Raw genomic sequence first — 55436 nt, 5'->3', positions numbered from 1 at the left:
GGCGCCCGGCCATCATGGCCGGATGGACGAGGAGATTCCGGGGCGTTTGTGCCCATATGTACGGCGGCCCGCGCGTGCGCTGCTGCCCGGGTCGCCGGCCCGGGCGCCGCTGCCGCGCCGGATCGGCGACTTCTTCCTCATCCGCTTCCTGAAGGCGCTGCCCGACGACCTCGCCGACGCGGTGGCCGCGCTCCTCGATCCGTTCCAACGAGCCTCCCGGCTGATCGGTCGGCTCCTGCACGGCCCGGCCCTGCGCGGCGGCTGGGGCAGCGAGGCCGGCCGCCTCGCCCTGGCCCTGCACGGCTTCCACTGGACGCGCTGGCACTCCGAGAGCCGGGGCCCGCGCGGCACCTTCACCGCGACCCCGGGCAAGATCACCGCCCGGCCGCCCTGGGGCCGCGGGGACCCGGCCCGGGAGAGCCATACCGCCGGCTGCGCCCTGCGTCCCGTACCCCCGCTCCGCCGCCGGCGGACCCGGGTGGACCTGGTCTTCGCGGACGGGTCCTGGCTGTCGCTGCGCATGAACACCCGCGCCGACGCCGCCCGACTCCGGGCGCTCGTCGGACCGTAGGCGTCCTCAGACCTTCGTCTGCGTGTGATTGCCCTGGAGCCGCTCCAGGTCCGAGGGGCGGACCTGGATGACGAGCAGTGCGATCAGCGCGCCGACCAGGGTGAACAGGGCCGCCACCACGAAGGCCGCGCTGATGCCCGAGGTGAGCACCTGGTCGCTCCACGGCTTCGGGTACTGCCCCGTGCGCTTGAAGTAGGCCAGCTGTTCGGGGTTGGCGCCGCGCAGGAAGCCCGGCGCCTGGTCCTTGGCCTCGTTGCGGCTGGCCGTGCCGAAGACGGTCACCAGGATCGACAGGCCGAGCGAACCGCCCACCTGCTGCATCGAGTTGAGCAGCCCGGAGGCCGCGCCCGACTCCCGGTCGGGGACGTTGGACAGGGCCATCAGGGTCAGCGAGACGAACTGCAGGCCCATGCCGAGGCCGAAGATCAGGAGCGGGCCGAGGATGCTGCCCAGGTACGTGGAGTGGATGTCGGTCTGCGTCAGCCAGCCGAGGCCGGCCGCCGAGCACAGCGCGCCGGCGACCATGAAGGGCTTGGGCCCGTACTTGGGGAGCAGTTGCGAGGTGATGGCCGCGCCCACCGCGACCACCGCGCTCACCGGGAGGAAGGCGAGGCCGGCGCGCAGTGGGCTGAAGCCCAGCACGATCTGCACGAAGAGCGTGAGGAAGAAGAACATGCCGAAGATCGCGCAGGCGAGCATGAGCATGATCCCGTAGGTCCCGGCGCGGTTGCGGTCGGCGAACATGTGCAGCGGGGTGATCGGCTGCGGCGAGCGCTTCTCGTTGAGGACGAACAGGGTCAGCAGAACCACGGCCGCGCCGAAGGAGACGAGCGTCCAGGCGTCCCGCCAGCCGTCCTGGGAGGCGCGGATGAAGCCGTACACGAGCGCGACCATGCCGGTGGTGCACAGCAGCGCTCCGGCGAAGTCGAAGTGTCCGGGGTGGCGTTCGGACTCGCGGAGCACCTTCCTGGCCAGTACGGCGATCAGCAGGGCGATCGGGACGTTGACGAAGAGCACCCAGCGCCAGTTGAGCCATTCGACGAGGACGCCGCCCGCGAGCAGGCCGATCGCGCCGCCGCCGGCCGAGACGCCGGCGAACACGCCGAAGGCGCGGTTGCGCGCGGGCCCTTCGCGGAAGGTGGTGGTGATCAGCGCCAGGGAGGTCGGGGAGGCGATGGCTCCGCCGACGCCCTGGAGGGCCCGGGCGGCCATCAACTGGCCCGCGTTCTGCGCGAGTCCGCCGAGGAGGGAGGCCAGCCCGAAGAGCAGGACGCCGAAGATGAAGACGCGCTTGCGGCCGAGGATGTCGCCCGCCCGGCCGCCGAGGAGCAACAGGCCGCCGAAGGCGAGGGTGTAGGCGTTGACGACCCAGGAGAGGCTCTCGGTCGAGAAGTCGAGCGCGGTCTGGATGTGCGGCAGCGCGATGTTCACGATGGTGATGTCGAGGACCACCATGAGCTGGCAGGAGGCGATGACGAACAGCGCGAGACCGTTCCCGCTTCCTCGGACCTTGCCGTCGGTCCCGTTGGTGTTCGGCGATGCGTTCGCGTCCACCCTTTCGACGCTAAGCCCGCTCCCACGGGGTCACCACTCGAACGGCCTAGTCACAGGCCTGGGCCTGGTGATATTTCACATGTCACACTACGGATATGGATGACTTCCTCAGGCTCTCCGCCGACACGGCCCGGTTCACCTACGGAGCCCCGCGCGCCCTCTCCTTCGGGGACGACGGCCGGCTCCTCTGGTTCCTCCGGTCCGGCGGTCCCACCGACGCCGTCGACAGCCTCTGGGTGCTCGACACCACCACCGGCGCCGAAACCCGGCTTGCCGACCCCCGCGAGCTGTGCCCCGAGCCTGGCCCCCTGCCCACCGCCGAGCGCCGGCTGCGCGAGCGGATCCGGCTCGTCGCCGCCGGCATCGGCTCGTACGCGCTCTCCGGCGACGGCCTGCGCGCCGTCTTCGCGTTGTACGGGCGGCTGTACGAGGTCGGCGTCGCCGGAGCCGGGACGCCCAAGGAGATCCCGGCCGCCGGCCCGGCCTTCGACCCGAGGGCGAACGCCGACGGCTCCCGCACCGCGTACGTCTGCGACGACGCCCTGTACGTCGCCCCCGGCGGCCGGGTCAGCCCCGACGACGGGGCCCGCTGGGGCGTGGCCGAGTTCGCCGCCGCCGAGGAGCTGGACCGGGCCCGCGGCCACTGGTGGTCCCCGGACGGGACCACCCTGCTGGCCGCCCGCGTCGACGAATCCCGCCTCCAGCGGCGGTACTTCACCGACCCCGCGCACCCTGAGCTCCCGGGCGAGGACATCGCCTACCCCGAGGCGGGCGGGCCCAACGCCGAGGTCCAGCTGTGGGTCCTGGACCGGGCCGGGAACCGGATACGGCTCGACTGGGACGCCGAGACCTACCCGTACGTCTCCGACGCGGGCTGGGAGTCGGTGACGGAAATCCTGCTGACCGTCCAGGACCGGCTCCAGCAGAACGTCCTGCTGCTCTCCGCCGATCCGGCCACCGGCCGCACCCGGGAGCTCTCCCGCACCACGCACCCCCAGTGGGTGGACCCGATGCTGCCCGGCACCCCGGCGCGCCTCCCCGACGGGCGGATGCTGACCTCCGCCGACACTCCCGGCGGTGCCGCGAGGGCCCTCGCCGTCGACGGGAAGCTGCTGACCGGGGACGACATCCAGGTCCGCCGCGTGGCCGGGATCCACGAGGGCTCCCTGCTGATCGAGGCCGCCCTGCGCGACCCCTCCGAACAGCAGGTGCTGCTCCTCGACCCGGTGACCGGGGAGCGCACCCCGCTCGCCGACGGGCCCGGGGTGCACTCCGCCCTGGCCTCGGCCGGGACCCTGCTGCTGACCTCGGCCGACGCGGACGGGATCCGGCGTACCGTACGCACCCCGGACGGGCGGGCCACCACCTCGAAGTTCAGCGCCCCGGCCGACCTGTCCGAGCCGCTCCCCCACCGGGTGGTCCCGATCCTGGAGCGGGTGACCGAGCACGGCGTCCCGACCGCCCTGGTCCTCCCCCGCGACCACGTTCCCGGCCGGCGGCTGCCCGTACTGATGGACAGCTACGGCGGGCCCGGCATGCAGGACGTGAGCGCCGAACCGCGCCGCTGGCAGGCCCGTCAATGGTGGGCCGACCAGGGCTTCGCCGTGGTGACCGTCGACAACCGCGGGACCGCGTACGTCTCCCCGGCCCACACGCACGCCATGTACCGCGGCTTCTCCGACGTCACCCTGGAGGACCAGGTGGCGGCCCTCCGGGCCCTCGGCGCGCGGCACCGGGACCTCGACCTCGGCCGGGTCGGCGTCCGCGGCTGGTCCTACGGCGGCTACCTCTCGGCCATGGCGGTGCTCCGCCGCCCGGACGTCTTCCACGCGGCGGTGGCCGGCGCCGCGCCGACCGACTTCCGGCAGTACGACACCGCGTACACCGAGCGCTACCTGGGCCTCCCGCAGGAGCACCCGGAGGTCTACGAACGGGACTCCCTGCTCCCGGACGCCCCGAAGCTGACCCGGCCGCTGATGCTGGTCACGGGCCTCGCCGACGACAACGTCCACCCCTCCCACACCCTGCGCCTCTCCCGGGCCCTGACGGACGCCGGCCGCCCCCACCAGCTGCTGGCCCTCCCGGGCGTCACCCACATGACCCCGGGCGGCACCCGGGAGAAGCTGATGGCACTGGAACTGGAGTTCTTCCGCCGCGAACTGGCCTAGGGCATGTCCGCTTCGCCCCGTCGGCACACCGCCGGCGGGGCACCGCGCCACCGTGGCCGGCCGAGGGTGCCTGCCCCGGCGGTCAGGGCTGCGGGGCGAAGGCCATGCGGATCAGGGCCGTGAGGATCAGGGCTGCCGCCGGCGCGTACCACCGGCGACGCAGCCTGCCCGTCGTCACGCCGGCCACGGTCCCCGCGACGGCCGGCAGCTCCACCACCAGTCCGAGCCCCGCCATCAGGCGCACGGTGTCCGTCACCGTGTGGTCCCAGGGCCCTTCGGACTCGGTGAGCAGTGCGTTGAGGACGAAGAACCCAGCCACCGTGTGCAGTCCCAGCAGGACGGCCGCCCACGCGGCCGTCGCCACCGGGTGACGTCGGGTGAGCCCCGGCATCCGCTGCTCGGTCATTCGGGGCCGCCTCGCGTCGTCGATGTTCATGCCGAAACCACGATCGTAGGCCTGGGCATCGTCCGTACGCGTGGGAGGACCCGGGCCGATCGTGTCGGCCCGGGCCCTCCCCTTCTTCCCGTGATCCCCGTCAGTCACCCGGGAAGTGACAGGCCACCTCGCGGGAGGCGGCGAGCCGCAGCAGCGGCCGTTCGGTGCGGCAGATGTCCTGCGCCTTGGGGCAGCGCGGGTGGAAGGTGCAACCGGGGGGTGGGGCGGCCGGGCTCGGCGGGTCGCCGAGCAGCACGATCCGCTCCCGTCGCCGTTCCGCCGCCGGGTCGGGCAGCGGTACGGCGGACAACAGCGCCCGGGTGTAAGGGTGCTGAGGGTTCTCGTAGAGGGACTTCTTGTCCCCGATCTCGACGATCCGGCCGAGGTACATGACGGCGACCCGGTCGCTGACCCGTTTGACGACGGACAGGTCGTGCGCGATGAACACGTAGGCGAGGCCCAGTTCCGCGCGCAGCCGCTCCATCAGGTTGACGATCTGGGCCTGGACGGAGACGTCGAGGGCGGAGACCGGTTCGTCGGCGATGACGAGGCGGGGGCTGGTGGCCAACGAGCGGGCGATGCCGATGCGTTGGGCCTGACCACCGGAGAACTCGTGTGGGTAGCGGTCGATGTGTTCGGGGATCAGGCCGACCAGGTCCATCAGCTCCGCGGCGCGGCGACGGGCGTCGCCCGCGCTCCAACCCTGGACCAGGAGCGGGTCGGAGATGATCCGGGCCACGGTCTGGCGGGGGTTGAGGGAGGAGTGGGGGTCCTGGAAGACCATCTGGATGTGCCTGCGCATCGGCCGCATGGCGGCCGCGGAGAGCCGGCTGATGTCCTTGCCCTCGAAGGCGACCGTGCCCGAGGTGGGTTCCAGCAGCCGCACCAGCATCCGGCCCGTGGTGGACTTCCCGCAGCCCGATTCCCCGACCAGACCGAGGGTCTGCCCGGCGGCCAGGTCGAAGGAGACCCCGTCCACGGCGCGCACGGGCGCCCCCCGGCGCCCGGTCACGGACCGCTTTCCGGGGAAGGTCATGGTGAGGTCCCGGACGGACAGGAGCGTTTCGGTCATCGGGCCGCCTCCTCGGCGGTGCGGTCCCCCGTGAGGGCGAAGTGGCAGGCCACCGTCCGCGCGTCCGGCCCGTGCCCGTGGGCTTCGAGGGGCGGGCGTACGTCGGTGCAGCGGGCGGCCGCCTTCGTACAGCGCGGGGCGAAGGCGCAGCCGGCGGCCGGTGCGAGCAGGGAGGGCGGGGAGCCGGGGATGAAGGGCAGGGGGACGTCGTCGGCAGTGTCGAGGCGGGGCAGCGAGTCGAGCAGGCCGCGGGTGTAGGGGTGGGCGGGGTCGGCGAACAGGGCGTCGGCCGAAGCCTGTTCGGCGGCCCGGCCGCCGTACATGACCAGCACCTCGTGGGCGACGCGGGCGACGACACCCAGATCGTGGGTGATCATCACGACGCCGAGGCCTCGCTCCTGCTGGAGCCGGGCGATCAGTTCCAGGATCTGCGCCTGCACGGTGACGTCCAGGGCGGTGGTCGGCTCGTCCGCGATCAGCAGGTCGGGTTCGCAGGCCAGCGCCATGGCGATCATGGCGCGCTGGCGCATGCCGCCGGAGAACTGGTGCGGGTACTCCCCCGCCCGGCGGGCCGGTTCCGGGATGCCGACCTCGCCGAGCATGTCGACGGCTCGCTTGCGGGCGGCGGCCCGGCCTGCCTTGAAGTGGACCCGGAAGTGCTCGGCGATCTGCTCGCCGACCGTGTAGTAGGGGTGCAGGCTGGACAGCGGGTCCTGGAAGATCATGGCCATCTTGCGGCCGCGGATCCGGGACAGTTCGCGCTCGGACAGGCCGGTCAGTTCCCGTCCGTCGAGCGCGACGGAGCCGCTGACCTCGGCGGCTCCCCGGTGCAGGCCCATGACGGCCAGCGAGGTGACCGACTTGCCCGAGCCGGACTCGCCGACGATCCCAAGGGTGCGGCCGGCCTCGACGGTGAATCCGAGCGAGTCGACGGCCCGTACGACTCCGCGCGCAGTGGTGAACGCGACGCTCAGATCGCGGACTTCGAGGAGAGCAGCCATCAGTACCTCACTCTCGGGTCGATGACGGCGTACAGGAGGTCGACGACGAGGTTGGCGACGACGATGAAGAAGGCGGCGAGCAGGGTGACACCGAGGACCACGGGCTGGTCGGAGTTGACGAGCGCCCCGTAGAACAGCCGCCCGATGCCGGGAAGTCCGAAGATCGACTCGGTGATGACGGCTCCCGCGAGCAGTCCGCCGAGGTCCATGCCGAAGATGGTCAGGATCGGGGTCATTCCGGAGCGCAGCCCGTGTTTGACGACGACCGTGCGCTCGGGCATGCCCTTGGCGCGGGCGGTGCGGATGTACGGCTCGGCCATCGCCTCGATCATCGAACCGCGGCTCTGGCGCGCGTACATGGCCGCGTAGAGCAGGGCGAGGGCGATCCAGGGCAGCAGCAGGTTGGTCGCCCAGGCGAGCGGGTTGTCGGTGAAGGCCTGGTAGGTGGGGTAGGGCAGGAGGCCCGCGATGCGGATGACCCCGTAGATGAGCATCACGGAGGTGAAGTAGACGGGCAGGGAGGCGGCGGCGACCGCGCCCACCATCAGGGCCTTGTCGGTGGCGGTGTCCTTGCGCAGGGCGGCGGTGACCCCGGCGCCGAGGCCGAGCACCAGCCACAGCACGGCGGCGCCGACGGCGAGGGACGCGGAGACCGGGAGCCGGTCCATGAGCAGGTCCCAGACGGGCAGGGAGTTCTCGTACGAGTAGCCCAGGCAGGGGAAGTCGCACTGGACGGCGTACTGGCCGGTCCCGAGGGTGCGTCCGGTGAAGATGCCGGTCAGGAAGTCGGTGAACTGGCGCCACAGGGGCTGGTCGAGGCCCAGGTACGCGCGTACGTCGGCCAGTCGCTCGGCACTACAGGTCTTGCCGCAGGCGGCCGCGGCCGGGTCGGAGGGCAGGACGTAGAAGATGAGGAAGGTGACCGCGGCGATGGCGAGCAGCACTCCCGCGAGGGCGAGCAGCCGGCGGGCGAGGTAGAGGATCAACTGCGGCCGCCCCTCGGGTCGAGGATGTCGCGCAGGGCGTCGCCGAGCAGGGTGAAGGCGAGCACGGCGAGGAAGAGGAACACGCTCGGGATGACGAAGTACATGGGGTCGGTCTCGTAGAAGGCGACGGACTCGGCGATCATCTGGCCCCAGGACGGGGTGGGCGGGCGGACGCCCACGCCGAGGTAGCTCAGCGCGGCCTCGGTGCTGATCATGCCGGGGATGAGCAGGGTGGTGTAGGCGATGACGGGGCCCGAGACGCCGGGGAGGATGTCGCGGGTCAGGATCCGCCAGGAGCCGGCGCCGCCGACGCGGGCGGCGTCCACGTACTCGCGGTGTTTGAGGGAGAGGGTCTGGCCGCGGACCACTCGGGCGACGCCGGGCCAGCCGAAGATCCCGATGACGGTGGTCATGAGGACGATGCGGTTGACGTCCTTGGCCACGGACAGCATCGCGATCATGAAGATGAGCGACGGAAAGGACATGGTCAGGTCCATCAGCCGGGACAGCACCATGTCGGTGCGGCCGCCGAAGTAGCCGGCGGCGATGCCCGCGGCGGTACCCGCGACGACCACGATGGCGGTGGCGGCGAAGGCGATGAGGAGGGAGACCTGCGCGCCGTGGACCACGCGGGCGAACAGGTCGCGGCCGGTGACGGGTTCGACGCCAAGCCAGTGCTCGGGGCTGATCCCGCCGAGGGAGCCCAGCGGCTGGCCCCCGAGGTAGGGGTCGATGGCGGTCTTGTCGAACTCCTCGGGGGACCAGCCGCCGAGCGCCCCCAGCCAGGGGGCGGTGACGGCCATCAGGACGAAGAGGAGGACGACGCACAGGCTGACGCGGACGGCGGGGCGGCGGCGCAGCTCCCGCCGGGCGAGCTGCCAGGGGCTGCTGCCGGGCGCTGCCGGCGCTGCCGGCGCTGCCGCGGGCAGGGCTGTGGAGGCATCGAGGGCCGAGGCCGCGCCGGAGGCCAAGGCCGCGCCAGGAGCCGAGGCCGCGCCGGAGGCCGAAGCCGTGCCAGGAGCCGAAGCCGTGCCGGAGGCCGAAGCCGTGGCAGCAGCCGAGGCCGCGCCGGAGGCCGAAGCAGTGCCGGGGGCTGGGTCGCCGTCAGGGTCGGGGGCGGCCCGGTCGTCGGGGGCCGGGGAGGTGGCGGTCATGGGTCGGGGCTCCGGATTCCTCAGCCCTGGCTCTTCGAGGGGTCCTTGAGTCCGACCGTGGCGTAGTCGATGGTGCCGGTCCACACGGGGTGGCCGAAGGCGCCCGCGATGTTGGGGCCGACGAGCAGCGGCTTGCGCTCCAGCAGGACCGGGATCGCCGGGGACTTCTTCATGATCTCGGCGTCGAGGTCGATCCAGGCCTGGTTGGCCTGCTTGGCGTCGGCCATGGCGTTGATCTCGTCGATCCGCTTCATGGTCGCGTCGTCGCGGAACTGGGCGTTGTTGCCCTGGTTGCCCTTCTCCTTGATGGTGCGTCCGTCGAAGACGAACGGGATCCAGGTGGAGCCGGAGGGGTAGTCGGGGCACCAGCCGGAGAGCGTCATGTCGGGGGTGGTGGAGAGGTCGCCGATGACGTCGTAGTACGCGCCCGGGTCGATGGTGTCGACGACGACCTCGATGCCGACGCGGGACAGGCCCTGCTGGATCGCCTCGGCCTTGGCCTTGTCGCCGGTGGAGACGGCGAGGGAGACCTTGAGGGTCTCCTTGCCCGCGGCCTTGAGCAGTTCCTTGGCCTTGGCCGGGTCGCCGGCCGGGGGGATCTTCAGGGTGTCGGCCTGCTTGCCGCCGGAGAGGGCCGGGGGCAGGTAGGCGGTGGCGACCTCGTTGAGGGCCGGGCCGCCGCCCGCGGTGATCACGGCCTCCTTGTCGACCGCGTACTGCATGGCCTCGCGGACCTTGGGGTCGCTGAAGGGGGCGCGGGAGTTGTTCAGGGCGAGCATCTCGGTACAGCCCTGGGACTCGGCGAGCAGGCGTTCCTTGACCTCGGGCTTGGGCAGCACCTTGGGTGCGCTCTCGGGCCGCATGTCGGCGTACTGCACGGTGGAGGCGTCCGCCCCCTCGCCGGCGATGATCCGGTCGTCGATCTGGCCGCCCTTGAGGCCCATGACGACCACGAACTTGTCGGGGTAGGCCTTGCGGACGGTGTCGGTCTTCGGGTCCCAGTGCTCGTTGCGGACCAGGACCAGCTTCTTGTCGCGGTCGTACGACTCGATCTTGTACGGGCCGGAGGAGAACGGGCGGGCGTCGTACTGGGTGCCCTTCTCCTGGGACTGTGGCACGGGCGCGAAGGTCGGCAGGGTGGCGGTCGCGGAGAACTCGGCGACCGGGCGCTTCAGTTCGAAGACGATCGTGCGGTCGTCGGGGGTCTTGACGGAGTCTAGGTGCTGCCCCTGGAGCGGGCCCTTGTAGCCCTCGGTGCCGGCCAGGTACTGGGCGGCGTAGTCGGGGCCGCCGGTGAGGTCGGGGGCGAAGGAGCGCTCGACGTTGTACTTGATGTCCTGGGCCTTGATCGGCGAGCCGTCCTCGTACTTCACGCCCTCTTTGAGGGTGAAGGTCCAGGTCTTGCCCCCGTTGGACGGGGTCCCGAGGTCGGTGGCGAGGTCGGGGACCAGCTCGCTGCCGGCCTTGCCGGGCTCGGCCTTGAAGGTGACGAGCGTGCGGTAGAGCAGCCGGGTGCCGAAGTCCATGGTCGGCATGACCCAGTTGCGGGCGGGGTCCAGGTGGGAGAAGTCCTGGTTGGACAGGACGGTGAGGGTGCCGCCCTTGACCGGGGTGCCGCCGAGGATCTTGCCGTCGTTCGCGGCGGCGGGGTTGGACGCGCCCGCGCCGGCCGAGCCCTTCTTGGTGTCGGAGCAGCCCGAGGCGCCGAGTGCGAGTGCTGCCACCAGGGCGGTGGCGAGGGCGAGTTGGGTGCGCTTGGTCATGGGTCACTCCAGTGAAGGGCCGCGCTCTATGATGTGACCGGTAACATAGTAATGTGAAATTGTACTGACAAGGGGTTGGGCGGCCCGTTATCCAGCCGTGTCCAAATCCCGCCCCGAAACGGGGTGTTGGGGCTCTGGCCTACGCTCACCGCTCATGGACACGGAAACGCGCAAGCTGCCCGACCTTCTCGCCGGCCTGGCGGTCAACCCCTTGCTGCCCGACGACCTGGCTGTCCGTCTTTTGGCACACGGGCAGGCCCACAACCTGACCTGCCGGCCGGGGTTCGCCCCGTCAACCGCGCTCTGCGGGGAGTTCGTCGCGAGTGGGCGGGCCCGAGAGCTGGCCCGCGTCCGGCTCCTGCCCGAGGCCGTTGCCGTACGGCTGGCCCGCGACCCCGACCCGGAGGTCCGGGCCGCGCTCGCGGCCCACGACCGTCCGGACGGTGACCGGCACGGGCTGTTCAGCTCCGACCCCGACGCGCGGGTGCGCCGCGCCCTTGCGGGCAACCCGCTCCTGAAACAGGATCTCCTCGCCCGGCTGGCCGCCGATCGGGATGCCGGGGTACGGGCTGCGGCTGCGGCTGCGTGGACCGACCCGCCCGCGGACACCTTGCGCGCACTGCTCATCGACCCGGCCGTGCAGGTCCGGGCGGCGGCCTGCACCCGCCGCCCGCCCCGCGACCTGTACGGGGCGCTGCTCGCCGATCCGGCCACCCGGCGGCGCGTGGTGCCCTTCCTGGAGCTGGACCGGGAGACCGCCACCGCGCTGGCGGCCGACCAGGACGAGGAGGTGCGGGACCGGCTCGCCCGGCACCCACAGCTCCCGGCGGAGGTGCGGGACCGGCTCGCACGGGACCCGGACGCCGGGGTGCGGGCGGCGGTCTTCGAGCGCGCGGACACCCCGCCGGGGTTGCGGGCGGAGATCCACGAGGGGCTGCTGGCCGGATACCGCCGGGCGGATGCGCCCCTGACCGCGGGCACGGGGGAGGATGAGGAGGACGGGGACTTCCTCTGCTACATCGCGTTCGTGGGGCTTGAGCTGGCCGCGTACCCGTGGGTGACGGCCGACCCGCTCCCGTACGCGGACTGCCCCTACGTCGGAATGCGGCGCGCGGCGGCCCGCAGCGAGGCCCTCCCAGTGGAGGCGCGCAGGCGGATGCACACCGACGAGGACGCGATCGTACGCTTCCTGGCCTTCGCCCGGACTCCGGACCCGGACCTCGACGTGGCCGAGGACATCGAACGGCGGCACCTGCGGGGCAAGTTCAGCGACCGGCCCGCCGACTGCGTACGGTTCCCACCCGAGACGTTGCGGCGGTTCGGCTCCGACCCGGACCCGCACCTGCGCGTCCTGGCCCTGCGGGACCCCGGCCTGCCCCAGGGACTCGCCGAGCGGCTCGCGGCGGACGAGAAAGCGCACGTGCGCCGCGCGGTCGCGGGCTCCGGACATCCCCGCTTGCCGGAGGCAACGCTGCTGCGACTGCTCAGCGACGCGGAAGGCCACGTCGCCGAGGCCGCGGCATCCTCACCGATGCTGCCGGAGGCGGCGATGAGGGCCGTCCTGGACCTCGCGGACGCGGCGGGCGGCCCATCCCTCCCGGACGACTGCGACTGCGACTGCGACCGCGACTGCGACTCCGACTAGATCCCCGAACCGAGGCGGCCCGGGGTTCGACCCACCGGCTCGTCGCGGCCCTGGGCCCAGAGGGAGCGGACGTGGCCGAGGTGGCGGGCCATGCACTCCTCGGCCGCCTCGGCGTTGCCGCTGATCATCAGGTCGAGCAGCTCGATGTGCTCCTCGGCCGAGGAGACCAGCTTGCCGGCCTCGTCCAGACCGGTCAGGCCGTAGAGCCGGGACCGCTTGCGCAGGTCCCCGACGGTCTCGACGAGGCGGTCGTTGCCCGCGAGGCCGAGCAGGGTCAGGTGGAAGCGGCGGTCCGCCTCCAGGTAGCCGATGAGGTTGTGCTCGCGCGCGCTGGTGACGATCTCCTCGGCGATCGGGCGCAGTTCCTCCAGCTGCTCGGCCGTGGCGATCTTCGTGATCCGGCCGATGGTGGGGACCTCGATCATCGTGCGCAGCTCGGTGTACTGGTCCAGGTCGCGCTCGCTGACCTCGGTGATCCGGAAGCCCTTGTTGCGGACGGGCTCCACCAGGCCCTCGCGGGCCAGGTCGAGCATCGCCTCGCGCACGGGCGTGGCCGAGACGCCCAGTTCGGCGGCGAGGCCGGGGGCCGAGTAGACGCTGCCCGGGCGCAGTTCGCCCGCTATCAGGGCTGCTCGGAGCGCATGGCCGACCTGGTCGCGCAGCCGTTCCTGAGCCTTGATGAGACTGTGCTGCTTGAGGTCACCCATTGCTTTTCCTCCGATGGCCCGACACCCTCGATGGGCAGAGGAACAGCGTACAATGTCACGTTGCGCTGCTCGCCCCGGCGGCCTCGAACAAAGCGACCGCCACGGCAAGATCCTCCCAGGCCATGCCCACACTCTTGAAGAGCTGTGGACAACTCCGCGACCCTCCGGCCGGCAGCCGACCGGCCACCAGGTCGGCGAGGGTGCCGGTGATATGACCGGGCCCGATGGCACCCTCCGCCTCCGGGACCAGCAGGTCCCCCGCCTCGCGCAAGGCCGCCGCCCGCGACTCCACGTACACCGCCGCCCGTCGCACGAGGGCGGTGTCCGTCTCCCGGGCCGTCGGCTCGTGCGAGCCGACGGCGACGACGGTGGCGCCCGGGCCGACCAGACGCCCGTCGAAGAGGGGCTCGCGGGCGGTGGTGCAGCAGACGACCAGATCGGCGTCGGCCACGTCCTTCGCGGTGCCGGTACGGGCCGCGGGCCCCAGGGTGCGGGCGTGCGCGGCGAGCCGGTCCGCGCCCTCGGGGTTCCGGGCGACCACCACCACCTCCGCCAACTCCCGCACCGCGAGTGCCGCTTCGAGGTGGCCGTACGCCTGCGGTCCCGAGCCGAAGAGCACCAGCCGCAGCGGCCGCCCGGCCGGGGCCAGGTGGCGCAGCGCCAGGGCGGAGACCGCCGGGGTGCGCAGGGTGGTCAGGGCGGCTCCGTCGAGCAGGGCGAGCGGGCACAGGGTCGGCCCGTCCAGCAGCAGGTAGGACCCGGTGATCCGGGGCAGCCCGCGGCCGGGGTTGCCGGGCGCCACCCCGGCGATCTTCACCCCGGCGTACGAGGCGGACGCGGCGGGCATCAGCAGCAGTTCGCCCCCGCCGGGTACGGGGAGCGCCGTGCGCTGCGGGCAGCCCTCCGGGTCGAGGCCGCCGAGCAGGGCGGCGGCCAGGGCGTCGGCCGCCATGGCCGGGGTCAGCAACCCTTCCATGTCGGCCGCGCTCAACTGCGGGATGCTCACAGGAGGAAACCCGTCCCCAGCGGGTCGTGCGGGTCCACCGTGAAGGTGTGTTCACCGGTCCGGTAGGCGGTGCCGGTGACCTCGGTGACACCGCCGGGCAGCACGCGCCCGGTGAACACCGTGCCCGTGACCGACTCGTGCAGCAGGTCCTCGCCGGGGCCGAGCCGCCCGTCCTCCGCGAGCAGTGCGAGCCGCGTCGAGGTGCCGGAGCCGCAGGGCGAGCGGTCGATCTGCCCGTCGGCGAAGACGGTGACGTTGCGCTGGTGCGGGCCGAAGGGAGTGTCGGGCAGCTCCTCGTGGAGGATCACCCCGTAGACCCCGGACAACAGGGGGCTGTCCGGGTGCCAGGTGGCGGGATGCGTGGCGAGCGCGGCCCGGATCTCCACGCCGGCCCGTACCAGGTCGGGCAGGGCCGCCCGGGTGACCTCCAGGCCGAGGTCCCGGGCGCGGACCGAGGCGTAACAGGCCCCGGCGTGCGCGATGTCCACCTCGGCGAGTCCGAGCGTGGTGGCGACGGGCACCTTGCGGGCGCTCACCCGGGACGGGACGTTGCGGAAGGTGACGCCGGTGGTGCGACCGCCGTCCCGGTGCACGGTGGCGGTGACCCGGCCGGACGGCACGTCGATGCGCACCTGGGCGTCCCCGTCGTCCGGGGCGGCGACCAGGCCGGTGTCCACGGCCCAGGCCCCGAGGGCCATGGTGCCGTGTCCGCAGGCCGTGGAGTAGCCGTCCTTGTGCCAGAACAACACCCCGAAGTGGGCGCCGTCGTCATCGGCCGGGACGACGAACCCGCCGTACATCCCGGCGTGCCCGCGCGGCTCCTGCACGAGCAGCCGCCGTACGTCGTCCAGCGCGCTCCGCCGCGGAGCGGTCCCGGAGCCTCCCGGGCCGATGGCGGTGGCGCACCGCTCGGCGACCGTGTCCCCGGGGACGGGTGGCAGGCCTTGAGCCGCGACGTCGACGATCCGGAAGGGCTCTCCGGCGGTGTGGTAGTCCACCGTGCGGACGGTGTTCAAAGGAGGAAGCCTCCGGGGAAGGGGTCGGTCGGGTCGAGGAAGTACTGGGCGGTGCCGGTGATCCAGGCCCGGCCGGTGACGGTGGGCACGACGGCGGGGAGCCCGCCGACCGTGGTCTCGCCGACGAGCCGGCCGGTGAACTCGGTGCCGATGAAGGACTCGTTGACGAAGTCGGTGTCGAGGTCGAGCAGGCCGCGGGCGTGCAGTTGGGCCATGCGCGCGCTGGTGCCCGTACCGCAGGGCGAGCGGTCGAACCAGCCGGGGTGGATGGCCATGGCGTGCCGGGAGCGGCGGGCGTCGGAGCCGGGGGCGGCGAGGTAGACGTGCTTGACCCCGGCGATGGAGGGGTTCTCGGGGTGGACGGGACGGTCGTCGCTCGCGTTGATCGCGTCCATGATCGCGAGGCCGGCGGCGATCAGGTCGTCCTTGCGGGCCCGGTCGAAGGGGAGGCCGAGGGCGTCGAGTTCCACGAAGGCGTAGAAGTTGCCGCCGTAGGCCAGGTCGTAGGTGACCGTGCCGAAGCCGGGGACCTCGGTCTTCAGGTCGAGGCCGACGCTGAAGGCGGGGACGTTGGTGAAGGTGACGGCGGTGGCCGCCCCGTCCTCGACGCGGACGTCGACGCTCACCAGTCCGGCCGGGGTGTCGAGCCGGACGGTGGTGACCGGCTCGACGGCCGGCACCATGCCCGTCTCGACCAGGACGGTGGCGACCCCGATGGTGCCGTGCCCGCACATGGGGAGCAGGCCCGACACCTCGATGTACAGGACTCCGTAGTCGGCGTCGGGGCGGGTGGGGGGCTGCAGGATGGCGCCGCTCATCGCGGAGTGCCCGCGCGGTTCGTACATGAGCAGGGTCCGGACGTGGTCCATGTGCTCGATGAAGTGGAGCCGCTTCTCGGCCATGGTGGCGCCGGGGATCACCCCGACGCCCCCGGTGATCACCCGGGTCGGCATGCCCTCGGTGTGCGAGTCCACCGCGTGGTAGATGTGGCGCGTACGCATGGGGTCCCCCCGATTGGTTAGTTGAGGCCCTCGGCGAGGGCCTTTTCGGTGGCGGCGCGGACGGCGGCCTCGATCTCGCCGGTCAGCGGGAAGCGCGGCGGGCGGGTGGCGCCGCCGGGGCGGCCGGCCAGGTCCATGGAGAGCTTGATGGCCTGGACGAACTCGGTCTTGGAGTCCCAGCGCAGCAGGGAGTGCAGGGACTTGTAGAGCGGCAGGGCGGTGGTGAGGTCGCCCGCGACTGCGGCCCGGTAGAGGGTGGCGCAGGACTGCGGGAGGGCGTTGGGGTAGCCGGCGATCCAGCCGACCGCGCCGGCGAGGGCGAGTTCGAGGAGGACGTCGTCGGCGCCGATGAGCAGGTCGAGGCCCGGGGCGAGTTCGGCGATCTCGTAGGCGCGGCGCACGTCGCCGCTGAACTCCTTGACGGCGACGATGGAGCCGTCGGCGTGCAGTCGGGCGAGCAGGGCCGGGGTCAGGTCCACCTTGGTGTCGTACGGGTTGTTGTACGCGACGACGGGCAGCCCGGCGCCGGCGACCTCGGCGTAGTGGGCGCGGACGGTCTCGTCGTCCGCACGGAAGGCGTTGGGGGGCAGGAGGAGGACCGAGCCGGCCCCGGCCTCGGCCGCCTGGTCGGCCCAGCGGCGGGCTTCGGCGCTGCCGTAGGCGGCGACGCCGGGCATGACGCGGGCGCCGTCGCCGGCCGCCTCGACGGCGGTCCGGACGACGCGCGCCCGCTCTTCGTCGGTGAGGGTCTGGTACTCCCCGAGGGAGCCGTTGGGGACCACGCCGTCGCAGCCGTTGGCGATCAGCCAGGCCACGTGTTCGGCGTAGGCGTCGTAGTCGACGGTGAGGTCCTCGCGCAGCGGGAGCGCGGTGGCGACCATGATGCCGTGCCAGGGGCGGGTGCGGGGCGGGATGGGCGCGGGGGTGTGCGCGTGGTTCATGGGTGAGCTCCCTAGAGTGGTGTGTGACATTTTACTAGTGGGTGTGAGGCGGCCACAAGGGCCCGGAGGGGGCGGATCGACTCGGATCAGCCGACGGCGGGAGGAAGTTCGGGCGGAAGTTCGGGCGGAAGTTCGGCGAGGTGGCGCAGCGGGACCGGGCAGGAGAACGGGCGCCGGTCGGGGGCCGGCTCCTGCCCCGCGAGGGCGGCGATGGCGGGGCCGCACATCCGGCCCTGGCACCAGCCCATGCCGGCCCGGGTGAGGAGTTTGACCGTACGGGCGTCCCGCGCCCCGAGGCCGCCCGCGGCCTCGCGGATCCGGCCGGCCGGGACCTCCTCGCAGCGGCACACGAGGGTGTCGTCGGGGAGCCAGCCCGTCCAGGCCCGGCCCGGGCGGTGGGCGGAGGCCATCGCGTCGGCGAAGGCGCGCAGCCGGGCGCGGGCCCGGGTGAGGGCGGCGGGGGCGGGCCGTCCGGCGGCCGCGTGGGCGGCGATCTCCCCCTCCGTGAGGGCGAGTTGGGCCCCGCCGATGCCGCCGGTCTCCCCCGCGGAGAGGATGCCGGGCACGGAGGTGCGGCCCTCGGCGTCCAGGTCGAGGGCGACCGTGCCGTCGGGGCTCCGGCGGGTGGCGCAGCCGAGGCCGGTGGCGAGTTCCAGCTGGGGGACGAGCCCGTGGCCCACGGCCAGGGCGTCGCACGGGATTCGGCGGGCGGTGCCGGGCAGCGGGCGCCAGTCCCGGTCGAGCCGGGCCACGGTGACGGCCTCGACCCGGTCGGTGCCGTGCGCCTCGGTCACCGCGTGCCGGGTGAGGAGCCGGATGCGGTGCCTGGCGAGGGCTCCGCCGAAGGTGGCGGCCTCGACGAGCTTGCCGGGGTTGCGCAGCAGGGCGGGGAGGTGTCCGGCGTACGCGGTGTACGCGCCCGCCTCGACCACGGCGGGCACGGCGGCTCCGGCCGCGGAGAGCGACCCGGCCACGGCGAGCAGCAGCGGGCCGCTCCCGGCGACGACCACCCGCTTGCCGGGGAGCACGAGCCCGGCCTTGAGCATGGCCTGGGCGCCGCCGGCTCCGACGACCCCGGGAAGGGTCCAGCCGGGGAAGGGGAGTTGACGCTCGTAGGCGCCGGTGGCGAGGAGCACGGCCGCGGCCCGTACGCCTGCGGCTCGCTCGTCGGGGCCTGCCACGGCGTGCAGGGTCCACTCCGTGGCGGGACCCTTGCCCGGGACTACCGACCAGACGTGGTGGGTCGGGAGGTACGTGATCCGGCCCGCCGCGATATGGGCGCGCAGGGCGGCTTCGCGGCGGGCGAAGGCGGCCCAGCCGTGGTGCAGGGCCTCGGGGCGGGGGGCGCCCAGCTCGGGCGCGGGGCGGCGGTAGTACTGCCCGCCGGGCAGCTCCCCCGCGTCGAGCAGGGTGACGCGGAGGCCGAGGTCGGCGGCGGTGACGGCGGCCGCGAGGCCGGCCGGGCCGGCGCCGACGATCGCCAGGTCTGCGGGGGCCACGGGGCCGGGGCCGGCGGGGCCGGCGGGGCCGGCGGGGCCGGCGGGGCCGGCGGGCTCAGACGGCGAGGTCGGCATGGCCGGTTCCCTCCTGGGTGGTGACGGTGTCGCCCTCGCGGGCGGGGACCAGGCAGGCGCGCTGGTTGGGGCGGCCGTTGACGGTGACGAGGCAGTCGTAGCAGCTCCCGATCCCGCAGAACGCGCCGCGCGGGGCACCGGTCTCGCGGGTGGTCCGCCAGGCGAGGATGCCGGCCGACCAGAGGACGGCGGCGATGGACTGGCCCGCCTGCGCGGGCAGTTCGCGGCCGTCGAAGCCGATGGTGTAGGTGGCCGAAGGGGTGCCGCCGACCAGTGAGCGGGGGGTGCGCATCAGGGGGTCCTCCTCGGGGTGGTGCGGTTCCCCTGCCGGGGGCCGGCCGGGCTGCGTGTGGGGGCCGGGGCCGGGGTGGGGTGTTGTCCGGGACTCATGATTTATGGCGCCCTGGCTGTACCGGTCTGTGCGGGTGGGTGTCGCGCCACAAATCACGTTTTACGTCCCGGACAACACCCCACCCCGTCCCCGTCCCTGGGCGACTTCGGCGAAATTCAGCCTCGCCGGCGTTTGAGGCGCGGGGGGCTGGGGGCTGGGGGCGGAGCCCACCGTTTCGGGAAGGGGCGGGGTGGGGGAACGGCTCCGCGCAGCGGGAGGGTGGCCGGGTCATGTGAAGCGCTCCGGGCGGAACGGGGAGAGGGGGAGCGCGGGTTCGGTTCCCGTCAGGGCGGCGGCGATGAGCAACCCCGTCACGGGGGCCAGCCCGATGCCCGCGCCCTCGTGGCCACAGGCGTGCAGCAGCCCGGGACGGCGGGGGTCGGGCCCGATCGCCGGGAGGTGGTCGGGGAGGTAGGGGCGGAAGCCGTGGTAGGTGCGCAGGACGCGGATGTCGGCGAGGACCGGGAAGAGGGCTGCCGCCTGGGACGCCAGGCGGCGCAGGGCTTCGGTCGAGAGCGAGCGGTCGAAGCCGACGCGTTCGCGGGTGGCGCCGATCAGAACGGGCCCCGATGGGGTGCCCTCGACCACCGCCGAGGACTGGAGCGCGGCGGAGCCGCTGGCCACGTCCGCGATGTAGTCGGCGGCGTAGACCTTGTGGCGGACGACGCGCGGCAGGGGTTCGGTCACCAGGACGAAGCCGCGGCGCGGGAGGACGGGCAGGCTCACGCCCGCGAGTTCCGCGATGCCGCCGGCCCAGGTGCCCGCCGCGTTGATCACGGCCGGGGCGTGGAGGGTGCGGCGAGGGGTGCGGACCCCGCGTACGGTGCCGCCCTCCGTGAGGATGGCCACGACCTCCTCGCCGAGGTGGAGCTCCGCTCCCGAGGCGGCCAGCAGGCGGGCCGCCGCCTGGGCGGGCTGGACCTGGGCGTCCTGGGGGTAGTGGAATCCGCCGGCCAGGCCGGGTGTTAGATGGGGTTCCAGGTCGTGGAGGGCGTCCGCCGCCACCTCGACGGACTCGACGCCGGCCTTGCGCTGGCCTTCCGCGAAGCCGCGCAGGGCGTCGACCGCGGCCGGGGTCGCGGCGACCACGAGGCCGCCCTTGGGCTCGTACTCGATCTCCCGGGGGAGTTCGGCGGCGAGTTCGCGCCAGAGGCGGGTGGACAGCAGGGCCAGGTCGAGCTCCGGGCCGGCCTCCTTGTCGGAGACCAGCAGGTTGCCCTCGCCGGCGCCGGTCGTACCACCCGCGACCGGGCCGCGGTCGACGACCGCCACGGAGAGTCCGGCGCGGGCCGCGTAGTACGCGCAGGCCGCTCCGACGACGCCGGCGCCGATGATCACGGCGTCCAGGGAGTGTCTCTTGAGCACGGCAGTAATATGTCACATTCTTTAGGGGCTGCCCAGACCGGTCCCGCGGATGCGGGACCGGTCCGGTACGGATCAGCTGCGGAGCGGGCCCTCGCAGCTGTAACCGGAGGTCCCGGCCACCTTGTTGGACCAGATCTCCACCGGGCCGAAGGAGCAGTTCATGTCGGCCAGGTTGTTCGAGGCCGCGCCGGCCCGGTCGAGGATGAAGTAGTCGACCGTCTCGGACATGTCCTTGAAGTTCTGGTCGTCGCTGCGCCAGTTCTTCAGGTTCGCGGTGATGCGTCCGGTACAGGTGAAGCGGCGCTTGCCGGGCTCCCCGTTCTCCACGCAGTCGGGGGTGTTGTACGTGGCCGTGGCGAAGGCCGACTTCACCGAGGAGAGCGCCGAGTCGCGCAACTGCTCGTTCGGGGTGTAGGCGGTGTTCGGCACGTAGAGCTGGTCGACCTTGGCGATCTGCGCGTCCAGGAAACGGTCGTAGTCGCGCTGGAGGTAGGTGTCCGCGCCGAGGCGGTGGCGCCAGGCGTCGTACGCCGCCACGTCGTTGGCCCGAAGGTGCGTGTACATCTCGCGCAGCAGTGAGGGCTTCTCGGTCCACAGGAACTCGAAGAACGTGCCGGCGTAACTGTAGAAGCGGAAGCCGTCGCCGTCGTAGGTGGCGTTCAGCAGCTGCTCCACCGACATGCGGGGGCCGCCGCCCGCGGTGTCGTTGATGATGCTCTTGACCAGGGACTTGCGAACGGCGATGCCGTTGTCGCGGGTGGCGCCGTCGAAGAACTCGGCGGTGCCCTCGTCCATGGCGGTCGTACGGTCGCCCTCGTACCAGGGGCCTTCGCCGAAGAAGCCGGGGACGGCGTAGCGGCCGTTGAGGTAGTGCGTGTACTCGTGGCGGAAGAGCTCTTCGAGGGTGAGCGAGGAGTCCTGCGGGACGCGGCGCTGGTAGGTGTAGAAGGTGGCGCCGTTCTCGATGTAGATGCCGCCGTTGTTGGTGCCGTAGCCCGTCAGGATCGGGTGGTAGTTCTCGTAGTCGGCGCGGGAGGCGTAGAGCACGATGTTCAGGGTGGCGTTGGGGTCGCCCGCGAGCGGCTGGTCGGTGCCGAGGACACGGTGGTACTGCGCCTTGACCTGCTTGCTCGCGTAGTAGAGCTGGTCGACGGTGGCCCGGTCGAGGCCGGTGCGGACCTTGATGGCGCCGTTGTCGTAGGTGTAGGTGTACGGGAAGATCTGCTTCTCGATGTCCTCCTTGCAGACCCCGTACTGCTTGCACGCCTCGTAGAAGTTGAGCCAGGAGACGATCTTGGCCCAGGGCTCGGTACCGAGGGCGGTCTTCACCGGCCCCAGCATCGCGCCGAGGTCGGCGACGACCTGGTCCTTGAGACCCGCGACCTGGCCGAACCGGGCGTACTCGCCGATGGCGTCGCGCGCCACCCAGGCGTTGCCCGTGCCCTTGAGGTGGGTGTAGTTCGCGAAGGCCTTGAAAGTGGCGCGGTAGGAGGCGTCGGCGGCCACGGCCGTGTGGAAGGCGGCGTCGTTGTTGCCCGGGTAGACGCCGAGGTAGTTGACGGACAGGGCGGCGAGGGCGGCGCCCGCCCAGCCGGCGTCGAGGTTGGTAGCCGGGTGGGCCGGGTCCATGGTGGCCAGGACCTTCTTGATGAGGCCGAGCTGGTGCTGGCGCAGGCCCGGCGCGCTGCCCGCGTAGAGGGCCTCGCGCAGGGTGCGGGCGTTGGAGGCGGTCACGTCGAAGGTGTGGGCGGCGCCCGCGAAATCGGCGATGGCCCGGCGCATGGCGTCCACGGTCGGGGCGTCGGTGACGTCGATCTCGGAGCGCGAGTAGTCGTGGTAGGCGACCGCGTGCAGGTACGTGAACATCTCCTCCAGGTGGGAGGAGTTACGGCCGTCGTGCGCGGCGGCCAGGCTGGATATTCGCCGGGAGACGGCCTGGACGTGCGCGTCCGACATCACCGGGGCGAGGCGGGCGTCCCAGGTCCAGATGAGGCCGCGCAGGCAGCCGTCGGCGGTGACCGCCTGGTCGGCGAGGAAGTCGGCGAACTGCTCCGGGGAGAGGCCCTTGATCCCGTCGAGGGTGCAGGGGACGCCCGCGGCGACGGTCAACGCGGTCGGGGCCGCCTGGCCGGTGGCCTTGCGGCTCTTCTCGCTGCGCTCGGCGGGCGCGGCGGCGGCCGTGGAGGCACCGGGAACCTTCCCGGCGAGGTCCCTCCCGCCGGGGGCGTGGGAGTCCGCCGGGGTGTCGCCCTTCGCGTTGGCGAGGTGGTCGACCTCGTCGAACGGGTTCGCGGCCGGGGCCCCGCCGGAGAAGGTGCCGGGTACGGCGCTGCCCGTGACGGCGGCGCTTCCCCGGTCTGCGGCCTGGGTCACCGCCTGGCCCGCGGAGGCGAGGAGGGTGACCGTCACGGCCGAGGCGAGGAGGGTCGAACGCACGGTTTTGTGCTTGAACACCGAGAACTCCTGGTTGGAGAGGGTGAAGTGGGGGGTGGTGCGTGAACTGCCCTGGTGCGTGAACTGCCCTGGGTCACACGGCGTTTGACGGGGATTAACGTGCCGCGGTGTGAGCTGTAACATAGTAATGTGAAATTGCACTGACAAGACCTGTGCGCCCATCAGTTCGCGTCTTCTTGAGGGAGCCCCCGTGACCGACACCCCCTCCCGGCTCAACACGGGCAGCCATGACCTGCCCGTATCCCCCGAGTTGTCCCGGTTCATGGCGGGCGCCTGGGCCCCGTCCCCGCTGTCCGGCTCCGAGCGCGTACCCTCGTACGCCGTCACCCCCGCCCGCCGGGCCCGGCTCTCGGCGCTGTTCCCGGGCGAGCGGCTGATCGTCCCGGCCGGTGAGCTGAAGGTCCGCTCCAACGACTGCGACCACCGCTTCCGCCCGCACAGCGCGTACGCCTGGCTGACCGGCCTGACGGGCGAGGACCAGGTCGGGCACGTCCTGGTCATGGAGCCCTCCGGCCCGCCCGGGCACGAGGCGGTGTTGTACCTGCGGCCGCGCTCGCCGCGGGCGGACGGGAACGAGGAGTTCTACCGGGACCGCCGGTACGGGGAGTTCTGGGTGGGCCGCAGGCCCGACCTGGCCGAGGCCGAACGCCTCACCGGCCTGCGCTGCGCCCACCTGGACGCCCTGGGCTCACCGGCCGGCCGCGACGCGTCGCGCGACACCGAACTCGCCGCCGCCCTGTCGGAACTGCGCCTGGTGAAGGACGCCTGGGAGGTCGAGCAGCTCCAACTGGCCGTCGACCACACCACGGCCGGGTTCGAGGACGTCGTACGGGCCCTGCCGCGCGCCCTGGCCCATCCGCGCGGGGAGCGTTGGATCGAGGGGGTCTTCGGCCTGCGCGCCCGGGCCGAGGGCAACGGCACCGGGTACGACACCATCGCGGCGTCGGGCGCCCACGCGTGCGTCCTGCACTGGATCCGCAACGACGGCCGGCTGAACGGGGACGAACTGCTGCTCCTGGACGCGGGCGTGGAGACCGACACCCTGTACACGGCGGACATCACCCGCACCCTCCCGCTGTCGGGACGCTTCTCCCCCGTCCAGCGGCAGGTCTACGAGCTGGTCCTGGCCGCACAGGACGCGGGCATGGCGGCGCTGCGCCCCGGGGCGAGCTTCCGCGACTTCCACCGGGCCGGGATGCGGGTGATCGCGGAGGGCCTGGCGGACTGGGGCGTACTGAAGGACGCCGAGGGCGACCTGCACCGGCGCTACACGCTCTGCAGCAGCGGCCACATGCTGGGCCTCGATGTCCACGACTGCGCGAAGGCCCGGTCGGAGACCTACCTGGACGGCGTCCTGGAGGAGGGTCAGGTCCTGACGGTGGAGCCGGGACTGTACCTCCAGCCGGACGACGAGACCCTCCCGGCGGAGCTGCGCGGCATCGGCGTCCGCATCGAGGACGACCTGGTGATCACGGCGGACGGCGCCCGCCTGATGTCGGGGGCGCTGCCGCGCACGGTCGCGGGCATCGAGGAGTGGATGGGCCGGCTGCTGAACGGCTAGCGCTGTGGCCGGAAAGGTTTGCCGCGGTCCGACAACGCGGCGAGGTGCCGTACCTGGGGGCACCTCCCAGCGGTAGCTGGGGGAGCGCCGTGACCCGGTGAACCTCTCCGGTCACAGCGCTAGGCGGCGCGGGGGGCTTCGAGTCGGCCGACGAGCTCCTCCACGAAGGCGTCCAGGTGTGGCGGCAGCTCGCCGGTCCGGGTGGCGCAGAACCAGGTCCGGGTCAGCGGCTTCGCGCCGATCTGTACGAGCGCGAGACCGTGCGAGCCCGCGTACGGGGCGGCCACCCAGTTGGGCAGCACCGTCACGCCCTGGCCGCCGGCCACCATCTCGACGACCAGGTCGGTCACCACGGGCATCGTGGTGATCCGGCCGGGCCGGGCCCCGACGGGGATCGGCAGCGGCAGGGACGGGATGCGCTTCTGGTCGTAGAAGTCGTAGAGCACCAGGTCGACGCCGTCGAAGTCACGGGCGGTCAGGTACTTGCGACCGGCCCACGCGTGCCCGGCGGGCACCACGGCCACCATCTCGTCGTCGAACAGCCGGGTCAGGGACACCCGGTCCATCTGCACGTCGGGTTTGGTGACGAGCGCGACGTCGACCAGGTCGGCGAGGAGCGCCGGGACCGGCGCGTCGTCGGCGACGGTCTCGATGCGCACGTCGATGCCCGGCTCGCGCTCGCGGAAGGCGCGCAGCACCGGCGGCAGCCACGGGAAGGTGGTGCTGCACTGCGCGGTGAAACGGACCCGCCGGTCGCGCCCGTCGCGGATCTCCCGCAGATCGCGGGTGGCCGACTCCAGTTCGCCGAGGACCTGGCGGGCGGCGACGAGCAGCCGGCGCCCGGCGGCGTTCGGCACCAGCCGGCGGCCCTGACGGTCGAACAGGGGCATGCCGAGGCGGGCTTCCAGCCGGGTCAGCCGCTGACTGAGGGCCGGCTGGCTGACGTAGAGCCGCTCGGCGGCGGCGGTCAGCGAGCCGGCTTCGGCGGTGGCGTCGAGCAGCTCCAGGTCACGCAGGTCCACATCCATAACCATGGATTATCACATGCTTCAAATTCCGTCGTGGTGTTATGGGTTGAGGGACCATAGCTTCGTGGTGTCAGCCGGACGAACCCGTCCGGCGAACCGCACCGAAAGGCATCCACCATGACCACGACCACTGCTCTCGTCACCGGATCCTCCAGCGGCATCGGCCTGGACATCGCCCGGGCCTTCCTGGCGAGCGGCGCGAACGTCGTCCTGAACGGCCGGGACGCCGACCGCCTCGCCAAGACCGCCGCCGGCCTCGGCCATCCGGAGCGGACCGCGTGGGTCGCGGGCAGCATCGCCGATCCGGCGACCGGCGAGGCCCTCGTCCGTACGGCGCTGGAGCGCTTCGGTCGCATCGACGTCCTGGTCAACAACGCGGGCACCTTCGCCCCCAAGCCCTTCACCGAGGTCACGGAGGCCGAACTCGACGGCTTCCTGACGGGCAACCTGAAGGGCACCTACGTCACCACCCAGGCCGTGGTGCGGGCGCTGCGCGCGCAGGGCGAGGGCGGCAGCATCGTCAACATCGGCACCGTCCTGGTGGACCACGGGCTGGCCGGCTTCCCGGCGAGCGCGCCGGTGGTCAGCAAGGCCGGTGTGCACGGGCTGACCACGAGCCTGGCCGCCGAGTTGGCGGCCGACGGCATCCGCGTCAACCTCGTCTCGCCCGGCATCATCCGCACCCCCCTGCACGAGGGCTCCGACGTGGACTCCTTCGGCGGACTCGCCCTCCTGAACCGGGTCGGGGAGGCCTCCGAGATCGCCGAGGCCGTGCTGTACCTCGCGGGCGCCAACTTCGTGACGGGGCACGCCCTGCGCGTGGACGGCGGCCACGTCACCGGCCGCGCCGTCTGAGCCACCGCCCCCGCCCCGCCCCTTACCGGAAGGACTTCCCTCGCCATGCCGTACGTCAACGTCAAGATCACCCGAGAAGGGGCCACCGCCGCGCAGAAGGCCGAGATCATCGCGGGGGTGACCGACCTCCTGGTCAAGGTCCTCGACAAGGACCCGGCCACCACGTTCGTCCTCATCGACGAAGTCGCCCTGGAGGACTGGGGCATCGGCGGCCTCCCGGCGGACGAATACCGCCGCCGGGCGAGCAGCTAGCCGCCGTATACGCTGCGCGGAGCCCCGGGCGCCACCCGCACCCGCGCCTCAAACGCCGGCGGGGCTGGATGCGGCTGATGCCGTCTGCCTCGCGCGGCTCAAAGATCGGGGCTCCGCCCCGTACTCCCCCAGACTCCGTCCGGGGCCCCACGCCTCAAACGCCGGCGGGGCTGGAATTGCCCTGCGGGCATCCAGCCCACCGGGCACAGTCATGGCGCGGAGCGCCATTGCCTGCCCGGGCGCAAGGTCGCGCTGCGCGCACTTGCAGGCTGCCGCCGGGCAAAATCCAGCCCCGCCGGCGTTTGAGGCGCGGGGTACGGGGCGGAGCCCCGATCTTTCAGCCGCACCGGCGATGGAGGCGCACCCACCCAGCCGCGCCGGCGTTTGAGGCGCGGGGGCTGGGGCGGAGCCCCAGGAAGCCTGGTCCGCGGGGCTACGGGAGGACCGCCAGGCCGTCGAGTTCCACCAGGGCCGCCTCGTCCCACAGGCGGACCACGCCGATCACGGCCATCGCGGGATAGTCCCGCCCCGCCAACCGCCGCCATATCCGGCCCAGTTCGGCCGCCTGCTCGCGATACGCCGGCACGTCGACCGCGTACACCGTGACCCGGGCCAGGTGCGCCGGGGTTCCGCCCGACGCGGCAAGGGCCGCCAGGAGGTTGGTCAGCGCCACCTCGAACTGCTCCACCAGGCCCTCCCCCACCACCTTCCCCCCGCCGTCCAGCGCGGTCTGGCCCGCCAGGAACACCAGCCGCGAGCCCGTCGCCACCACCGCGTGGGAGAAGCCCGTCGCCGGCGACAGGGCAGAGGGGTTGATCCGCTCCAGGCTCATCGCGCCGCCACCTCCCGGTAGAGCTCCTTCGCGATGATCGAACGCTGCACCTCGCTCGCCCCCTCGTAGATCCTCGGCGCCCGCACCTCCCGGTAGAGGTGCTCCAGCAGGTGCCCCCGTTGGAGGGCGACCGCGCCGTGCAGTTGGACCGCGTGGTCCACCACGTACTGGGCCGTCTCCGTGGCCAGCAGCTTGGCCATCGCCGCCCGGCGCGGTACGTCGCCCGCTCCCCCGTCGTGCGCCCCGGCCGCCGCGTACACCAGCAGCCGGGCCGCCTCCGTGCGGGTGGCCATCTCCGCCACCCGGTGCCCGACCGCCTGCAATTCGCTCAGGGTCCCGCCGAAGGCGGCGCGGCCCGCCGTGTACGCGAGCGTGGCGTCCAGCGCGGCGCGGGCCATGCCCACCGCGAAGGCGCCGACGCTGGGCCGGAAGAGGTTCAGGGTGTCCATCGCGACGCGGAAGCCGCGTCCGGGCTCGCCCAGCAGGTCACCCCGGCCGACCGGGACCCCGTCGAAGGCGAGGGCCCCGATGGGGTGCGGGGAGAGCATGTCCAGGGGCTCGCCGGTGAGTCCGGGCCGGTCCGCCGGGACCAGGAAGGCGGTGACGCCCTTCGCGCCCGGCCCCTCACCCGTCCGGGCGAAGACGGTGTAGAAATCGGCCTCCGGGGCGTTGGAGATCCAGCACTTGTGCCCGGTGAGGACCCAGCCGCCCCCGGAATCGGGCACGGCCGCCAGTTCCAGGGCCGCCGCGTCCGAGCCCGCCCCCGGCTCGCTCAGCGCGAACGCGGCCACCGCCCGCCCCGCGCGCACCTCCGGCAGCCAGCGCTCGCGCTGTTCGGCGCTGCCCGCCCGCAGTACGGGATACGCCCCCAGCCCCTGGAGGGCGAGCGCCGTCTCGGCCTCCGTGCAACCGTAGGCGAGGGACTCCCGCAGCAGGCACAGCTCCAGCGCGCCCGCCGTGAACACCCGTTCCAGCAGGCCGAGCTCGCCCAGCGCCGTCAGCAGCGGCCGGTTGACCCGGCCCGGCTCCCCCTTCTCTGCCAGCGGCCGCAGCCGCTCGGCCGACAGTGCGCGCAACTGCCCGCACCACTCCTCCTGGTCCACCCCGAGCGCGAATCCGTTCATCCGAACATCCCCGCTTCTATCGCGTCCTGTTGACTGCCGTCACCATCACGATACGCTCGTGATGGTGACCGCACGGCCCGCTCCACCCCACCCGGGACCGTCGCAAGGGGGCGAACCCGCCTTGGACCTGAAGCCTTCCGCTCACACCGACACTTTTGCCCGCGACCATCTGCCACCCGCGGACGCCTGGCCGGAGCTCCTCTTCGAGCTGCCCGAACTGGCCTACCCGGACCGCCTGAACTGCGGAGCCGAGCTGCTCGACGCCACCATCGCCCGGTTCGGACCCGAGGGTCCCGGCCGCCCCGCGTTCCGCACCGGAACCGGCGAGGTGTGGACGTACGGGGGCCTGCGCGAGCGCGTGGACCGGCTCGCCCACGTGCTCACCGCCGACCTCGGCGTCGTCCCCGGCAACCGGGTGCTGCTGCGCGGGCCCACCGGCCCCTGGCTCGCCGCCTGCTGGCTCGCCGTGATGAAGGCGGGCGCGGTGGCGGTGACCGTACTGCCCCAGCAGCGCGCGCAGGAGCTGGCCACGGTCTGCGCGATGGCCCGGGTCGGGCACGCCCTGTGCCACGTGGACGTACTGGACGACCTGGTGAAGGCCGAGGTACCGGGGCTGCGGATCACCGCGTACGGGGGCGGGGCCGAGGACGATCTCCTCCGGCTGGCCGAGAGACACACCGAGCCCTTCGAGGCCGCCCCGACCTCCGCCGACGACGTCGCCCTGATCGCCTTCACCTCCGGCACCACGGGGCGGCCGAAGGGCTGCATGCACTTCCACCGCGATCTGCTCGCCGTGGCCGACACCTTCTCCCGCGGCGTGCTGCGCCCGCGCCCGGACGACGTCTTCGCGGGCAGCCCGCCGCTCGGCTTCACCTTCGGCCTCGGCGGGCTGGTCGTCTTCCCGCTGCGGGCCGGCGCTTCGGCCCTGCTGCTGGAGGAGGCGACGCCGCGGCACCTGCTGCCCGCGCTCGCGGAGCACCGGGTGACGGTGCTGTTCACCGCTCCCACCGCGTACCGGGCGATGCTGGACGCGCTGGGCCCGTACCACGTGGGCATGTACGACCTCTCCGCGCTGCGCCGCTGCGTCTCGGCCGGGGAGAACCTGCCCGCCGCCACCTGGCGCGCCTGGTACGAGCGCACCGGGCTGCGGATCATCAACGGCATCGGGGCGACCGAGCTGCTGCACATCTTCATCTCCTCCGCCGACGAGGACATCCGGCCCGGTACCACCGGCCGGGTGGTACCGGGCTGGCAGGCGCGGGTGGTGGACGCCTCCGGCCGGCCGGTCGCGGACAACGAGCCGGGGTTGCTGGCCGTGCGCGGTCCGGTGGGCTGCCGCTACCTGGCCGATCCGCGGCAGCGGGAGTACGTGAGGGACGGCTGGAACCTGACGGGTGACACCTACGTCCGGGACCCGGAGGGCTATTTCCACTACGTCGCCCGCGCCGACGACATGATCATCTCGTCGGGTTACAACATCGCGGGCCCGGAGGTGGAGGAAGCCCTCATGCGCCACCCGGACGTGGTGGAGGCCGCGGTGGTGGGCCGCCCGGACGAGCGACGCGGGCAGATCGTGGTGGCGTACACCGTCCCGCGCCAGGGCGCGGTGCTCACGGAGGAGGCCCTGCGCGTCTTCATGCGGGCCGAGCTGGCCCCGCACAAGTGCCCGCGCTCCTTCGTTTTCCTGCCCGCGTTGCCCCGTACCGCGACGGGCAAACTGCAACGGTTCCGGCTGCGGGATCTAGAGTGAAGTCGTGGTCGAGCAGCACACTCCGCGATCTCTGATCGTCACCTTCTACGGCGCCTACGGGCGGGCCTTCGACGGCCCGGTCCCGGTGTCCGCGCTGATCCGCCTGCTGGGCGCGGCCGGCGTGGACGCCCCGTCGGTCCGCTCGTCGGTGTCCCGGCTGAAGCGGCGCGGCTTCCTGCTGCCCGAGCGCGCGCCGGACGGCTCGGCCGCGTACGGGCTCTCCGAGGAGGCCCGCGAACTGCTGGAGGACGGCGACCGGCGGATCTACGGGGCTCCGCGCCGGTCCGAGGAGTGGCTGCTGGCCGTCTTCTCCGTCCCCGAGCAGGAGCGCGCCAAACGGCACCTGCTGCGCTCCCGGCTCGCCCGGCTCGGCTTCGGCGCGGTCTCGCCGGGCGTGTGGATCGCCCCGGCCCACCTGTACGGGGAGACCCGGCGCACCTTGGACCGGCTGCACCTGACGGCGTACGTGGAGCTGTTCCGCGGCGCCCACCTCGGCTTCGCCCCGACCGCCGAGTCGGTGTCCCGCTGGTGGGACCTGGCTGCGCTGGCCAAACAGCACGAGGAGTTCCTCGACCTCCACGAACCGGCCCTGCGCGCCCTCCAGTCGGGTCCACCCCCGGAGCCGGAGGCCGCCTACCGCGGCTACCTCCTCGCCCTGGACACCTGGCGCCGCCTCCCGTACGCCGACCCGATCCTGCCCCGCGAGCTGCTGCCGGCGGACTGGCCGGGCGACCGCTCGGCGGCGGTCTTCGCCGAACTCCACGACCGGCTGCGGGACGTCGGCTCCGGGTTCGTGGAACCGTAGCCGCGGCCGGGGCGTCACCTGATCTCGTGACCGGAAGAGAACACCCCCCGCACTGGGTCAGAGTCGAACCCATGCCCACGGACCCGCCCCCTGCCCCGGCCCCGGAGCCGCCCCGCACGTGGCCCGGCGTCCTCTCGGTGATCGCTTCCGGGCTGCTGGGCGCCGCGGCCGGATGCCTGGCGATCGCTCTCTCCTCCCGCGCACGCGCCTACTGCGACGCGGGCTGGGAAGCGGGTGGTGTGGCCGAGCTGACCTTCCTGCTCCCGGTCCTGGTGGTGGGCTTCGCGGTGTGCGCCGTGGTGGTCGCGAGGCTCACGCCGCGCCGGCACCCGCTGCTGCGGATGGTGCCGGTGGTGCTCGTGCTGGCGGTGCTGGTCATCTGGTTCTTCGCCGTCGAGGGCACCCTGGACGGGTATCCGGGGGATTCGGGGCTGTGCGGGCCGGACAACGTGCCGCCGTGGTGGCCGGGGTGGCTGCCCGCGTGAAAAGCGGGTGCACGAGGGTCGGGCCCCGCGCCAGGATGTGCCATGACTTGGACCTTCACCTCTGACCTGGCGGCCTATCTGGCCGCGGCGGGTCCGGCCGTGGCCGCGGAGCCCGTCGCCAATTCCGTCCTGCTCACCGTGACCGACGGGCTGAAGCGGCGCGGGACCTCCGCGTTCGGGTCCGACGAGCCCTTCTTCGGCTGGTGGACCGACGCCGACGGCACCGTCACCGGGGGCCTGCTGTGCACGCCGCCGTTCCCGCTCCTGCTCAGCGCGGTACCCGAGGAGGCGGTCCGGGCGCTGGGGGCCGCGCTGGCCACCGAGCCGCTGCTCGCCGGGCTGCACGGGATCAACGCCCGCCGTCCGGACGCGGAGGCGCTGGCCGAGGCCTGGGGGCGGCCCACCCGGTACGCCGAGGAGATCCGCCTGTACCGGCTGGCCGGGCTGGTCGACCCCGATCCCACCCCGGCCGGGCGGGCCCGGCTCGCCACCGAGGCGGACCTGCCGCTGCTGCTGGAGTGGATCGAGGCCTTCAACCGGGAGGCGGGTGTGCCGGGTCCGGCCTCCGAGGCGATACTGCGCGACCGGATCTCGTACGGCGGGATCCTGCTCTGGGAGGACGCCGGGGTGCCCGTCTCGCTCGCCTCCTTCAACCGCCCCGTCGGCTCCGCCGCCCGCGTCGGCCCGGTCTACACCCCACCCGAGGCCCGCCGTCGCGGGTACGCGGCCGGGGTCACGCACGCGGTGAGCGAAGCGGCGTACGCGTCCGGCGCCTCGGAGGTGCTCCTCTTCACGGACCTGGCCAACCCGACCAGCAACGGCGTCTACCTGCGTCTGGGCTACACCCCGGTCGAGGACCGGGCGGAGGTCGTGCCGAAGTGAGTACGCCGGACGAGCCGGACGAGCCGGACGGGCCGCTCGAACCGCTCTGGATGCTGGTGGCGAACGTCGTCGAGTGGCGCCGCTGCGGCGAGGGCGGGCAGGGGCAGCGCCCGGGCACGAAGACCTTCAAGGGCGGCGCCAAGCTGTACGTCTGCGACCTGGTGGAAGGCCGGGACGTCTGCAGGGTCGTCGGCCGGCCCCGGAACTCGCGGCGCTACGTCCACGGGTACGTCCACGCCCGCCATCTGCACACGTTCCGCCCGAAGTTCGTCCGCAGCCCGGCCGTACTGAGAGCCGCCGAGTGGTCCGGGTTCTGGGGCGAGGGGGCCGCAGCGGACGCGGCCTGGGCGGCGCCCTTCATGGAGCAGCACGCCAGGGAATTGCGCGGCGAGCGTTGGCTCGACTGGCACCACCCCACACCCTGCCTGTGCCACGAGTGCCTCAGCCCCGGCCGGTAGGCGGGGGCCGGCTGCCCGCGCGGTAGGGAGCGGGCCAGGGCGCGGCCGGGCCCTCGTAGGACTGGTCGGCGGCCGCGTGCAGGGTCCAGTGCGGGTCGTAGAGGTGGGGGCGGCCGACGGCGCAGAGGTCCGCGCGGCCCGCCAGGAGCAGGGAGTTGACGTCGTCCCAGGAGGAGATGGCGCCGACGGCGATGACGGGGACGCCGAGGGCGTTGCGGATCCGGTCGGCGTACGGGGTCTGGTACGAGCGCCCGTACTCGGGGGCCTCGTCCGCGACGACCTGGCCGGTGGAGACGTCGATGGCGTCGGCGCCGTGTTCCGCGAAGGCGGCCGCGATCCGTACCGCCTCCTCGGGTGTGGTGCCGCCGGGTGCCCAGTCGGTGGCGGAGAGCCGGACCGTCATCGGGCGGTCCTCGGGCCAGACCGCGCGGACCGCGTCGAAGACCTCCAGCGGGAAACGGAGGCGGTTCTCCAGCGGGCCGCCGTAGGCGTCGTCGCGTTGGTTGGTCAGCGGGGAGAGGAACCCGGAGAGCAGGTAGCCGTGGGCGCAGTGCAGCTCCAGCAGGTCGAACCCGCTGTCGGCGGCGCGGACGGCGGCGGCCGCGAACTCGGAGCGCAGCGCGGCCAGGTCGTCCGCGTCGAGGGCGCGCGGGACGGCCGAGACGCCCGGCCGGTAGGGCAGCGCGGAGGCGGCGACCAGCGGCCAGTTGCCCTCCGGGAGGGGGTCGTCCATGCCCTCCCACATCACCCGGGTCGAGCCCTTGCGGCCGGCGTGCCCGAGCTGGACACCGAGGGCGGTGCCGGGGGCGGAGGTGTGGACGAAGTCGGCGATGCGCTTCCAGGCGGTGGCCTGCTGCTGCGTGTAGAGGCCGGCGCAGCCGGGGGTGATCCGGCCCTCCTCGCTGACGCAGACCATCTCGGTCATCACCAACCCCGCCCCGCCGAGGGCCCGCGCGCCGAGGTGGACGAGGTGGAAGTCCCCGGGCACGCCCTCCTCGGCCGAGTACATGTCCATCGGCGAGACGACGACCCGGTTGCGCAGGGTCAGCCCCCGCAGCCGCAGCGGGGTGAACATCGGCGGGGTGGCCTCGTCCGGGCAGCCGAAGTCCCGCTCCACCGCCCGGGTGAACCGCTCGTCGCGCAGTCGCAGGTTGTCGTGGGTGACCCGGCGGCTGCGGGTGAGGAGGTTGAAGGCGAACTGCCGGGCGGGCTGGCCGACGTACCCCTCGATCTCCTCGAACCAGCGCATGCTTGCGGCGGCCGCGCGCTGGGTGCTGGCGACGGCGGGGCGCCGCTCGGCCTCGTAGGCGGCGAGGGCGGCCGGTACGTCGCCCTTCGCGTCGCCCACCGCTTCGGCGAGCGCGAGGGCGTCTTCCACGGCGAGTTTGGTGCCGGAGCCGATGGAGAAGTGCGCGGTGTGTGCCGCGTCGCCCAGCAGGACCACGTTGCCGTGCGACCAGCGCTCGTTGACGACGGTACGGAACTGCGTCCACGCGGAGCGGTTCCCGCGCAGCGGCCGCCCGTGCAGGGCCTCGCTGAAGGTCTTGGCGCAGCGGGCGGCGGACTCGGTCTCGTCGCACAGGTCGAAGCCGGCCGCCCGCCACACCTCTTCGCGCATCTCGACGATCACCGTGGAGGAGTCCGCCGCGTACGGGTAGGCGTGCAGTTGCATGACGCCGTGCTCGGTCTCGGCGATCTCGAAGCGGAAGGCCTCGAAGGCGAAGTCGGCGGCGAGCCAGATGTAGCGGCAGCGCCCGGGAGTCACGGTCGGTCGGTAGTGCGCGGCCCCGGACTCGCGGACGGTGCTGTGCACTCCGTCCGCCGCGACCACCAGGTCGTACGAGGCGGAGAGCGCCCGCGTGTCGGGGGCCGCCGAGCGGAACCTGAGCCGGACGCCGAGGCCCGCGCAGCGCTCGTGCAGGATCTCCAGCAGCCGGCGCCGGCCGATGGCGGCGAAGCCGTGGCCGCCGGAGGTCAGCAGCCGGCCCCGGTGCACGACGTCCACGTCGTCCCAGCGCACGAACTCCGCGCCGAGGGCGGCGTGGACCACGGTGTCGGCGCGCTCGATGCCGCCGAGGGTCTCGTCGGAGAGCACCACGCCGAAGCCGAAGGTGTCGTCGGGGGCGCCCCGCTCCCAGACCTCGACGGTGTGGCCCTGCCGGGCCAGCAGCGCGGCCGCGTACAGGCCGCCCGGTCCCCCGCCGACGACGGCCACCCGCATGGCGTCGGCGTGCATCGTGCCCGTGGACGTGCGGCCGGCGGACGTTCGGCGCGCGGACATCCGACTACCTGCCCTTCCACTCCGGCGGCCGCTTCCCGGTGAAGGCGGCGTGGAACTCGCGGTAGTCCTGGCCGTTCATCAGCAGGGCCTGGGTGGCGGCGTCCAGCTCGACGGACGCGGCCAGCGGCATGTCGAGCTCGGCGGTGAGCAGCGCCTTGGTCTGCGCGTACGCGAGCACGGGCCCGGCAGCCAGGTGCGCGGCGAGCTCGGTGGCCCGGACGAGTGACTTGCCCTCCTCGGTGAGCTCGCTGAGCAGGCCGATCCGCTCGGCCTCGGCCGCGCGTACGGGCTCTCCGAGCATCAGCAGCCGGGTGGCGTGGCCGAGGCCGACGACCCGGGGCAGCAGGTAGGCGGCGCCCATGTCCCCGCCGGAGAGGCCGACTCGGGTGAAGAGGAAGGCGAAGCGGGCGGTGGGGTCGGCGATGCGGAAGTCGGCGGCGAGCGCGAGGACGGCTCCGGCCCCGGCGGCCACGCCGTGCACGGCGGCGATCACCGGGAAGGGGCATTCGCGGATGGCGCGCACGACCTGACCGGTCATCCGGTTGAAGTCGAGGAGCTGGGCGGTGTCCATGGCGAGGGTGGCGCCGATGATCTCGTCCACGTCTCCGCCGGAGCAGAAGCCGCGGCCCTCGCCGCCGAGCACGAGGGCCCGTACGGAACGGTCGCGGGACAGCTCGGCGAGCAGATCGCGCAGGTCGGCGTAGGCGCCGAAGGTGAGCGCGTTCAGCTTCTCGGGGCGGTCGAAGGTGACGGTGGCGACGCCGTCCTGCCGGGTGAGGCGGAGGTGGTGCCACCGTTCGGTCGCTGCTGTGGAACCGGTGAAGGGGCTCACACCATCGACGGTATCACCGCATCCTGACTGCCGTCATAGAAACGCGACACCTTCGCCCGACCGGACGCCACCGGACGCCACACCCGCCAATGGTCCAGACCTCTTCCCGACCATGGTCCCTTGCGCTTCCGTCGGGGTGCCCTACAGGGCGGTATTTCGCCTTCGTATCGTTGAATCCAGGATTTCCCGATACGGGTCCTGCCCCCACCACCACGGAACGGACGGTCCTGCCTTGCCCGACGCCTCCGCCTGGCGGATCGCCCTGCCCCACACGGCGGCCGCCGTACCCATGGCCCGCGCCCTCGTCCGTACCGCGCTGGCCGAGATCGACACCCCCGCCGACAGCGACACGGCGGAGCTGCTGACGGCGGAACTGGTCGCCAACGCGGTCGAACACACCGACAGCGGCGCCCCGATCGAACTGGTCGTGGAACTCCTGGCGAACGGCTGCCAGGTCGAGGTCCACGACGGCGATCCGCAGCCGCCCGGCGACCTGACGGCACGTCCGGACGACGCGCACCCCGACCCCTGGCAGGAACACGGCCGCGGCCTGCTGCTGATCCGCGCCCTCAGTTCCGCCTGCGGGCACCGCCCCACCGCGCACGGCAAGGCGGTGTGGTTCACACTCCCCGCGCGCGCATGACTATGCGCCAGACTTCGCGGCCGGCTTGGCGAGCGTGGCGACGAGCACGGCCTTGATGGTGTGCAGCCGGTTCTCGGCCTCGTCGAAGACGACGGAGTGCTCCGACTCGAAGACCTCGTCCGTCACTTCGAGCGATTCCAGCCCGTGGCTCTCGTGGATCTCCCGGGCCACCTTGGTGCCGAGGTCGTGGAAGGCCGGCAGGCAGTGCATGAACTTCACGTCCGGGTTGCCGGTGGCCCGCAGCACGTCCATCGTGACGGCGTATGGGGACAGGGCCGCGATCCGCTCGTCCCAGACCTCCTTGGGCTCGCCCATCGACACCCAGATGTCGGTCACGACGAAGTCGGCCTGGGCCACCCCCTCCGCGATCTCCTCGGTCAGGGTGATCCGCGCACCGCTCTCCGCCGCGAGCCCGCGCGCCGCGGCCACGACCGGCTCGGCCGGCCAGTAGGCCCGGGGCGCGACGATCCGTACGTCCATGCCCAGCAGCGCGCCGGTCACCAGGTACGAGTTGCCCATGTTGAAGCGGGCGTCGCCGAGGTAGGCGAAGGAGATCCGCTCCAGCGGCTTGGCGCTGTGCTCGGTCATGGTGAGGACGTCGGCCAGCATCTGGGTGGGGTGCCAGTCGTCGGTCAGGCCGTTGAAGACGGGCACGCCGGCGAAGGCGGCGAGCTCCTCGACGGTCTCCTGGCTGTCACCCCGGTACTCGATCCCGTCGAACATCCGGCCGAGCACCCGGGCGGTGTCCTTGACCGACTCCTTGTGGCCCATCTGCGAGCCGGAGGGGTCGAGGTAGGTGGTGTGGGCACCCTGGTCGGCGGCGGCGACCTCGAAGGCGCAGCGGGTGCGCGTCGAGGTCTTCTCGAAGATCAGGGCGATGTTCCTGCCCTGGAGATGGCGCTGCTCGATCCCGGCCTTCTTGGCCGCCTTCAGGTCTGCGGCGAGCTCGATCAGGCCGCGGAACTCGGCGGCGGTGAAGTCGAGCTCCTTGAGGAAACTGCGGCCTGTGAGGTCGGTGGCCATGGGGTCGCTCCAGCGTCACGGTAACAGGGGATGATGGAAGTCTATACGAGATACCGCATTGATATACATGCACACCCCGACCATCCCCGCATCGCCGCGGCCGGCCCCGCAACGCCCCCGGACGCCCCGGCGCCGACAGCCCGCGGCACCCCGCCCTCCCGCACCGGGCCCGGCCTAGGCCACGGCGTCGCGTTCGACCGGGCAGCTCATGCAGCGGGGCCCGCCGCGGCCCCGCCCCAGCTCGCTGCCCGGGATCTCGATGACCTCGATGCCCTCCTTGCGCAGGTGGGTGTTGGTCGTCACGTTCCGCTCGTACGCGACCACCACCCCCGGCTCCACGGCGAGTACGTTGCACCCGTCGTCCCACTGCTCGCGCTCCGCCGAGTGCACGTCCTGGGTCGCGGTCAGCACCCGGATCGAGTCCAGGCCGAGCGCCGCCGCGATCGCCCGGTGCATGTGCTCCGGCGGATGGTCGGTCACCTTCAGCTCGCCCGGCCCGTCGCCCGGCTCGATCGTGTAGGAGCGGAGCATGCCGAGCCCGGCGTACTGAGTGAACGTATCTCCGTCGACCATCGTCATCACCGTGTCCAGGTGCATGAAGGCCCGCCGCTTCGGCATGTCGAGGGCCACGATGCTGCTCGCCGAGCCCGCGGCGAACAGGCCCCGCGCCAACATCTCCACCGCCTGCGGGGTGGTCCGCTCGCTCATCCCGATCAGCACCGCGCCGTTGCCGATGACGAGCACGTCGCCCCCCTCGATCGTCGACGGGTAGTCCACCTGCCCCTGAGACCAGTAGTGGAAGGCCCCGGAGGAGGTGAACAGCGGGTGGTGCTTGTAGATCGCCTCGAAGTGCACGGTCTCGCGCTGCCGGGCCGGCCAGCGCATCGCGTTGATGGACACCCCGTCGTAGATCCAGGCCGAGGTGTCCCGGGTGAAGAGGTGGTTGGGCAGCGGCCCCAGCAGGAAGCCGTCCAGCTCCAGGGCGTGGAACCGTACCGACACCGGTTCGGCGTGCCGCTCCAGGTACTCGCGCTTGGTCATCCCGCCGACCAGCGCCTCCGCCAGTTCCGCAGAGGGCAGCCCGTCGAAGACCGACCGGAGGTGATCGGTGGCGAGCGGCCCGTACTCCTTCTCGTCGAAGACCCGGTCCAGTACGAGATGTCTCGCCTCCGGGATGGCCAGCGCCTCGCACAGCAGGTCACCGAAGAGGTGGACCTCCACGCCCCGGTCGCGCAGCACGTCCGCGAAGCCGTCGTGCTCCTGTCGGGCCCGGCGCACCCACAGGACGTCGTCGAAGAGGAGTGCGTCCTTGTTGCTCGGTGTGAGCCGCTTCAGCTCCAGGTCGGGCCGGTGGAGGATGACGCGGCGGAGCCGCCCGGTCTCGGAGTCGACATGGAATCCCATGCCGTACACGTTCCCAGACCGGGCGGCTTTTTGACCTGGCGTCGGCTCAGCGGGGTGTGGTGAGGCCGAGAAGCGCCGTCGGAGTGCCGACGAGCTCCGGGGCGATCACACCCAGCTTGGGGAGCGTGACGTCCGGCAGACCGTAGTTGGCGGCGTTCGGCATCGTCAGCGGAGAGCCGAGGACCGCACCGGGGGTGTGGGCGCGCATGGTCGTGTCCGGCGACGTCAGGGAGCCCTCGCCGTCGGTCGCGGGGTCGCCCAGCAGGTTCGGCACCGGCGTGGAGACGAGGGTCCGGCCGAGGCTGGTGTTGAGCGGGATCGTCGGGAGCAGTGGGGTCGGAAGCATGTCCCCGGTGTGGTGGACCGGCGTGTCCGGCGCACCGACGACCGGCACCGGCACCCCGGTGGCCACGCGCGGGGTGTCCACGCCCAGCGTGGTCTTCACGGCGTCCAGGGGGACACCCACCGGCACCGAGTCGGCCACGGCCGGGGTGGCCGCGCCGGCCGCGGCCATACAGGTCATGAGCGCCGCAATGCTTCCGCGCGCGGTCATCTTCATAGGTGACGTTCCGTCCTTCCAGGGTCGCGGACATTCCGCTGCCCTGGATGAACGATCCCGCCCGGTGGTTTCCCGGCGTTCTCGACGAAAGTTCCCCCATACGACCTAAAGAGCGGCCGCCCGGGTGTCGCGGCTTGACGCCCGGGCGGCTGTCGGCATGGGTCTCTCGACGTCAGAGTCGGGGGTCGACCGGCTCCGATTCCAGGGCGAGCACCGCGAACACGGCCTCGTGGACCCGCCACAGCGGCTCCTCCGCGGCCAGCCGGTCCAGCCCCTCCAGCCCGAGCGCGTACTCGCGCAGCGCGAGCGAGCGCTTGTGCCCGAGGAAGCGCTGACGCAGCCGCTCCAGGTGGTCCGGACGCGTGTACTCCGGGCCGTAGATGATCCGCAGGTACTCGCGCCCGCGCACCTTGACCCCGGGCTGGACCAACCGGCCCTTGCCGTCCCGGGCGTACGCCTGGAGCGGCTTGACGACCATGCCCTCGCCGCCGGCGGCCGTCAGTGCCAGCCACCAGTCGGTGCCGGCCCGTACGGAGTCCTCGTCCGCGGTGTCCACGAGGATCCGGCCGGTGCGGCGCAACAGTCCGGTGCCCGCCGCCTCGTCGGCGGCGACCAGTCGGTCCAGCCAGAACAGCTGCTCGTCGTGGGGTACCGCGGCCAGCGAACGCCCGGCCGCCGCCAGCAGCTGGAACGGTGCGAAGCGCACGCCGTCCAGCCCGTCGGTGGTCCAGCAGTAGCGCCGGTACGCCTCGGTGAAGGCGGCCGCGTCGGCGGCCCGGCCGCGCTGGCGCTCCAGCAGCTCGCCGGTGTCGATGCCCCGGGCGGCGGCCGTCTCCAGGGCGGCGAGCGCGCCCGGGAACACGGCGCCGGAGGCCGCGCCCACGGCGGCGTACTGGTTGCGCAGCAGACCGGTGGACTTCAGCGACCAGGGCAGCAGTTCCCCGTCGATCAGCAGCCAGTCCGTGCCGAGTTCCTCCCAGAGGCCGGCGTCGGTGACCGCCGACCGGAGCCGGGTCAGGACCTCCTCGGTGACCTCGGGATCCTTGAAGAACGGCCGCCCGGTGCGGGTGTAGACGGAGCCGGTGGGGCCGTCCACCCCGAAGCGCTCGCGGGCCGCGTCGGCGTCCTTGCAGACCAGGACGGTGGCGCGGGAGCCCATGTGCTTCTCCTCGCACACGACCTGGGCGATGCCGTCCTTGCGGTACTGGGCGAAGGCCTCGGCCGGGTGCTCCAGGTAGCCGTCCTCCCGCGAGGTCTCGGTCGGAGCCATGGTCGGCGGCAGGTACGGGACCAGCCGCGGGTCGACCGCGAAGCGGCTCATGACCTCCAGGGCCGCGGCCGCGTTCTCCTCGCGCACGTTGACGTTGCCCAGGTGGCGGGTCTCCACGACCCGGCGCCCGTGGACATCGGCCAGGTCGAGCGGACGCCCGTCGTGCCCGCCGGGTGCCTCGGCGGCGAGCGGGCGCGTGGGCTCGTACCAGACCTTCTCGGCCGGTACGTCGACCAGTTCGCGCTCGGGCCAGCGCAGGGCGGTCATCTTCCCGCCGAAGACGGCTCCGGTGTCCAGGCAGATGGTGTTGTTGATCCATGCGGTGTTCGGGACCGGGGTGTGGCCGTAGACCACGACGGCCTTGCCCCGGTAGTCCTCGGCCCACGGGTAGCGCACGGGCAGGCCGAACTCGTCGGTCTCGCCGGTGGTGTCCCCGTACAGGGCGTGCGAGCGGACCCGGCCGGAGGTACGGCCGTGGTACTTCTCGGGCAGGCCGGCGTGGCAGACCACCAGCTTGCCGCCGTCGAGCACGTAGTGGCTGACGAGGCCGCGGATGAACTCCCGCACCTCCCTGACGAACTCCTCCGGCTCGCGCTCCAGCTGCTCGATGGTCTCGGCGAGGCCGTGGGTCCGCTGGACCTTGGAGCCCTTGAGGTAACGGCCGAGCTTGTTCTCGTGGTTCCCCGGCACGCACAGGGCGTTGCCGGACTTCACCATGCCCATGACGCGGCGCAGGACGCCCGGGCTGTCGGGGCCGCGGTCGACGAGGTCGCCGACGAAGACGGCGGTGCGGCCGTCGGGGTGGACCCCGTCCTCGTAGCCGAGCTTGGCGAGGAGGGTCTCCAGCTCGGAGGAGCAGCCGTGGATGTCACCGACGATGTCGAAGGGGCCAGCGAGGTGGGTGAGGTCGTTGAAGCGCTTCTCCAGGACCACCTCGGCGCTCTCGGCCTCCTCGACGGAGCGCAGCACGTGCACCTTGCGGAATCCCTCGCGCTCCAGCCCGCGCAGGGAACGCCGCAGGTCGCGACGGTGGCGCTGGATGACGGCACGGGGCAGTCCGGCCCGGTCGGGGCGGCCGGCGTTGCGCTCGGCGCAGACCTCTTCGGGCATGTCGAGCACGATGGCGATGGGCAGTACGTCGTGCTCGCGGGCGAGCTGGACCAGGCCGCGGCGGGCGTCGGCCTGGACGCTGGTCGCGTCGACGACGGTGAGCCGGCCCGCGGCCAGCCTCTTGCCCGCGATGAAGTGCAGGACCTCGAAGGCGTCCCGGCTGACGCTCTGGTCGTTCTCGTCGTCGGAGACCAGGCCGCGGCAGTAGTCGGAGGAGATGACCTCGGTCGGCTTGAAGTGCTTGCGGGCGAAGGTGGACTTGCCCGATCCGGTGGCCCCGATCAGGACGACGAGGGACAGATCGGTGACGGGAAGTACGCGGTGGTTCTGGGTGGTCATGCTGCCTCGCCCTCCTTCGGGGTGTCGGTGGTGTCGGTGGTGTCGGCGGCGGTGGTGTCGGTCTGGGTGAAGACGGCCATCTGGGTCGGCGGCCCGACCTCGGGGTCGTCGTCGCCGACGGGGACGTACGCGACGTCGTAGCCGTGCCGGTTCGCGACGCCGTCCGCCCAGGCGCGGAACTCCTCGCGGGTCCACTCGAAGCGGTGGTCTCCGTGGCGGACGTGCCCGGCGGGCAGGGTCTCCCAGCGGACGTTGTACTCCACGTTCGGCGTGGTCACGAGCACGGTGCGGGGGCGGGCCGAACCGAACACCGCGTACTCCAGGGCGGGCAGCCGCTCCACGTCCAGGTGCTCGATGACCTCGCTGAGCACCGCCGCGTCGTAGCCGGCCAGCCGCTTGTCGGTGTAGGCGAGCGAGCCCTGCAGGAGCCGTACGCGGGAGCTCTGCCGCTCCCCCATCCGCTCCAGGCGCAGCCGCTTGGCCGCCAGGTTCAGGGCCCGCATGGACACGTCCATGCCGACGATCTCGGTGAACGACACCTCCTTGAGGAGGGCCTGCACCAACTGCCCCTGTCCGCACCCGAGGTCGAGGACGCGGGCGGCGCCCGCGGCCCGCAGGGCGGCGAGGATCGCCTCGCGCCGCTGCACCGCGAGCGGCACGGGCCGCTCTTCGGTGTCACGCGTCTCGTCGACGGCGTTGTCGAGCTCCTCGACCTCGCTGCCGTCGGCCTCCGCGAGACGGACCAACTCCAGCCGCTCCAGGGCGTCCTGGGTCAGCCGCTTGTGGCGGGCCAGGTAGCGAGAGCTGATCAGCCCGTTCTCGGGGTGGGTGGCGAGCCAGCCGTCGCCGGCGCGCAGCAGCTTGTCGACCTCGTCGGGTGCGATCCAGTAGTGCTTGGCGTCGTCGAGCACGGGCAGCAGCACGTACAGCTGCCGCAGCGCATCGGCGAGCCGGAGCTCACCTTCGAGCACCAGCCGCACGTACCGGGAGTCCCCCCACTCGGGGAACCGCTCGTCGAGCGGTACGGGCTCCACGTCCACGATGTCCCAGCCCAGCGGGTCGAACAGCCGGTGCACGAGCTCCGCCCCGCCGCGTGCGGGCAGCGCGGGAATCTCGACGCGCAGCGCCCGCTGCTCCTCGGGCAGCTCCGGCCGTGCGACGCACTGACCCTTCAGCGCACTGCGGAACACCCCGCTGAGCGCGACGGCGAGCAACGAGGAGGCGGCGTACGGCCGGTCGTTGACGTACTGCGCGAGCGCGGCATCGGGCGCCCCGCCCCGACCCTTGCCCTGACCGCGCCGCACGAGAGCGACGGGATCCACCTCCAGCAGCAGGGCCGCCGTGCACCGCTCGGCCGTGGCCTCGGGGTAGAACACGTGGGCGGTGCCGTGGGAGGTGGAGAACGCCTGCGTCTTCTCGGGATGCTTGTGCAGCAGGTAGCCCAGGTCGGTCGCGGGTCGTTCAGGGGAGCCGGTGGTGGAGATCGTCAGGAACACACGTCCGAGTATGGGTCGGCGCTCCCGGCCCGGCCAAAGCGTTTTCCACGGGAAGACCGCAGGTGAGGAATTTGTGCATTTCGTGTGCAGGAGCTGACACATTTTGACATTCTGCTCGGGTTTGAAGATCGTTCGCCCCGTCGCAGATCCTGGAGCCCTGTGTACCCGCAGCAGTACCACTCCTACGCCCCCCAGCCCGTAAGACGCTGGTGGCAGCACCCGGCGCTGATCATCACCTCCCTCATCCTGCTTCCCCCGGCGGGTATCGCGCTGGCCTGGGTGAGCCGGTGGGACCAGAAGAAGAAGATCATCGCGACGGTCCTGTCGGGCCTCTGGTTCCTGGTGCTCGTCCTGTCCCCGGATTCGTCGAAGAAGACGGGCGACGACGCCAAGTCCCCGACGGCCGTCACGGCGACGGCCACGCCCAAGTCCTCGGCGCCGTCACCGACCCCCGCCCCCGTGATGCCCTCGGTGGTGGGCAGTCCCTTCGCCGACGCCGAGAAGACCGTGGAGGCCCTGCTCGACACCGAGTTGACCGCCCTCAGCGTGTACTCGGACGTGAAGCTGCCGACCGACCACACGAAGTGGGTCGTGTGCTTCCAGGAGCCCGCGGCGGGCGCTCCGCTCGCGTCGAAGTCGGTCTCGGCGAGCGTCCACCTCGTCGCGGCCGGTACGACGTGCCCGGCCGAGAAGGGCACCTCCCAGCGCCCGAAGTCCACGCCCAAGCCCACCCCCACCCCCACGCCCACCCCCACGCCCAAGCCGACGGCGGACGACGACTCGGGCAGCGGCGGCGGAGGCAGCGTCTCCTACAGCAACTGCAGTGCGGTGAAGGCCGCCGGCAAAGCCCCCATCCGCCGCGGCGACCCGGGCTATGGCCGGCACCTCGACAAAGACGGCGACGGCATCGCCTGCGAACGTTAGGGGGTCAGCCGGGGTCAGCGGGGTCAGCGGGGCCAGGCGGAGACCCGGGCATCGCGCCGATGGCCGGGTCGCAGTCTCCGAAGGCCACGCGCCGTCCGCCGCCTGGCACGGCTTCCACCAGCACGAGCCCGGTCGGGGCAGCGACTGCGGGGACAAGCACCGGCGCCGCTAGCCGCGGACGTCGGCGCCCAACTCCGCGATGCGATCCGGGCCGATGCGGCAGCAGCCGCCGATGAGGCGGGCTCCGGCACGGCGCCAGGCGGCCGTCGGCCAGGGCGCCTCGCCGGCGGGCGCGTGCCAGGTGCCGGTGGCGGCTTCCCAGACCGAGCCGTCGTTGGGGTAGGCCAGCAGCGGTTTGGCCGTGGTGGCGGCTGCGGCTTCGAGTGCGGGCAGGACGTCCGCCGGGTCGCAGCAGTTGACGCCGAGGGCGATGACCTGCGGGGACCGTGCCGCGAGGGCGAAGGCCTCGGGGAGCGGGGCGCCGGAGCGGGTGCGGCCGCCGGCGACCGTGTAGCTGAGCCAGGCCGGGGCTCCCGTCCGGGCGAGGACCGTCAGCAGGGCCTCGGCCTCGTCCGGGTCGGGGATGGTCTCCAGGGCGAGGACGTCCGGGCCCGCATCGAGCAGTGCCTCGATGCGGGGCTGGTGGAAGGCGACGAGCTCGCGCACGCTCAGCCCGTACCGGCCGCGGTACTCGGAGCCGTCCGCGAGCACCGCCCCGTACGGGCCCACCGAGGCGGCCACCCACACCTCCTGCTCGGCGGCCTCTGCGGCGCGGGCGGCGAGGTCGACGCTGCGGCGCAGCAGGGCTGCCGCCCGGGGGTGGCCGGGGCCGATCTGGTAGCCGGAGGTGATCAGCACCTCGGCCCCGGCCCGTGCGTACGCGGTGTGGGCGGCCCGCACCTGGTCCGGCCGCTCGTCGAGCACCCGGCCCGTCCACAGGCCGCCGGACAGGTCGCAGCCCTGGGCGGTGAGCTGGTTGCTCAGCCCGCCGTCCAGGAGCACGGTCCTGCGGGCGAGGGCCTCGGTGAGCGGGCCGGACGCGCGTGGCACGGAAGTCGCTCCTCCCTAACCGAGCTGGGAAAGGACGCGCGTGGAGATCAGTTCCAGGTGGTCGAGGTCGTCGAGGTCGAGCAGCTGGAGGTAGAGGCGGGAGGAGCCGATGGCCTCGTATGCGCCGATCTTCTCGACGACCTCGGCCGGGGAGCCGGCCAGGCCGTTGGCCTTGAGTTCCTCCACGTCACGGCCGATGGCGGCGGCCCGGCGGGCGACCTCGGCGTCGTCCTTGCCCACGCACACCACCAGGGCGTTGGAGTAGACGAGGTCGTCGGGCTTGCGCCCGGCCTCCTCGGCGGCGGCGCGGACCCGGCCGAACTGGCGCTCGCTGTCCGCGGTCGAGGCGAAGGGCATGTTGAACTCGTCCGCGTAGCGCGCGGCGAGCCGCGGGGTGCGCTTGGCCCCGTGGCCGCCGACGAGGACGGGCACCTTGGCCTGGGCCGGCTTCGGCAGGGCGGGCGAGTTCTCCACCTGGTAGTGGCTGCCCGCGTAGTCGAAGGTGGCGCCGACCTCGGTGGCCCACAGGCCGGTGACGATGGCCAGCTGCTCTTCGAGGCGGGACATGCGCTCCGCCGGGAAGGGGATTCCGTACGCCTTGTGCTCCTCCTCGAACCAGCCCGCACCCAGGCCCAGTTCGACCCGGCCGCCGGACATCTGGTCGACCTGGGCCACCTGGATGGCGAGCACGCCGGGCAGCCGGAAGGTACCGGCCGTCATCAGCGTGCCCAGCCGGATCCGCTTGGTCTCGCGGGCCAGGCCCGCGAGGGTGATCCACGCGTCGGTGGGTCCGGGCAGGCCGTCGGCCGAGCCCATCTTCAGATAGTGGTCGGAGCGGAAGAACGCATCAAAGCCCAGGTCCTCGGTGGCCTTGGCGACGGTCAGGAGGGTGTCGTAGCTCGCGCCCTGCTGGGGCTCGGTGAAAATGCGGAGATCCATACCCCCATCCTGCCCCCGCCCACCCCGGCCGGGTGAATCTTCGTCAACCGGATGTGTCCACCCCCGGCCCCGCCAGTGACCAGCCCGGACGGGGATCGTTTCTCGGACGGAGCCGGACCGCCCGGCCCGCGCGCCGGCGGCCCTTTCGCCGGTGCGTCCACCGCACCCTTCCGCCTCGGAAGGGCCAGGGCCGAGGAGGCCGCCATGTCCCACGAGTCCGTGCCGGAGCCCCATCGACACGCCGGCCAGACCGGACAGACCGGACAGGCAGCACACGACCATGTACGCCAGGAGTCCGCGGTACCCGCCCAGGGCGGCGCGCCGAAGGGCCTGCTCCAGCAGATGGAAGAGCTGATGGCGGCGCTGAACGCCGACCTCTCACAGCTCGACGCCGACCTTCAGTCCTCCACGGAGCGCGCGCCGGCCGCCGGCTCCGAGAGCGAGCGCCCGTCCCACCGGTCGTACTGACCGTGCGGGTCCCGTCGTGCGCGGCGGGACCCGTGCCAACAAGGCCTCCCGGCCAGGCTTCCCCTCATGCTCCGGCCCGGGTCAGCGCCCGGGCGACCGCCTCCCGGTCCCGTCGCCCCGCCGGCCGGACACCCTGTCAGATGCCGGCCGGGCGTCCCGTCAGGCCACTCCCGAGGCGGATCCCCGCTCGCGGACCGTCATGCGCCGCAGCAGCGCCCGTACCCGGTCGCTCGACTCGTCGGCCGCGTCGATCGACTCTATGCACTGCCAGTACAGGGTCTCGTCATCCGTACCGCAGGCCACCCCGACCAGGGCTATGCCCACTTCGCCGAGCAGCGCCTGAAGTCCGAGCAGCGCCTGCCGCACATCCGACACCTTGCTCAACTGCGCTGCCCGCGGCGGACGTTCGGGCGCTCTACCCTCTCCGCGCAGGGCCGCCCGGTCGAGCACCCCACACCCTCTGCTTCCCGCTTCCCCCAGCCCCCGTGCCTCCGATCTCAGCTCCTGCGGCCCGGTGACCGACAGATAGCCTCCTATGCCCTGCGCGAGCGCCTGGGCCTGCCAGGCCTCGCCCACGATGTCCCACGCAGCCCCGCTCTGTGCCAGCGCGTGCCGGCCGGCCGCGATGAGCCGTACCGCATCCATATGCCGTCCCCCGTCCGCACGACATCCCGCCGTTCTCGCCACTACCCAGAGTGAGGGCAACCGGCCAGTAAAGCCAGGGGTATTCGGAAAATGTGGACACAAACGTGATTGTGGATGAGTCCATCACTCCGAAGAGTGACGATTCGGTGTCTGAGGGCCCGCCACGGGGAAGCGGAGCTCGTTCCTCTCGATCTTCGCGGCGAGCGCATCCAGCACATCCACCCCCAGGACCTCACAGAACTGCAGCAGGTACGCGAGCACGTCGGCCACCTCATCGGCCACGCGGTGGGCGGATTCCGGTTTCTCCATGACCTTCGCGGACTGTTCCGGTGTCAGCCACTGGAAGATCTCGACCAGTTCGGCCGCCTCCACGCTGAGCGCCACCGCCAGGTTCTTGGGCGTGTGGTACGGCTCCCAGCCGCGCGCGGCCGCGAAGTCCGCGAGCCGGCGCTGCAGGAGGGCCAGCCGTTCCTCGGGCCGCCGCTCGGCGGGCCCCTGCGTCTCGTTCATGCGGTCAGGTCTACCACCGCGACGCCCGGCAGGCGGCGGGCGGTGTCGGCCGTCGCCTCCCCGACCGCCGCCGCCAGCCGGATGTGGCCGCGGCCGCAGGAGAGCAGGGCCAGGCGCAGCAGTTCGGCGCTCTGCCCGCGGTCGAGGCCGCGGTCGACGTCGTCGGCCAGGACCGTCAGCACCTGCCGCGCGGAGGGCAGTTCGGCGGCGGGATCCACGGCCAGTACGCCCGGTCCGGTCAGCAGGACGAGTGCCAGCGCGAGGAAGCGGAGTTCGCCGGCGCCGAGTCGGGCCAGTTCGGTGGCGGGCCGGCCGGGGCCGCGTTCCAGTACCGCGGTGACGGGGGCGCCGGGGCCGGTGCCGGCGGGGAACCGTACGTCCAGCCCCGCGACGGTGCCCGCGCAGCCGGTACGGGCCGCCTCGGTCAGCAGCGTGTGGCGGGTGCCGCACTCGTGGCGGGTCCGGCGCAGTACGTCGGCCAGGTTGGCGCAGTCCGGCAGCAGGCGGCCCGCTCCGGCCGGGACGGGGGCGCGCATTGCCTCGGGTCGGGGGTCGCAGGGGAACACCGAGCGCAGCGCGACCACCACCTGCTCGGCCGCGGCCAGCACCTGCCGCTGCCCGGCGGTGGATCCGGCGACCCGCAGCGGGAGCAGGGCGGTGCCGAGGCGGTTGTCGGGCAGCGGGGCCCTGGTCACCCCGACGGAGCCGCCGGTCAACCAGGCGGCCTGCACCGAGCGGCGGCCGGGGTCGCGCAGGGCGGTGGCGAGCAGGATCTGCCCGCCCTGCGAGAGCCGTTCGCCGACGATCCGCAGCGTGGGCTCGGCCTGCACGGCGAGGTCGAGCCGGACCGGCCCGGCGGGGCCGTCGACCGTGCAGCCCAGACGGAAACCGCGGCGGCGCTGCGCGTCGGGGACGGCCCGGTCGGGGATGCGGGCCCGGGCGTCGGGGAAGGCCTCCTCCAGCGCGGCGCCGGAACCCAGCGCGGCCAGCGCCCCGTAGGCGGCCAGGACCTGGGACTTCCCACTGCCGCTGGGCCCGGCGAAGAGGGTGACGGGCGCGATCGGGAACACGGCCGCCCGGTGCGCCCCGAAGGCGGAGAGCCGCACTTCGGTGATGACGGCCCGGGGATGCCGCTGAGGCGGTTCGGCGGCGCCGTCGGGGCCGGGCCGCCCGACCGCGGCCGGTGTGCTCCGTGGGGCTGCGGACCGCGCTTCGGTCGGGTGCGAGGGGGCGTCCGCCAACGCGGCGCCCGGGGCGGGGCGGGTCGTCGTCGCGGGCGAGGTGGCGTCCATGCGGCGGACGGTACGGGCCGCCGGGTACCCCTTGGACCCGGCGAACCGTTACCTCGCGCGGACCTTCCTACGATCGGGGGACGGCCGCGGCCGCGATCCCCTCGACCTCGGTCCCGACGGGCGCCAGCAGGAAGACGTTCCGGTCCACCCGGTGCATTCCGCTGCCCAGCCCGAAGACCACGCCACTGCTGAAGTCCAGGATCCGCTTGGCCACTTCGCTGTCCGCCCCGGTGAGGTCCAGCAGCACCGGGATCTGCGCGATCAGGTACTCCGCCACCTCCCGCGCGTCCGCGAAGATCTGAACCCGGATCACCACGAAGCGCCGCTGCTCCGCCGTCGACGCCCCGGGCGCCGTGGGGATCGTGCGGTGGTCCACCCGCGAGGGCCATTCGTTGCGACTGCGCAGGGGGACCACCTGCGCGAGCCCCTCCCACTGTTCGTCGGTGACGTCGTACCTGCTCACCGGGCCGCCTCGGCCGTGCGCTTCTTGTGCATCCCCCCATCCTCTCGTGTTTCACCCGTTCAGCCCAACACCGACACGAGCCACCCCGACTACTCGAAGAAGGACGCATAGGTTAGGTTAGGCATACCTAACTTCCTCGGACGATGGAGAGAGCCGATGCGCATGCCCGGTGCCCGTTCCGCCCCCAGCGACGCCGAGCTGGTCCGGTCCGTCCTGGCCGCCGCCCACTCCATGACGGTGGTCACCGACGGGCTGCACAGCGAGGTCCGCCACCTCGACGGCACCGACCCGATGGGCCGCCTCCACCTGCACCCGGCCGAGCCCGGCGGCCACCACCGGCACCGGCCCGCGATCCGGCTGGAGTTCACCGACGTCGCCCCCACCCCCGTACGCGACCGGGTGCGCGCCCGCGTCACCCTGCTGGGCCGACTGCTCACCCCCTACTCCGACGAGTCGGCCGACTCCACGTGCGTGGAATTCGGCCGGGCCGTCCTGCGGACCGAGCGCGGAACCTCGTACATCGGCCTCGAAGAACTGGACGCGGCCGCCCCCGACCCGCTCGCCACGTTCGAGGCCGGCATGCTCACCCACCTCCAGAGCGACCACCCCGACCTCGTCACCCTCCTGTTGCGCCTGGTCCGGCCGCAGGCCGGCGCCACGGTCGTGCGCGCGCTGCCGGTGGCCATGGACCGGTACGGGATCACCCTGCGGCTGGAGGAACGCCGCGGCCACCGCGACGTCCGACTGCCCTTCCCCTCCCCGCTCGACCACGTCGACCAGTCGGGCGCGCAGATCCAGGCGCTCTTCAGCGCGGCCCGGCGACGCTCGCACCGCAACACGCTGCCGGCCTGAGGAATAGCCTCCCGGGCCGCCCTGTTGGGGTCGATCATGAAAGCCATCACGTACACCGCATACGGAACTCCCGACGCCCTTACGCTCGTTGACGTGCCGCAGCCGAAGGTCGGACCGGGCGAGGTGCTGATCCGCGTCAAGGCGGCCGGCGTCAACCCGGTGGACTGGAAGCTCGCCGCCGGATACCTCGACCCGATCCTCGAAGTCCGCTACCCCGTCATACCCGGCTGGGACGTCGCCGGAGTCGTCGAGGCGATCGGCCCGGACACCTTCGACTACGCCGTCGGCGACGAGGTGTACGGCTATGTCCGCAAGGAGTGGGTGGAGCTCGGCACCTACGCCGAACTGGTCAGCGCCCCGGTCCGCACCCTCGCGCGCAAGCCCCGCGAGCTGACCTTCGAGCAGGCCGCCGGCATCCCGCTGGCCGGCCTGACCGCCTACCAGTCCCTCACCCGCGTCGGCCTCAAGGCCGGCGAGACCGTCGTCATCCACTCCGCGGCGGGCGGCACCGGCTCCTTCGGCGTGCAGATCGCCGTCGCGCTCGGCCTGCGGGTCATCGGCACGGCGGGCGCGCACAACCACGACTACCTGCGCTCGCTCGGCGCCGAGCCCGTGCTGTACGGGGAGGGAGTGGCGGACCGGATCCGCGAGCTGGCCCCCGAAGGCATCGACGCGGGGCTGGACTTCTACGGGGACGGCGCCGTCGAGATCCTCCAGTCGCTGGTCAAGGAGCGCGAGCGGGTGGTCTCCATCGCCGACTACGAGGCCGCCGCCAAGGGGGCGCACCAGCTGTGGGTGCGCCCCGACACCGCCGACCTGACCTTCCTGGCCGAGCTGGCCGACGCCGGCAAGCTCACGGTCAACGTGGAGCACGCGCTCCCGCTCGCCGAGGCCGCCAAGGCCTGGGAGCTGAGCGCCGCGGGCCGCACCCGCGGCAAGATCGTCCTGACGGTCTGAATCCACGTGTGTGGGGGCGGGTCCGCAGCGGACCCGCCCCCCGGGTGCTCAGGAGGTGATGGGCTGCGCCGCCGGTCCCAGTGGCGGCCCGACCGCGCGCAGCGCCCCGGGCGTACGCCCCTCGCCCCAGCCGATCTCGCGCCGGTAGCTGCCCAGCAGCCCCCGGCCGACCAGCCCCTCCTCGTCCCGTACGGCCAGGTCGTCGGGCGCCGGCCGGGTCAGCGGGGACACGAACAGCGCGTCCACCGGGCAGTTGGCCTCGCACAGGAAGCAGGTCTGGCAGTCCTCCTGCCGGGCGAGCAGCGGGATCCCCTCGGGCCCCCGCTCGAAGACGTCCGTCGGACACACCTCGACGCACTTGTCGCAGGCGATGCAGCGCTCCGCCGAGACCAGTTCGATCACGCCGCCGCCTCCGCCCGCGTCCAGACCCGGTCCAACCCGCCCACCGTGATCCGGTGGTGCAGTCTCGGGTCCTGTTCCGGGTGGTCGAGCCTCTTGGCCATGCCCCGCGTCTCGGGCCGGGCGAGCGCGGCCGCGTACATCCACCGCGCGTGCGCCGTCATCGCCGCCGCCTGCCGGACCTTGACCAGGTCCGCGCCCTCCCCGTGCAGGGAGCCGCGCAGTTCGTCCCAGGCCCTGTCGAGGGTGCGCAGGGAGTCGCCCAGCACCTCGCCGCGGCGCAGGTAGTTCTTGTCGTACGGGAGCACGTGCGCCTGTACGAGTTCCACGGCCGCGCGGTGTCCCCCGGCGGGGTCGGGAGCCCCCGTCGGGCGCAAGCCCGCTCCGCCGGCTCCGGTCACGGTGCGGTGTGCGGCCCGCCCCGATCCGAGGGAGAGGGCGTGTCGGGCGGCTCCCCGGCCGGCCCAGCTGCCGGAGGAGATGGCCCAGGCGGCGTTGTGGCTGCCGCCTCCGGTGAAGCCCCCGCAGATCTCCTCGCGGGTGGCCGCGTCCCCGGCGGCGTACAGGCCGGGCACGCCGGTGGCGCAGTCGTCGCCGGTGATGCGGATGCCGCCGGTGCCGCGGACCGTGCCCTCGGCGAGCAGGGTGATGGCGAAGCGCTCGGTGAAGGGGTCGATCCCGAGCCGGTCGAAGGTGAGGAAGAAGTTGGGCTGTGCCCGTCGCATCGCCGTTTGGGCGGTGGCGTCCGCCCGGTCGAGGCGCGCGTACACCTTCGCCCCGGTGAGCAGTTCGCGGGCGATGGCCGAGCGGCCGCCCTGGCTGGCGGCGCCCTCCAGCACGCTGCCGTCCTCTTGGTAGAAGGTGGCGAAGGTGTAGAAGGCGGTCTTGGTGACGGAGGTGCCCTCGGGGGCGATGCCGTAGGCGTTGGAGAACTCCATGCCGGAGAGTTCGGCCCCGGCCTCGGCGGCGAAGAGGGCCCCGTCGCCGGTGTTGGTGTTGGTGCCGAGCGCCCCGCTGAGGAAGGCGCAGCCGCCGGTGGCGAGTACCACGGCGCCGGCCCGGACCCGGTAGTGCTCGCGGGCCTGACGGCGGTATCCGGCGGCGCCGGCGACGGCTCCGTCCGCGTCGGTGAGGAGCTCGGTGACCGGGCTGTGGTCCAGGACGCGGACCCCGGCGCGGCGGACCCGGATGCGCATCCGCCGCATGTACTCGGGCCCCTGGAGACCGTTGCGCAGCGGCTGCCCGTCCGGACCGGTGGGGAACGGGTAACGGCCGTCGGTGGCCAGCTCGTTGATCCGGTCGTAGGTCTCGTCGAGGACCCGGGTCATCCAGCGGCGGTCGGCGAGGTACCCGCCGAGGCCCTCGCGGCTCGCCATGGCCGCTTCGCGGGCGGCGGGCTGGGGCGGGACGTACCAGACGCCGGTGCCGCCGGCGGCCGTGGAGCCGCTCGTACCGCAGTAGCCCTTGTCGGCGAGGACGACCGAGGCCCCGGCCTGGGCCGCCTTGAGGGCGGCCCAGGTGGCGGCCGGTCCGCCGCCGACGACGAGGACGTCGGCCAGGTGGTCGCTCACGCCGGCTCCCTCGTGTAGCGGTTGGCCGGGCGCGGCAGGCCGTAGTTCTCCCGGAGGGTGCGGCCGGTGTACTCGGTGCGGAAGAGGCCGCGGCGCTGGAGGATCGGCACGACGTGGTCGACGAAATCGGTCAGGCCGGTCGGCAGGATGGGGGCCATGATGTTGAAGCCGTCGGCCGCTCCCTGCGTGAACCACTCCTCGAGCTGGTCGGCGATCTGCTCGGGGGTGCCGGCGAAGGTGCGGTGGCCGCGGCCGGCGCCGAGGCGGGCGATCAGCTCGCGCAGGGTGAGCCCGTCGCGGCGGGCGAGTTCGGCGACGAGGGTGAAGCGGCTCTTGTTGCCGTTGACGTCCCGCTCCTCGGGGAGGTCGGGCAGCGGGCCGTCGAGGGGCAGGCCGGTGAGGTCCACGTTCAGCATGCCGGAGAGCTGGGCGAGGCCGTACTCCGGGATCTGGAGGTCGGTGAGCCGCTGTTCGAGGGCCTTCGCCTCGGCCTCGGTGGACCCGATGACGGGGGCGATGCCGGGCAGGACGAGCAGGTCGCTCTCGGCCCGGCCGTGGCGGGCGAGCCTGGACTTGAGGTCCTTGTAGAAGGTCTGGCCGTCGGCGAGGGTCTGCTGGGCGGTGAACACGGCCTCGGCGTACTGGGCGGCGAACTCCTTGCCGTCCTCGGAGGAGCCGGCCTGCACGAGGAGCGGGTACCCCTGCGGGGAGCGCGGCACGTTGAGCGGTCCGGCGACGCCGAAGTGCTCGCCGCGGTGGGCGGCGGGGTGGAGCTTGTCGGTGTCGGCGTAGATGCCGCGCTCCTTGTCGAGGACGATCGCGTCGTCCTCCCAGCTGTCCCAGAGCTTGGTGGCGACGTCGAGGAACTCGCGGGCGCGCTCGTAGCGGCGGGCGTGCTCCAGGTGCTCGTCGCGGTTGAAGTTGCGGGCCTCGTCGACGCTGCCGGAGGTGACGATGTTCCAGCCGGCCCGGCCGCCGCTGATGTGGTCGAGGGAGGCGAACTTCCGGGCCAGGTTGTAGGGCTCGTTGAAGGTGGTGGAGACGGTCGCGATGAGACCGATGTGCTCGGTGACGGCGGCGATCGCGGAGAGCAGGGTGATCGGCTCGAAGCCGCCGAGGGCGTTGTAGCGGGCCTTGCCCCAGAGGGCGACCCCGTCGGCGAAGAAGATCGAGTCGAGCCTGCCGCGCTCGGCGGTACGGGCGAGCTCCTGGAAGTACCGCAGGTCGGTGGCGCGTTCGGGACTGCTGTCGGGGTGGCGCCAGGCGGCGTCGTGGTGCCCGGCGTTCATCAGGAAGGCGTTGAGGTGCAGGGTACGGGGTGCGGTCATGGCTGTTCCTTGGGTTCGTCTGCGGCGCGGGTCGCTCCGCCAGGGGCGTGAACGGTGAGCCGGGGGCTGCCGCCCGGGGGCGGCGCGGGGTCTGGTGCCGGGCAGGGCACGGGGTGGCGGCCCGGGGGCCCGCCCCCGGGGGGCGGGGCGCGGCCGCCCGCGGGGGGTGAACCCCCCCACCCCCGCCGGCGGGGCGCCGGGGCGGCCCCCCCACAGGGGAGATAAAAAAAAAAAAAGCAACCCC

51 protein-coding genes are annotated in these 55436 nt (G+C 72.9%); 16 read left to right on the top strand and 35 right to left on the bottom strand.

Features of this window, described 5'->3' with window-relative positions; genetic code table 11:
- Nucleotides 1–22: 22 nt before the first annotated feature.
- A complete protein-coding gene (locus ACFV9H_RS21520) occupies nt 23–571 on the top strand; it encodes a hypothetical protein (RefSeq protein ID WP_385400523.1) in 549 nt (182 codons plus the stop codon).
- 6 nt (nt 572–577) lie between these two features.
- Here ACFV9H_RS21520 and ACFV9H_RS21515 read toward each other — a convergent pair whose 3' ends face one another.
- Nucleotides 578–2125: an MFS transporter gene (locus ACFV9H_RS21515; protein WP_385400521.1), complete on the bottom strand. Its 1548-nt coding sequence runs from the start codon at nt 2123–2125 to the stop codon at nt 578–580.
- Between the two features lie 95 nt (nt 2126–2220).
- Between ACFV9H_RS21515 and ACFV9H_RS21510 the strand changes: the two genes are divergently transcribed.
- Nucleotides 2221–4293, top strand: a complete 2073-nt coding sequence (locus ACFV9H_RS21510; protein WP_385400518.1) for an alpha/beta fold hydrolase — start codon at nt 2221–2223, stop codon at nt 4291–4293.
- An 82-nt stretch (nt 4294–4375) separates the two neighbouring features.
- Here ACFV9H_RS21510 and ACFV9H_RS21505 read toward each other — a convergent pair whose 3' ends face one another.
- The 6 genes from ACFV9H_RS21505 to ACFV9H_RS21480 all read right to left on the bottom strand — a co-directional run bounded on the left by ACFV9H_RS21505 (nt 4376) and on the right by ACFV9H_RS21480 (nt 10705).
- Nucleotides 4376–4729, bottom strand: a complete 354-nt coding sequence (locus ACFV9H_RS21505; protein ID WP_385400516.1) for a hypothetical protein — start codon at nt 4727–4729, stop codon at nt 4376–4378.
- A gap of 100 nt (nt 4730–4829) precedes the next feature.
- A complete protein-coding gene (locus ACFV9H_RS21500) occupies nt 4830–5801 on the bottom strand; it encodes an ABC transporter ATP-binding protein (RefSeq protein WP_385400513.1) in 972 nt (323 codons plus the stop codon).
- Nucleotides 5798–6802, bottom strand: a complete 1005-nt coding sequence (locus ACFV9H_RS21495; protein WP_385400510.1) for an ABC transporter ATP-binding protein — start codon at nt 6800–6802, stop codon at nt 5798–5800. Before ACFV9H_RS21495 ends, ACFV9H_RS21500 begins: the two co-directional genes overlap by 4 nt.
- Nucleotides 6802–7788 carry an ABC transporter permease gene (locus ACFV9H_RS21490; protein WP_385400507.1) on the bottom strand — a complete coding sequence of 329 codons (987 nt, stop codon included), beginning with the start codon at nt 7786–7788 and terminating at the stop codon, nt 6802–6804. Before ACFV9H_RS21490 ends, ACFV9H_RS21495 begins: the two co-directional genes overlap by 1 nt.
- The gene (locus ACFV9H_RS21485; RefSeq protein WP_385400504.1) at nt 7785–8942 is read right to left on the bottom strand and encodes an ABC transporter permease; all 1158 of its coding nucleotides are present in this window, start codon (nt 8940–8942) and stop codon (nt 7785–7787) included. Before ACFV9H_RS21485 ends, ACFV9H_RS21490 begins: the two co-directional genes overlap by 4 nt.
- 20 nt (nt 8943–8962) lie before the next feature.
- Nucleotides 8963–10705, bottom strand: coding sequence for an ABC transporter substrate-binding protein (locus ACFV9H_RS21480; protein ID WP_385400501.1), 1743 nt, complete (start codon nt 10703–10705; stop codon nt 8963–8965).
- A gap of 154 nt (nt 10706–10859) precedes the next feature.
- Here ACFV9H_RS21480 and ACFV9H_RS21475 point away from each other — a divergent pair, with 154 nt between their 5' ends.
- Nucleotides 10860–12350: a hypothetical protein gene (locus ACFV9H_RS21475; RefSeq protein ID WP_385400499.1), complete on the top strand. Its 1491-nt coding sequence runs from the start codon at nt 10860–10862 to the stop codon at nt 12348–12350.
- Here the strand turns inward: ACFV9H_RS21475 and ACFV9H_RS21470 are convergent.
- The 9 genes from ACFV9H_RS21470 to ACFV9H_RS21430 form a co-directional block, all read right to left on the bottom strand.
- Nucleotides 12347–13057 carry a GntR family transcriptional regulator gene (locus ACFV9H_RS21470; protein WP_385400497.1) on the bottom strand — a complete coding sequence of 237 codons (711 nt, stop codon included), beginning with the start codon at nt 13055–13057 and terminating at the stop codon, nt 12347–12349. The two genes, ACFV9H_RS21475 and ACFV9H_RS21470, sit on opposite strands and share 4 nt — an antisense overlap.
- A 55-nt stretch (nt 13058–13112) precedes the next feature.
- Nucleotides 13113–14033, bottom strand: a complete 921-nt coding sequence (locus ACFV9H_RS21465) for an ornithine cyclodeaminase family protein (protein ID WP_385400565.1) — start codon at nt 14031–14033, stop codon at nt 13113–13115.
- 26 nt (nt 14034–14059) lie between these two features.
- Nucleotides 14060–15079 carry a proline racemase family protein gene (locus tag ACFV9H_RS21460; RefSeq protein ID WP_385400495.1) on the bottom strand — a complete coding sequence of 340 codons (1020 nt, stop codon included), beginning with the start codon at nt 15077–15079 and terminating at the stop codon, nt 14060–14062.
- Entirely contained in the window at nt 15076–16080 is a 1005-nt protein-coding gene (locus ACFV9H_RS21455; protein WP_385400493.1) for a proline racemase family protein, read from the bottom strand. The genes ACFV9H_RS21460 and ACFV9H_RS21455 overlap by 4 nt, the downstream gene beginning before the upstream one ends.
- A 17-nt stretch (nt 16081–16097) precedes the next feature.
- Nucleotides 16098–17021: a dihydrodipicolinate synthase family protein gene (locus ACFV9H_RS21450; protein ID WP_385400491.1), complete on the bottom strand. Its 924-nt coding sequence runs from the start codon at nt 17019–17021 to the stop codon at nt 16098–16100.
- An 86-nt stretch (nt 17022–17107) separates the two neighbouring features.
- On the bottom strand, nt 17108–18595 hold the full coding sequence (locus ACFV9H_RS21445) for an NAD(P)/FAD-dependent oxidoreductase (protein ID WP_385400489.1): 1488 nt from the start codon (nt 18593–18595) through the stop codon (nt 17108–17110).
- Nucleotides 18576–18890, bottom strand: coding sequence for a (2Fe-2S)-binding protein (locus ACFV9H_RS21440; protein ID WP_385400563.1), 315 nt, complete (start codon nt 18888–18890; stop codon nt 18576–18578). The genes ACFV9H_RS21445 and ACFV9H_RS21440 overlap by 20 nt, the downstream gene beginning before the upstream one ends.
- Before the next feature lie 324 nt (nt 18891–19214).
- Nucleotides 19215–20351 (bottom strand): NAD(P)/FAD-dependent oxidoreductase, encoded by a 1137-nt coding sequence (locus ACFV9H_RS21435; RefSeq protein WP_385400487.1) that lies wholly within the window; start codon nt 20349–20351, stop codon nt 19215–19217.
- Between the two features lie 72 nt (nt 20352–20423).
- Nucleotides 20424–22805, bottom strand: a complete 2382-nt coding sequence (locus ACFV9H_RS21430; RefSeq protein WP_385400484.1) for a collagenase — start codon at nt 22803–22805, stop codon at nt 20424–20426.
- A gap of 190 nt (nt 22806–22995) precedes the next feature.
- Here ACFV9H_RS21430 and ACFV9H_RS21425 point away from each other — a divergent pair, with 190 nt between their 5' ends.
- The gene (locus ACFV9H_RS21425; RefSeq protein ID WP_385400482.1) at nt 22996–24366 is read left to right on the top strand and encodes an aminopeptidase P family protein; all 1371 of its coding nucleotides are present in this window, start codon (nt 22996–22998) and stop codon (nt 24364–24366) included.
- Nucleotides 24367–24485: 119 nt separating this feature from the next.
- On the opposite strand, the gene ACFV9H_RS21420 is transcribed toward ACFV9H_RS21425, so the two are convergent.
- Complete coding sequence (locus tag ACFV9H_RS21420) at nt 24486–25394, bottom strand: LysR family transcriptional regulator (protein WP_385400478.1); 909 nt, start codon at nt 25392–25394, stop codon at nt 24486–24488.
- Nucleotides 25395–25511: 117 nt separating this feature from the next.
- Here ACFV9H_RS21420 and ACFV9H_RS21415 point away from each other — a divergent pair, with 117 nt between their 5' ends.
- Nucleotides 25512–26249 carry an SDR family NAD(P)-dependent oxidoreductase gene (locus ACFV9H_RS21415; RefSeq protein WP_385400475.1) on the top strand — a complete coding sequence of 246 codons (738 nt, stop codon included), beginning with the start codon at nt 25512–25514 and terminating at the stop codon, nt 26247–26249.
- A 45-nt stretch (nt 26250–26294) separates the two neighbouring features.
- Complete coding sequence (locus ACFV9H_RS21410; protein WP_385400473.1) at nt 26295–26501, top strand: 4-oxalocrotonate tautomerase family protein; 207 nt, start codon at nt 26295–26297, stop codon at nt 26499–26501.
- A 433-nt stretch (nt 26502–26934) separates the two neighbouring features.
- Here the strand turns inward: ACFV9H_RS21410 and ACFV9H_RS21405 are convergent, their stop codons facing one another.
- On the bottom strand, nt 26935–27333 hold the full coding sequence (locus ACFV9H_RS21405) for a RidA family protein (protein WP_385400471.1): 399 nt from the start codon (nt 27331–27333) through the stop codon (nt 26935–26937).
- Complete coding sequence (locus tag ACFV9H_RS21400) at nt 27330–28457, bottom strand: acyl-CoA dehydrogenase family protein (RefSeq protein ID WP_385400468.1); 1128 nt, start codon at nt 28455–28457, stop codon at nt 27330–27332. Before ACFV9H_RS21400 ends, ACFV9H_RS21405 begins: the two co-directional genes overlap by 4 nt.
- Nucleotides 28458–28578: 121 nt before the next feature.
- Between ACFV9H_RS21400 and ACFV9H_RS21395 the strand changes: the two genes are divergently transcribed.
- From ACFV9H_RS21395 to ACFV9H_RS21375, 5 genes are all read left to right on the top strand, one after another.
- Entirely contained in the window at nt 28579–30207 is a 1629-nt protein-coding gene (locus ACFV9H_RS21395) for an AMP-binding protein (protein ID WP_385400465.1), read from the top strand.
- Nucleotides 30208–30211: 4 nt separating this feature from the next.
- A complete protein-coding gene (locus tag ACFV9H_RS21390) occupies nt 30212–31012 on the top strand; it encodes a PaaX family transcriptional regulator C-terminal domain-containing protein (protein WP_385400463.1) in 801 nt (266 codons plus the stop codon).
- Nucleotides 31013–31083: 71 nt separating this feature from the next.
- A complete protein-coding gene (locus ACFV9H_RS21385) occupies nt 31084–31497 on the top strand; it encodes a hypothetical protein (RefSeq protein WP_385400461.1) in 414 nt (137 codons plus the stop codon).
- A 42-nt stretch (nt 31498–31539) separates the two neighbouring features.
- Entirely contained in the window at nt 31540–32379 is an 840-nt protein-coding gene (locus ACFV9H_RS21380; protein WP_385400459.1) for a GNAT family N-acetyltransferase, read from the top strand.
- Nucleotides 32376–32837 (top strand): hypothetical protein, encoded by a 462-nt coding sequence (locus ACFV9H_RS21375; RefSeq protein ID WP_385400456.1) that lies wholly within the window; start codon nt 32376–32378, stop codon nt 32835–32837. Before ACFV9H_RS21380 ends, ACFV9H_RS21375 begins: the two co-directional genes overlap by 4 nt.
- Here the strand turns inward: ACFV9H_RS21375 and ACFV9H_RS21370 are convergent.
- Nucleotides 32821–35073, bottom strand: a complete 2253-nt coding sequence (locus ACFV9H_RS21370) for a bifunctional salicylyl-CoA 5-hydroxylase/oxidoreductase (protein ID WP_385400561.1) — start codon at nt 35071–35073, stop codon at nt 32821–32823. The genes ACFV9H_RS21375 and ACFV9H_RS21370 overlap by 17 nt on opposite strands.
- Before the next feature lie 49 nt (nt 35074–35122).
- Nucleotides 35123–35950, bottom strand: a complete 828-nt coding sequence (locus ACFV9H_RS21365; protein WP_329378211.1) for an enoyl-CoA hydratase family protein — start codon at nt 35948–35950, stop codon at nt 35123–35125.
- Between the two features lie 232 nt (nt 35951–36182).
- On the opposite strand from ACFV9H_RS21365, the gene ACFV9H_RS21360 reads away from it, so the two are divergent.
- Nucleotides 36183–36593, top strand: a complete 411-nt coding sequence (locus tag ACFV9H_RS21360) for an ATP-binding protein (RefSeq protein WP_385400454.1) — start codon at nt 36183–36185, stop codon at nt 36591–36593.
- On the opposite strand, the gene argF is transcribed toward ACFV9H_RS21360, so the two are convergent.
- The 5 genes from argF to ACFV9H_RS21335 all read right to left on the bottom strand — a co-directional run bounded on the left by argF (nt 36594) and on the right by ACFV9H_RS21335 (nt 43794).
- Entirely contained in the window at nt 36594–37616 is a 1023-nt protein-coding gene (gene argF, locus ACFV9H_RS21355) for an ornithine carbamoyltransferase (protein ID WP_385400451.1), read from the bottom strand. It abuts the gene before it with no gap.
- A 174-nt stretch (nt 37617–37790) separates the two neighbouring features.
- Nucleotides 37791–39020, bottom strand: a complete 1230-nt coding sequence (locus ACFV9H_RS21350) for an arginine deiminase (protein ID WP_385400448.1) — start codon at nt 39018–39020, stop codon at nt 37791–37793.
- 46 nt (nt 39021–39066) lie between these two features.
- Nucleotides 39067–39573: a hypothetical protein gene (locus tag ACFV9H_RS21345; protein WP_385400446.1), complete on the bottom strand. Its 507-nt coding sequence runs from the start codon at nt 39571–39573 to the stop codon at nt 39067–39069.
- A gap of 178 nt (nt 39574–39751) precedes the next feature.
- Nucleotides 39752–42298: a polynucleotide kinase-phosphatase gene (locus ACFV9H_RS21340; RefSeq protein WP_385400444.1), complete on the bottom strand. Its 2547-nt coding sequence runs from the start codon at nt 42296–42298 to the stop codon at nt 39752–39754.
- Nucleotides 42295–43794 carry a 3' terminal RNA ribose 2'-O-methyltransferase Hen1 gene (locus tag ACFV9H_RS21335; RefSeq protein ID WP_385400441.1) on the bottom strand — a complete coding sequence of 500 codons (1500 nt, stop codon included), beginning with the start codon at nt 43792–43794 and terminating at the stop codon, nt 42295–42297. Before ACFV9H_RS21335 ends, ACFV9H_RS21340 begins: the two co-directional genes overlap by 4 nt.
- 159 nt (nt 43795–43953) lie before the next feature.
- Here ACFV9H_RS21335 and ACFV9H_RS21330 point away from each other — a divergent pair, with 159 nt between their 5' ends.
- Nucleotides 43954–44718, top strand: coding sequence for an excalibur calcium-binding domain-containing protein (locus ACFV9H_RS21330; protein ID WP_385400439.1), 765 nt, complete (start codon nt 43954–43956; stop codon nt 44716–44718).
- Nucleotides 44719–44886: 168 nt separating this feature from the next.
- Here ACFV9H_RS21330 and mmuM read toward each other — a convergent pair whose 3' ends face one another.
- The gene (gene mmuM, locus ACFV9H_RS21325; RefSeq protein ID WP_385400436.1) at nt 44887–45768 is read right to left on the bottom strand and encodes a homocysteine S-methyltransferase; all 882 of its coding nucleotides are present in this window, start codon (nt 45766–45768) and stop codon (nt 44887–44889) included.
- A gap of 15 nt (nt 45769–45783) precedes the next feature.
- Nucleotides 45784–46707 carry an LLM class F420-dependent oxidoreductase gene (locus ACFV9H_RS21320; RefSeq protein ID WP_385400434.1) on the bottom strand — a complete coding sequence of 308 codons (924 nt, stop codon included), beginning with the start codon at nt 46705–46707 and terminating at the stop codon, nt 45784–45786.
- 204 nt (nt 46708–46911) lie between these two features.
- On the opposite strand from ACFV9H_RS21320, the gene ACFV9H_RS21315 reads away from it, so the two are divergent.
- On the top strand, nt 46912–47175 hold the full coding sequence (locus ACFV9H_RS21315; RefSeq protein ID WP_385400431.1) for a hypothetical protein: 264 nt from the start codon (nt 46912–46914) through the stop codon (nt 47173–47175).
- A 159-nt stretch (nt 47176–47334) separates the two neighbouring features.
- Here the strand turns inward: ACFV9H_RS21315 and ACFV9H_RS21310 are convergent, their stop codons facing one another.
- From ACFV9H_RS21310 to ACFV9H_RS21295, 4 genes are all read right to left on the bottom strand, one after another.
- Nucleotides 47335–47820, bottom strand: coding sequence for a DUF6099 family protein (locus ACFV9H_RS21310; RefSeq protein WP_385400429.1), 486 nt, complete (start codon nt 47818–47820; stop codon nt 47335–47337).
- Between the two features lie 123 nt (nt 47821–47943).
- Entirely contained in the window at nt 47944–48330 is a 387-nt protein-coding gene (locus tag ACFV9H_RS21305; RefSeq protein ID WP_385400427.1) for a nucleotide pyrophosphohydrolase, read from the bottom strand.
- The gene (locus ACFV9H_RS21300) at nt 48327–49622 is read right to left on the bottom strand and encodes an ATP-binding protein (RefSeq protein ID WP_385400425.1); all 1296 of its coding nucleotides are present in this window, start codon (nt 49620–49622) and stop codon (nt 48327–48329) included. The genes ACFV9H_RS21305 and ACFV9H_RS21300 overlap by 4 nt, the downstream gene beginning before the upstream one ends.
- A 67-nt stretch (nt 49623–49689) precedes the next feature.
- Nucleotides 49690–50085 carry a cell division protein SepF gene (locus ACFV9H_RS21295; RefSeq protein WP_150259984.1) on the bottom strand — a complete coding sequence of 132 codons (396 nt, stop codon included), beginning with the start codon at nt 50083–50085 and terminating at the stop codon, nt 49690–49692.
- Between the two features lie 156 nt (nt 50086–50241).
- Between ACFV9H_RS21295 and ACFV9H_RS21290 the strand changes: the two genes are divergently transcribed.
- Both ACFV9H_RS21290 and ACFV9H_RS21285 read left to right on the top strand, forming a co-directional pair.
- Nucleotides 50242–50937, top strand: coding sequence for a DUF2470 domain-containing protein (locus ACFV9H_RS21290; protein ID WP_385400422.1), 696 nt, complete (start codon nt 50242–50244; stop codon nt 50935–50937).
- A 36-nt stretch (nt 50938–50973) separates the two neighbouring features.
- Complete coding sequence (locus tag ACFV9H_RS21285) at nt 50974–51894, top strand: NADP-dependent oxidoreductase (protein WP_385400420.1); 921 nt, start codon at nt 50974–50976, stop codon at nt 51892–51894.
- 48 nt (nt 51895–51942) lie between these two features.
- Here the strand turns inward: ACFV9H_RS21285 and ACFV9H_RS21280 are convergent, their stop codons facing one another.
- Genes ACFV9H_RS21280 through ACFV9H_RS21270 form a run of 3 tightly spaced genes read right to left on the bottom strand, consistent with a single transcriptional unit; the run spans nt 51943 to nt 55192 of the window.
- On the bottom strand, nt 51943–52296 hold the full coding sequence (locus ACFV9H_RS21280; protein ID WP_385400418.1) for a 4Fe-4S binding protein: 354 nt from the start codon (nt 52294–52296) through the stop codon (nt 51943–51945).
- Nucleotides 52293–53864 carry an FAD-dependent oxidoreductase gene (locus tag ACFV9H_RS21275; protein WP_385400416.1) on the bottom strand — a complete coding sequence of 524 codons (1572 nt, stop codon included), beginning with the start codon at nt 53862–53864 and terminating at the stop codon, nt 52293–52295. Before ACFV9H_RS21275 ends, ACFV9H_RS21280 begins: the two co-directional genes overlap by 4 nt.
- A complete protein-coding gene (locus ACFV9H_RS21270) occupies nt 53861–55192 on the bottom strand; it encodes an LLM class flavin-dependent oxidoreductase (protein WP_385400414.1) in 1332 nt (443 codons plus the stop codon). The genes ACFV9H_RS21275 and ACFV9H_RS21270 overlap by 4 nt, the downstream gene beginning before the upstream one ends.
- Nucleotides 55193–55436: the final 244 nt, after the last annotated feature.

Source organism: Streptomyces sp. NPDC059874, from assembly GCF_042731135.1.
GTDB lineage: Bacteria > Actinomycetota > Actinomycetes > Streptomycetales > Streptomycetaceae > Streptomyces.
The sequence above is the reverse complement of the archived record's forward strand: the minus strand, read 5'-3'. Positions and strand labels throughout refer to the sequence as shown.

Coding starts and splice junctions, on each gene's coding strand:
- ACFV9H_RS21520 (WP_385400523.1), top strand. CDS start 23: ATGGACGAGGAGATTCCGGGGCGTTTGTGCCCATATGTACGGCGGCCC.
- ACFV9H_RS21510 (WP_385400518.1), top strand. CDS start 2,221: ATGGATGACTTCCTCAGGCTCTCCGCCGACACGGCCCGGTTCACCTAC.
- ACFV9H_RS21505 (WP_385400516.1), bottom strand. CDS start 4,729: ATGAACATCGACGACGCGAGGCGGCCCCGAATGACCGAGCAGCGGATG.
- ACFV9H_RS21500 (WP_385400513.1), bottom strand. CDS start 5,801: ATGACCGAAACGCTCCTGTCCGTCCGGGACCTCACCATGACCTTCCCC.
- ACFV9H_RS21495 (WP_385400510.1), bottom strand. CDS start 6,802: ATGGCTGCTCTCCTCGAAGTCCGCGATCTGAGCGTCGCGTTCACCACT.
- ACFV9H_RS21485 (WP_385400504.1), bottom strand. CDS start 8,942: ATGACCGCCACCTCCCCGGCCCCCGACGACCGGGCCGCCCCCGACCCT.
- ACFV9H_RS21480 (WP_385400501.1), bottom strand. CDS start 10,705: ATGACCAAGCGCACCCAACTCGCCCTCGCCACCGCCCTGGTGGCAGCA.
- ACFV9H_RS21475 (WP_385400499.1), top strand. CDS start 10,860: ATGGACACGGAAACGCGCAAGCTGCCCGACCTTCTCGCCGGCCTGGCG.
- ACFV9H_RS21470 (WP_385400497.1), bottom strand. CDS start 13,057: ATGGGTGACCTCAAGCAGCACAGTCTCATCAAGGCTCAGGAACGGCTG.
- ACFV9H_RS21465 (WP_385400565.1), bottom strand. CDS start 14,033: ATGGAAGGGTTGCTGACCCCGGCCATGGCGGCCGACGCCCTGGCCGCC.
- ACFV9H_RS21455 (WP_385400493.1), bottom strand. CDS start 16,080: ATGCGTACGCGCCACATCTACCACGCGGTGGACTCGCACACCGAGGGC.
- ACFV9H_RS21450 (WP_385400491.1), bottom strand. CDS start 17,021: ATGAACCACGCGCACACCCCCGCGCCCATCCCGCCCCGCACCCGCCCC.
- ACFV9H_RS21445 (WP_385400489.1), bottom strand. CDS start 18,595: ATGCCGACCTCGCCGTCTGAGCCCGCCGGCCCCGCCGGCCCCGCCGGC.
- ACFV9H_RS21420 (WP_385400478.1), bottom strand. CDS start 25,394: ATGGATGTGGACCTGCGTGACCTGGAGCTGCTCGACGCCACCGCCGAA.
- ACFV9H_RS21415 (WP_385400475.1), top strand. CDS start 25,512: ATGACCACGACCACTGCTCTCGTCACCGGATCCTCCAGCGGCATCGGC.
- ACFV9H_RS21410 (WP_385400473.1), top strand. CDS start 26,295: ATGCCGTACGTCAACGTCAAGATCACCCGAGAAGGGGCCACCGCCGCG.
- ACFV9H_RS21405 (WP_385400471.1), bottom strand. CDS start 27,333: ATGAGCCTGGAGCGGATCAACCCCTCTGCCCTGTCGCCGGCGACGGGC.
- ACFV9H_RS21400 (WP_385400468.1), bottom strand. CDS start 28,457: ATGAACGGATTCGCGCTCGGGGTGGACCAGGAGGAGTGGTGCGGGCAG.
- ACFV9H_RS21385 (WP_385400461.1), top strand. CDS start 31,084: ATGCCCACGGACCCGCCCCCTGCCCCGGCCCCGGAGCCGCCCCGCACG.
- ACFV9H_RS21380 (WP_385400459.1), top strand. CDS start 31,540: ATGACTTGGACCTTCACCTCTGACCTGGCGGCCTATCTGGCCGCGGCG.
- ACFV9H_RS21370 (WP_385400561.1), bottom strand. CDS start 35,073: ATGCACGCCGACGCCATGCGGGTGGCCGTCGTCGGCGGGGGACCGGGC.
- argF (WP_385400451.1), bottom strand. CDS start 37,616: ATGGCCACCGACCTCACAGGCCGCAGTTTCCTCAAGGAGCTCGACTTC.
- ACFV9H_RS21350 (WP_385400448.1), bottom strand. CDS start 39,020: ATGGGATTCCATGTCGACTCCGAGACCGGGCGGCTCCGCCGCGTCATC.
- ACFV9H_RS21345 (WP_385400446.1), bottom strand. CDS start 39,573: ATGACCGCGCGCGGAAGCATTGCGGCGCTCATGACCTGTATGGCCGCG.
- ACFV9H_RS21340 (WP_385400444.1), bottom strand. CDS start 42,298: ATGACCACCCAGAACCACCGCGTACTTCCCGTCACCGATCTGTCCCTC.
- ACFV9H_RS21320 (WP_385400434.1), bottom strand. CDS start 46,707: ATGGATCTCCGCATTTTCACCGAGCCCCAGCAGGGCGCGAGCTACGAC.
- ACFV9H_RS21315 (WP_385400431.1), top strand. CDS start 46,912: ATGTCCCACGAGTCCGTGCCGGAGCCCCATCGACACGCCGGCCAGACC.
- ACFV9H_RS21310 (WP_385400429.1), bottom strand. CDS start 47,820: ATGGATGCGGTACGGCTCATCGCGGCCGGCCGGCACGCGCTGGCACAG.
- ACFV9H_RS21305 (WP_385400427.1), bottom strand. CDS start 48,330: ATGAACGAGACGCAGGGGCCCGCCGAGCGGCGGCCCGAGGAACGGCTG.
- ACFV9H_RS21300 (WP_385400425.1), bottom strand. CDS start 49,622: ATGGACGCCACCTCGCCCGCGACGACGACCCGCCCCGCCCCGGGCGCC.
- ACFV9H_RS21290 (WP_385400422.1), top strand. CDS start 50,242: ATGCGCATGCCCGGTGCCCGTTCCGCCCCCAGCGACGCCGAGCTGGTC.
- ACFV9H_RS21285 (WP_385400420.1), top strand. CDS start 50,974: ATGAAAGCCATCACGTACACCGCATACGGAACTCCCGACGCCCTTACG.
- ACFV9H_RS21270 (WP_385400414.1), bottom strand. CDS start 55,192: ATGACCGCACCCCGTACCCTGCACCTCAACGCCTTCCTGATGAACGCC.